The sequence below is a fragment of the Pseudoalteromonas sp. P1-9 genome, from assembly GCF_001399975.1.
GTDB lineage: Bacteria > Pseudomonadota > Gammaproteobacteria > Enterobacterales > Alteromonadaceae > Pseudoalteromonas.
Genome location: NZ_LKBD01000027.1, coordinates 1 through 57671 on the forward strand (window position 1 = coordinate 1; position 57671 = coordinate 57671).

Here is a 57671-nt window from a genome sequence, read left to right on the forward strand (position 1 = left end):
CAACTCGTGATTCGCTGCTATGCTGCGTCGTTCCCCGTGTTGGTGGAGGCGCATTATAGAGAGATTTGATTTGAGCGCAACCCCTTTTTCAAACTTTTTTTAGTTTTTTGGATTGTTCGGATGAAATACGTACAAAACCGCCATAATTTGCAACTTTCGTTACATATTTATCACTTTTAAAGCTGGAAAACTTAAGAAGTGACTATTTTTACACCACAGTAAATTAAGCAAAGATCTTTATATAAAGACTTACGCCCCAGACGATACCGACGATTAATAGTGAAAAAGTAACCGCCGCTGAACCCATATCTTTAGCGCGACCAGATAAAACATGCCTTTCTGTGCTTACGCGATCAGTTAACGCTTCAATTGCTGAATTTAATAATTCTACTATTAGTACTAATAGCAGCACTGAAACTAACAATGCCCAATGAATCAAATCTTGAGCCAACCAAAATGATGCTGGAAACATCACTATTGCTAACAACAATTCTTGACGAAATGCTGCTTCTTCTTTTATGGCAGCTTTAATACCTAGATAAGAACAATAACTTGCTTTAAATACACGCTGTAACCCACCGCCGTTTGGTTTATTAATTTCACTCATTTTATTTATCCATAAAAAAACCCCGATAATCGGGGTTTTATATCAAACTTTTATGTAATTAAGCTACACCGTATTGGTCGCGATACGCTTTAACTGATGCTAAGTGCTCTGACATATCGCCTTTTTGCTCAAGGTAAGTAATAAGGTCGGCTAACTTAACAATTGAAATTACCTGTGTATCAAAGTCACGCTCAACTTCTTGAATAGCAGATAGCTCAGCTTTACCTTTTTCTTGGCGATCAAGCGCGATCAGTACACCTGATAAGTCAGCACCATTCGCAGCAATGATTTCCATTGATTCGCGAATTGCAGTACCTGCAGTGATTACATCATCCACCAGCATGATTTTACCTTCAAGTGCAGAGCCTACTAATGTACCACCTTCACCGTGATCTTTTTTCTCTTTACGGTTAAAGCAGTAAGGCACATCACGGTCATGATGGTCTGCTAATGCAACTGCTGTTGTTGTCGCAATTGGAATACCTTTATAAGCAGGACCAAATAATACATCGAAATCAATACCAGAATCTTGTAATGCTGCAGCATAAAATCGACCTAAGCGCGCAAGGTCACGACCGGTATTAAATAAACCAGCATTAAAGAAATAAGGACTAGTACGACCTGACTTAAGTGTAAACTCACCAAACTTAAGCACCTGCTTCTCAAGTGCAAATTCAATAAACTCTTTTTGATAATCTTTCATGTTGTACCCTATTACGCTAACGCTTGCTTTTGCATATCGATGATTTCGCGAATTGAATGCTTCGCTAATTCAAGTAAGTCAGTTAATTCATCATATGAGAACGGTTCGCCTTCAGCAGTACCTTGCACCTCAATAAACTTACCTGTTTCGGTCATAATTACATTCATATCCGTTTCAGCTTCTGAATCTTCTAAATATTCAAGGTCCGTTACCGCTTCGCCGTTATAAATACCTACCGAAATTGCAGCAATCATATGCTTAAGTGGATTAGCGTTGATCATGCCTTTAGTACGCATATAGGTAAGTGCATCAACTAAAGCAACACATGCACCACTAATTGAAGCAGTACGTGTACCACCATCAGCTTGAATAACATCACAATCAATCGTAATTGTATTTTCGCCAAGCGCTGCTAAGTCAACGGCTGCACGTAACGAACGTGCAATCAGACGTTGGATTTCCATAGTGCGGCCACCTTGCTTACCTTTTGCAGCTTCACGACCGCAACGGCTGTGAGTTGAACGCGGTAGCATACCGTATTCAGCCGTGATCCAACCTTTACCTTGCCCTTTCATAAAGCGCGGCACGCCTGCTTCAACTGTTGCAGTACACAATACCTTGGTATTGCCGAACTCAACTAATACTGAACCTTCAGCATGCATTGTATAATTACGAGTAAAAGAAACTGGGCGAATTTGGTTAGGCGTTCGTTCACTAGGACGCATTGGATATCCTCACTATTCAAGATTTGGCATATTATAAGAACTAATTGTTCGAATCGCTATGGGAAAAGTCATAAAAGGCACAGTCTTTATATTTTTATCAGATAAAATTTACTGTAAGCTGTTTAACAACTTCCGCTATAATGCGACCAAGCATAAATTATCATTTCTAAAAACTTAGGAAACCGCACATGATCCATAGTATGACAGCCTACGCTCGCCATGAAGTTAAAGGTGACTGGGGTAACGGCGTTTGGGAAATTCGCTCCGTTAACCAAAGATACTTAGAAACCTTTATTCGTCTACCAGAACAATTTAGAGCACTAGAGCCTGTTATCCGTGAAAAACTACGCAAGCAGTTGCAGCGCGGTAAAGTAGAAGTGTCACTTAAATTTAATGCCAATCCTGCGCATGTTGGCGAGATGAAAATCAATCAAGCGTTAGCTAAGCAGATTATGAAAAATGCAACTTGGCTACAAGAACAAATTGATGGCGAAATCAGTCCGATGGACATTCTGCGTTGGCCTGGTGTGATGGAAGCTGAAGAAATGGATATGGATTCAGTGCAAACAGAATTGCTAAGTGGTTTTGATAAAACTGTTTCTGATTTTATTGATGCGCGTGCCTCTGAAGGTGCAAACCTTGAAACCATGATAGATACCCGTTTAACCGCGATTATTGATCAAGTTGAAATTGTAAACGGACAAATGCCTGAAGTAATGAAATGGCAGCGTGAAAAGTTAACGAACCGTTTAGAAGAATTAAAAGCAGAGATTGACCAAAACCGCCTTGAGCAAGAACTAATTTACCTTGCACAAAAGCAAGATGTAGCTGAAGAACTTGATCGCCTACAATCGCACGTTAAAGAAACCCGTAAAATCCTGAAAAAAGGTGGCGCATGCGGCCGCCGTTTAGATTTTATGATGCAAGAGTTTAACCGTGAAGCAAATACACTCGCATCAAAGTCTATCAATACTGAAGTAACTAATGCAGCAGTTGAGCTCAAAGTACTGATTGAGCAAATGCGTGAGCAGATCCAGAATATCGAATAAGGTTTTCAGGTGTTTCCTGTTGATTCAAAATATTAAAAAACCCTTGTTTAAAAGGGCTTTTTTGTTTTTAAAATTTAAAATTAGTTTCACTCTGTTTCATCTTAATGGTGACAATATTGGTGACATGATGTAGATTATAATCATTGTTTTATTATTTTTGTCACCACAATGAATGTACAAGAAATAAAATCTTTAATTCGCAAAGGACAAGTAGGCAGATATCAAGTCGGCGACAACCTTTACTTAAGAATTTCTAGCAGCAAAACAGCGAGCTGGACATTTCGGTACAAAATTAATACAAAAAGAAAAGAGCTGACCATTGCTAAATTTGGTGATGAACCGTTAGGCTTGCCGCTAGTAAAAGCGAAAGCGGTGGCAGCTAGCTACAAAGCCTTGGTACGTGATGGAATCGATCCTAAAATACAAAAGAGTAGAGACTTACTTTCAGATCTAAAAACAGTTGATCAGCTTGCAGAAAGTTGGCTTAAAGACTGTAGAGAAAGACTTAAATATCCAAACATACCTGAGCGAGTTTATCGAAAAGACATAGCGCCCCACATTGGTGAACTACCGATATCAGAAATCACGCCACTAGATATAAAGAAAATCATTCGAACGATTAAAGAGAGCGGACGCCCTACAATTTCAAATGATGCGTTGGTTTACTGTAAACAGTTATTTAATGAGGCTATTAAAATTGATTTAATTTCTTCTAACCCAGCTCTTCCTTTTAATACAAAAGATGCGGGCGGCAAAGAATACTCAAGAGATCGCGTTCTATCACTAGAAGAAATAACGCTAACATTTAAAGTAATGAGAAATAATCAAGACTGTTTTGTTAGACAGAATTACTTAGCGTTCCAGCTGCTACTTTGTCTAGGTTGTCGTAAAGGAGAATTGCTAGCAGCAAAGTGGTCAGAATTTGACTTTAAAAACCAAGTCTGGAATATGCCAAAAGAAAGAAGCAAAACAGGTATATCAATTACTTACCCCTTACATGATCAGCTAATAGCTGCTCTAGAAGAGCTAAAAGTTCTGTCTGTAGGTTCTGAGTTTATATTTCCGAATCGAAGGAAAAGCAAAAGGTTTCCGCACATTTCCATGGACACTTGGAATGCAGCATTAGCCAATTTATTCAAAAAAGAATGTTTGGATATTGCCCACTTTACTATTCATGATCTTCGCAGAACATGTAGAACGCTACTAGCTGAAATAGGTACAGCCCCACATGTAGCAGAACGATGTTTAAATCATAAGCTACCAAAAATTATGGCAGTTTATGATCGACATGATTACTTTGAAGAAAGAAAAGAAGCACATCAAAAATTGGTTCAATACCTAGCTTCATGTTTTTAATTCGAAAAATAAGTCTTACCTTGATCTAGACATTGTTATTTTTTGTTCGTTTAAGCTTAAATCCAGATGATTTTTGGATTACTTGAGAACCTTCAAAATGCATTGGTTTTGCGCGTTCTCCATTTATTTGTTTTCGCTCTGCCTCAGTGTATGCATGAGGTGCATGGAATATACTATTCGCGTATTTAAAAATACGGAAGGAATCCACCCATAATTGCTTACTTATACCATATTCTTTCTCTAGATAGTTGAGGGTTACGGGTTCTTTCCCCATGCACCTCTTATGCCTAATTTCTTCTGTAATGCCTAAGTCAGAATTGATTAAATCATCTAGTGTGAGATGTAGCTCATTTGCCAATGTTTGACAGTCCTTACCGAAATAATTTACTCCGATTATCTTTTTAGCTAAGTCTAAAATTAAGAGATCCGAATGAAAGCTCGGATCAACTAGTAATCCATAAATTTCAAATGCTCTACGAAAATCAGCTTTGTTAAAATAGTCAACAAATCGACTATAGAACTCTTTTTGTCCAACAAGACATGCAGGTTCAAATACATCACCGAGACCTAAAAGTTCTGAACTAATGTTTCCTACACCATACTCTAAATTATGAACTTCATAGAATTCATCTACAGCTCTTTGAAAGTAAACAACGGCATCTCCTACGAAGCTCGTTTCTATAATAGATAAAACATTGTATTTTCCATTTACAAAAGCCGCCTCCGAATCAGGTACCAATATTTTAAAAGCTTCGTAAACATTTTTAATTCTATTTGTCTTTGGTTGTTCACCATTTTGATACTTATACCAATTTGACGGGTCAAGTGGTTTAGATATTAGTAAATTATACGCTTTTCTAGCCTTTTCTATATCTGGGCAAACCGATGAAACTTGATAATAAAATGAATCGTTATCATTTTTAACGTTGCCCGTTCCCCAGCTTAGCTGGGTCAATTTCGCTAGCTTTGCGACAGAGTCATATTTAAAAGCACTTAACAGTGAATGAATCCAGAATTGAGTTCGAATGATATTTGACCTGTTGTGTTGTGCCATAGCCCTATAAATTACCTATTAAAACTTGATAGTTAACAGTACGAAGTGTACTTATTCAGCTACTGCGTAAAAAGTTTTTTTTTACTCAATTATGGTCTTTTTAGCTTTTCTCTATGATGACATTACTTTCTGAATCAGCAGAGAGTTTGTTTAGGAATTTAACATATGAGGAAAGATACTTTAATCATTTCAGCAAAAGAACTGCAAGAAGAATTGGGCGTTAGTCGCACAACCCTATGGCGCTTAAGACGCAACAATTATTTGCCAAATGAAGTTCACGTAGGCGGCCAATTCTTAGGATGGCGAAGAGCAAGCATCGAAGCTTGGTTGATTGCTAGTGAAACGAGAGAGGCAGCATAAGATGAGTTTTAGTAAAGATCAGCAACTTGAATTAAAAGTATTTTTAAGAAGTGTATTAACTGCTGTGTCAAACTTTGAAAATTGGTACATGATTAATTTTGAAAATCAGCAACTTGATGAGATTGCTTCTATTGCAATCGAGCAAATTTATTTTGATACACAAACTAAATATGAGGAATGTACAGATACAACCATAAGAGAGGTTTCTTCAGAAATTAGGACAATGTACGCTGTTGAAAAGAAATTTGAAGAATTATCGAAGCTGAATTTTGATCAAATAGTTAATTTCGGGCTATTTTCATCTGATACTGAGGAGACGCTTTAATGATTGAAGTTAAAATTACTTCTAAAAACAGAGTCATAATTGAAAATATCTTGATTGCTGTTCAATCAAAGTCAAACGTAAGAACCTTGAATTATGATGATTTAGAGCATGCGGCCGGATTAGCCGAAGAACTACTTGATAAAATAATATCCAAACAAAAACGGCAAAATGTTCGTGCAATTGTAAAACCATTTTATGAGCCTATGTCATGCAATTATAGAGGAGTTCCAACTCATACTGAAAGTACTATCAGGAGGGGATCTGACGGCTGGTACATCTCGGATGTTTCACGCAAAGTTGCAGATAGAAGCGGAAGCCAAAAAGTATCAATCGTAGTTGATTCGTTAAGAGAAAAAGTAGATAACATTTTCTCATATGTAACTAGAGAATTAATCGCTAGTTCTTGATGTTACAGGGTCATATAAACATTAAACCTGAAATAATTAGTGGCTCAGTGAACAACTAGCCACTATATTTAAAAATCATCATCAAATATTATGTCTAACTGCTTTTTCCTAATTTTATTTAAAAGCTGATTACTATCACCGATATCAAAATTTACTATATCTTTAAATTTCTTCGTTTGCTTCGCTCTAGGTTGGAGGTTTTTAATAAAATTACTTAGAAAAGAATCTATCTCAGTTGTTACCTCCGTAGGATTTCCTGATTCTGAAAAAATGTATAATAATAGCTTAAGTAAATGAGTTATTGAGTTGTGATAGCTGACAATAAACTTTCCAACCTTCAGCGCTTGTAGTTTCGCTAAAAATTTAGGGTATTCTATTTCATTTAAATCATCGTTGACGTGGCCATATGCAACTTTCAGTTTTCTAATCAACGCGTCAACATCGCTAGTAGCTGAAGTAAGAGTAGACAGATCATAAATACTTGTAGTGTGATTTTGAATAATTAAATCGACTTTCATGAAAAGGTGATAGCTTAGAGATTTCGTATTACTAGGTTGATAGAAAGTAAAACTCATAGCATATAATTCAAGTTGTGATTCTATATTAGCTGGATTAATCATTAGAGTTAAAATCCTTAGTTTGAAAAGGAAGATGATTTTTTTTGCTTCTTTTTGAAGGAAGTAGCTCACTTAAGATAGCCTTAGCGCTTTTCACCTTATTTTTCAGACTACTAATTAAGTTATTTTGTGAGTTGAAAATTTTTGCAAGTAATGAAGCATAGTTACGTTGAGCATACCATTCTGATCTGCTTAATCTACGACGTTTAGGCCCAAATCTTAGCTGCCCATGTTTTAATCCAACTGCTTCATAATAATTATCTTGAAACGAACGCATGGCAGACTTGTATGCGTGATCCTTTGTGCTTTTTTTGTTGCTTTTACATGCTCTTTGAGCTTCTAGACCGGGATGGAACGAAGTTAAGTTAATACTACCGTCATCGTTTAGTTTGGGAGTCGAACCGAAATGCAAATGTATCCAGCGCTCGTCCAAGTGGGCTTCGAGAGATACAAAGCTATCACCAAGCTGATCTTTTAAAAATTTTTTTGTGTCACTAACCCATAATTGAACTTCACTTGATTGCCAATTTTCAAGAGTAGCCTCAATCTTAATCGAGGCAACTCCAAACCCTATTATTTGCGCATCCTTTCGAATTTTCCTGCCTAAACTATCTTTACTGTTTGAGGCTAGCAATCTTGCCTTGTCCAAAGCTTCAAGAGGTTGTACGCCGTACAAGAGGAGAGGCGCTTGGGGTTGTGTAATGTGTGGGGATGAATTCTCTTTACGTTGACATTCCCGAGCAACAGCTTCCGCCGAAGGTCTCTTGCTGTTTTTTCTTGGAACATCAGCGAAAGTTTCAAAGTGTATAAATTGATAGCTATTTTGCATTTAATCACCGTGGATACATAAAAGTTTAATTCTGATATCCATGATGCAGAAGATGAACGTCTTTCAAATCTTCTGTCCTGCAAGGCCGACGTTTATGTACAGAGTACATAAGCCTAGTCGGTCACTAGCTTTAACTAACTTTCACTGTATATTTAAACAGCCTTCAAGTCAAGATTTATTTTATTATGCATATATGTATAATACTGATTTAAAAGGAAAATGTTGACTTTTCTGTTTTTATAATTTAAAATAAATCATTCCAGATCGTTCTGCTTATTTTCTTCTTTCGTCAGAAAGAGGATTAGATACTTATTTAGCTCCCTTTTATATTTTCTAATTACAAAAACTCAGTTATTTATTCGACATTTTGATAAAAATATTAATGAAACAGATATGTATTCTATCTATTTACCTATACCAACACAGAGATAGATCTTGCTTTCGTAGAAAGCGGATTAAATAAAAATATTTGATATCAAACTGAATGGTAAAATTTTTTAAAATTTTACCATTCAGTCACAAACCCCTGATAAAAATTAAGCACATCGTTCAAGTGTTTTTGAATCAGGTAACGTTATCAAACCTTCAGCGATCAGCGTTCCAATATGAGTTGCTAATTTTTCAGCGAAAATAGGCGGTACCGCATTCCCAATCTGCCTTGCAATATCCGTTTTATTTCCTTTAAAAATAAACTGATCACTAAAACTCATGATTCTTGCTGCTTCTCTATGAGTAATAGGTCTGTGCTGTTCAGGATGTAAGTACCTTCCTTTTTCTGGTTTAAAGAACTCAGTTCTAATAGTTACAGAGGGTCTATCCCACCATAGCCTTCCAAAAAGGTCTGTTCCCCCTGAAGGCTTATTTAACCAACAATTAGGTGTTAATTCAGGAGCATTTTTCTGAAGATCAAATCTATTTCCTCCAACAGGAACTGCCCTATACCTTTTCTTACTAAGCTCTGTCGGGTTTCTTGTGAAATGTAAATTGTATGGTGGTGGAACTTCCCTAATTTCAGTTCCTAAAGGTTCCTTTAAATCACCTATTGCAGACTTAACGTCTACCCAGTCCTTTAAATCAAGTTCTAAACTTAAATTCACATCAGGCTTTCTATGTGTAGGGTCGGGCAGGAAACCCATATTGGTATTTTTGAGTCTATTTTTTCTGACACCAACTACAATCGCCCTTTTTCTAGTTTGTGCAACACCATAATCAGCCATGTTGACTTGAGAATATTGAACCTCAAATCCTAAAGTTTTCGCAGATTCCAAAATTTCTTCGAATTCTTTGGTTTTAAAAAGGTTTGCTACATTTTCCATAATAAATATCGATGCATCAGAAGCTCTCACAATATCCATATACGGCTTCCAAAGTTCACGCCTTTCATCTCCAACACGGTTCTTATTCAGAAGACTAAACCCTTGGCAAGGAGGACCTCCAACAACAATATCCGCTGATGGCACTTGTTCCTGATTTAACCATTCCTCGATATCCTGACACAGGGCTTTTTCACCAAAATTAGCTTTGTACGTTTCAACTGCGGCTTTGTCATTATCTATAGCAAAGACACTCTCGAAGCTAAATAGCTTGTTTTTCTTTAACGAGAGAAACCCGGAAGACATCCCTCCAGCTCCACAAAATAGATCTATTACTTTTATTTTCAATTCGTTAGCTCGGTGAAATTTTAATACCGGAATATTATCATGATTTGTTCAAAAATTCACTCTCATACTCGTTGCAATAATCTACTTTGGATTACCAAATCGAATGTTAACAACCTAATCTAGTTCCAGTTTAAAGCAACAGAGAACGTAGATGGGAAATAAAATAGTTGGCACATCTGACGCACAAGAGCGGAATTTATTAGGACCATTATTAAGGTCTGAAAGAAAAAAAAGAGAGCTATCCGCCGAAGAAATCGCAGCAAGAATTGAATTTGAAAATTCAAAATTTTCAATTGTCGTTTCTGCAAATCATCTACACAAAATTGAAAGACAAGAAAAGCCTCTATCGGACCTTATTTTATTTGCTTATCTCGAAGCTCTAAGCCTCCCTGTAACCGAATTCATCCAAAATCATAAGGAGCTTTTGTAATGAGTGCTCGTAAAAGAATAGAAGAGCTTTTTTTAAATAACATCAGTAGAGTTATCACTAAAGAACAAATTTCAGAAGTTGCACAAATCAATGAATGGGCAAGAAGAGTCAGGGAGCTTAGAGATGAATTCGGGTATGAAATTAAAAGTCATAAAGATGAACAATCTTTAAAACCGGGAGAATATATTCTTCATAATCCAGTACCATCACCAAAAGCTAAAGAAAGAAAAATAAGCAAAGACCAATATTTTCGTATTCTTCATAGAGATGGCCATAAATGCTTAAGCTGCGGAAGAACTCCAGTAGATAAACATCCTACAGACGAATCAAGAACTATCAAGTTAGTGGTCGATCATGTATATCCAATATCTGACGCTGAGAAGTACGCTATTGATCCTTATTCGGATGAAAATCTTCAAACACTTTGTGATTTTTGTAATGAAGGTAAGTGGAACAAATACTCAGGCAAGCTAGGAAAAGCAAAGATAAACTTAACCGCTATGGTTCGCCACGCACCTAGGAAAGATCAGTTAGAAGTTTTTGAAATGCTGAAAAAAGTATTTGGATAATTAAATGGATTTTATGTTAACTCGCCCTTTAAAATCATACCCCAATTTTATTGAGGGAATTAGGTTTCCGTTATATAAAAAGTTAAAGCCTAACTTAGACATTAATTTCAGCTACCCTTTCACAGCTTTAGTTGGTCCAAACGGATGTGGCAAAACATCTGTTTTACATGCTCTCTTTGGTTGCCCAATTAAGCAGTCCACGTCGCAGTTCTGGTTTTCGACAGCTATGGATCCAATTGTGGAGGGTGATTCAAAATCTCCCAATCGATACATATATAGATATACGCCGAGCCATCTAAGTTCACCAGTCGAAGTATTAAAAATTAGAAGAGCTAGAGCTGGAAACCCTGACTATTGGGAACCTGACAAACCAAGAAAACAGGATGGTATGTTAGCTTTACCTGAAAAAATTTCTAAAAAAGACATGCCTTACAGAAGCGCTTCTCGGTGGAACCCTGTCAAAAAGAACGTGGTTTACATTGATTTTAGGTCGGAAATAAGTGCATTCGATAAATTTTTTAACTTTGGAACGTTTACAAAGGGTAAAACTATAAATTCAAAGCAGGATTATTTAAGAGTTCGTTCTAAGGCACTGCTGAGAGCGATAAATAATAGTTTCTATACCTACCGAGGTCGTAAAGTTCAAGCCAAGTACCAGCTTGACGACGTCACTTTAAAAGTCTTATCTAAGATTTTAAATAAGGCATATTCAGAGGCATTTGTTGTTGAGCATAACCTTTTTGATGCGCCGGGTTTTTCTATAATTTTTAAAGATAAACTGAATAGATATTCTGAAGCTGTTGCTGGCAGTGGAGAGGTAGCTATTGCTTCAGCAGTACTTAAGGTTATGAATGCTCCAAAAGGTTCGCTCATATTGATGGATGAACCTGAGGTATCTCTCCATCCAGCTGCGCAAAAAGAGCTTAGAGCATTTCTTTTGGAAAAAATAAATACAGAAGGGCACCAAATAATCGTATCAACTCATTCGAGGTACTTCATAGATGAATTACCTCGTGGAGCAATTAAAGTATTTTACCAAACTCCAAATGGTGATTTTGACGTTATTAATGACGCTAGTTCTGAACAGGCATTTGTTCGAATTGGAGAAACCATAGACAATAAAAAGGAAATTTTTGTCGAAGATGAGTTAATGAAGTTACTTGTAGAAAGAGCTGTCAAAATTATCGACGAGGATTTGTTAAATACTATTGATGTTAAGGTACTTCCCGGAGGAGGTCCTCAAATTAAACAAACGATCCTGAGTGATATAGCTGTTACTGGTTCACAACAACGTTACGCACTGTTAGATGGAGACCAAAAGTTACAAGTCACTAAAATTGAGACTGAGAATTTAACATCTAGCGACCTTAAGAATCTAGATCAGATTATTGTTAATTATATCGGTTGTGACGTTAAGTTTCCTCTTGATGGGGGTAATAAGCCTAATACTGAACAAAAGATAAAGTATCAACTTGCTGCTATCGAGGCGTATAACTCCAAATTCTATTTCTGCAACACAGAGATCCCTGAAGAACTAATTTGGAATTCAACAATACACATAGTGCCAACTTTATCGAATTATGATTCCGAACCTGATTACAAAAAGAAATTTATTAAATTAACCTGCGATGCCCTAGATACTGACGATGTAACTTCTAGTGATATCTTACATGAACAGAAGCGCCTACTCTCTAAAATGTCTGGTCCATTATGGAATGAATTTATAAATACAGTTAGACAAATAGTTACAACACCGTGAAAATGGTGACAAAGTTGGTGACAAAAGATTTAATGCAAAAATAAAATCGACAGTAAAGCAGTGTTTTAAAATGATTTAAATGAAAACAACAGCATTCAGATCCAAAACATCGAATAAACTCTTTTTACATCTACTATATCGAAAAAGCCAATCGAACACCGATTGGCTTTTTTTATATTATTAATAAATCTTGCAATTTTTTCCTTAAAACCTCGCTCTAGCTATAAACGGGTCTAAACTTACTTTTAGCTCATAAAATCACTTTTCAACATTAACAATTAATTTGAAATGAGCTTGGCATTGCATGGGGAAAATCTTTTGAGGTACTTATTACTTTTAATATCAGCGGTTACTACATTTAGTGAAGCTAATGCACTCGAGCTCACGGTGAACGTCGTTGATAAAAATAATAACGCTGTAAATAAAATCGTCGTATTTGTAACGCCAAAAGCTGGGGTCGCCGATTTACCAAGTAACAACCAGAAATTGGTCATTGATCAACAAGGTAAAAAATTTACGCCATATATTACCGTGATGCAAAAAGGGCAAAATGTTGTTTTCTCAAATAAGGATGATATTACCCATCATATTTACTCTGTGTCAGGTAAAAATCGATTTGAATTTAAGTTAAAAGCGGGTGATTCAAAGCATATCTCTGATATGAATGCAGCCGAAGAGGTTGCAATGGGATGCAACATTCATGATTGGATGAGTGGTTATATATTGGTTGTCGACACACCATATTTTACTAAAACAAACACAAACGGTAGCGCCGTATTTACAGTAAAAAAAACAGGCCAATATGATATTTCAGTTTGGCACCCTCAACTTGATACACCATCACATCAAATAACCCAAAGCCATTTACTAAGCACAGATAAAAAAACACTGACATTAACCCTAACCAAACCGCTACTCCCCATTCCCAAACAAGTTGGGCAAGAAGAATTTGAATTTTTAGAAGAGTACTAATCAACTATGAGACTTTTCAAAGTGCGCAGTTTACAAAGTAAAATTTTAATATTGTTCTTATTTTTACTATTGCTCGTGCAACTGGTTAGCTTCTACTTTACCTATCACACCAATGTAAAGCTTGAGAGTACCCAATTAAATAATCGTTTAAGCAATGCATCTAATATATTTGAAACACAGTTTAATAATCGCCGCTATTACCTCTCAGCATTTGCTGAAACAGCAGCAAAAGACTACGGCCTAAAATCTGTATTAGACGAAGATACAAAAAGCTTTTTAGTTGCTTTAAATAATCATCGAAAACGCATTGATAGTGACCTTGCGATGGCAATCAATAGTGAAGGAATCGTTTTTGCGCAGCTAGTTACTTACACAAACGATGATGGAATAGTAAAAGTGCGAGTGGGCAAAGGACAAGGTGAACCTTTTAGCCAACCCACCAGCTTTTTACAGCAAGAAACTGCACAACTGGTCTTTATTGACGATTTACTTTATCAACTGAGCTTTGCACCTATTAAAAGTGGCTCTCGCATTGTTGGTTGGGTGGGTTTCGGTTATTTGATTAATAACGCACTTGCTAATGAACTCGCTACCTTGACCGATGTAAACATTGGGTTTGCCAGCTTTGATGGTAAGCATTACCAAGTGATTGCCAGCTCAGATGAAGATAATTACCCAATAAAAGCCGATGTATTTAAACGTATAATTGCCAATACAGAACATCAATATTTATATAACCGAATAGAACTTGGCAACACCGACAATGGGTATATTTCAGCGGTGCTTTTTGAGTCTCGTGCAGATTTATTAAAAAGCATTGATATCCAATGGCCCCGATTAGTATTGCTAGTTTTTATTACGGTGCTTTTATCGACGTTTGGCGCTATTGCCATTGCAAGAGGCATTACCCGCCCAATTAAAAGCCTGATAAGCCAAGTAAAATCAATTTCCAAAGGTAATTACGACGGTATCGTAAATGTATCGGGTAGCCGAGAGTTAAAACAACTTTCGAATGAATTTAACGACATGACAAAAGCGATTATCTCGCGAGAGCAAACAATTAGCTTTCAAGCCTTTCATGACCAACTAACGCATTTACCTAATCGAAATGCACTTGTTACTGCAATAGAAAAACGTCAAACATCCAAGCATGACTTTTTAATTGTACAACTGAGTATTTTAAGAGCGGAAGAAATCGCGGAAACCCTCGGTTATCAGGCGAGTGACTATGTCATCAATGAGGTTGCGAATCGTATCGAAAACACACAACATGACTTTGATTGTTATCACTTAGGTAACGAAAATTTTATACTTCTAATTGAAAACCAAAACATTGACGTATTAATCGACACATTGCAATCAGCATTAACAATGCAATGCCAATTTCAAAACATTCATCTGCACCTTCAATTTACCTTTGGTGTTGTTATTGCGTCACAACACCCAAACTGTTCTGTGGCCGAGTTATTACAAAAATCCAATGTGGCAATTCAACGCGCCAAAAACAACAAAAAAGCATTCCAAATTTATGACCCAATTTTTGATCAAAATGCCATTGAACGCCTGTTCTTAACTAATAATTTACGAACAGCCATCGAACAAGACCAACTCACTCTGTTTTTTCAGCCAAAGCTTTCGTTAAAAACAATGGAGATAAGCCACGTTGAAGCCTTAGTAAGATGGCAACATCCTGAAAAAGGCTTAATTCCACCAGATAGTTTTATTGGCATTGCAGAAAAAACCGGGCAAATGGATGCATTAACTCGCTGGGTAACGAATGCGGCAATTAATCAATATTTGGCGTGGCAATCAAATGGAATCCACATCAATATTGCGATAAATATTTCTGCCGAAAATATATTAGATAAGTCCTATCCAGATTATGTAATCTCGTTAAAACAGCAACATCAATTAACCGATTGCGCGATTACTTTAGAAGTTACCGAAGATGCCGTTGTGGATGATCCTGAAAAGGCAACCGAAGTATTGAACTATCTGAATCAAAGCGGCTTTAAATTATCGATAGATGATTACGGCACGGGATATTCGTCACTCGCGCAATTAAAACAACTACCAGTGCAAGAGCTAAAAATAGATCGATCCTTCGTACAGCATTTGCTCGATAATGAAAATGATCAAATCATTGTTAAATCAACCATTGAACTTGCGCATAATATGGGGTTATCGGTTGTTGCTGAAGGTATTGAAGACGAAGCCACATTACTATTTCTTCAATCTCAAGGATGTGAATTAGCACAAGGATACTTTATTAGTAAACCATTACCCGCTCATGAATTTGAAGCATGGTTATCTCAATCTAACTATAAAAAACAGACAAAAACACATGCGAAAGTCCTTGATTAAAAGCCTTCTACCTATTTCCCTTTTATGCATAAGCAGCCAGTTATTGGCCGTAGATGCAAATATAAAAGGGCTAATTGATTTAAGGGCTTATCATGTAACAAGCGATGATGGTAATAGCTATTTATCCGGTGATTATGGAAAATTTCGCTTTGACGATGGCTTTGGAATAGCACTCGGACAGTTAGGTGCCAATCTTAATTTGGAATTTAATTCAACATGGTCTGCAACAGTAGTCGCTAACGCATTTGCTAACAAAGGTAATAGTGCCATTGGTATAACCGAAGGCTTTGTTAGTTACAAAGGCCTGCCCTCAAGTAATGGCTGGCGAATAAAATCAAAACTCGGTGTTTTCTATCCAACGATTAGTTTTGAAAATGTAGCTACTGCTTGGTCTACCCCCTATACATTAACCTCTAGCAGTTTAAATAATTGGGTTGGTGAGGAACTTCGAAATACCGGCATAAACCTATCACTTGAAAAGTTGGGGAAATTCTCAGGTTCAAAGCACAATTTTTCAGGCGATATTTCGCTTTTTAAAAACAACGATCCTGCGGGTGCAATGCTAGCATGGCACGGTTGGACTGTTGGTAGTCGCCAAACCTTGCTACATGAAAAATTAATTGTACAAGATTTCCCTGCACGCCAACAGAAACTCGCTGCACAAGCCGCTGAATCAGACCCTTTTTTAGAGCTTGATGACCGTTTTGGTTTGCATGTTTCAGCCAATTGGAAGTACGCAAATAAACTTAGATTCAACTTAGGCTATTACGATAACTTTGCTAAAGAAGGCATTGTTGAAAATGGTCAGTACACATGGACAACAGAATTTATTCATTCAGCGTTGAAATACCGTTTTGCGAAAGAATGGGAAGTCATTGCCCAGTATATGAAAGGCAATACTTACATGACATCACCATACCAAGAGAAAGTGGTCGATAATGATTTCGACAACGCATTTGTAATGCTACGTCATTTTTGGTCAAACCATCATATTGCAGCACGCTTTGAGCACTTTAATGTGGATGATTTAGATAACATTTGGGGTGATAACAACAACGAGCAAGGTAATGCTTTTTCACTCGCTTATCGCTATAAGCTCTCTAAACAATCATTTTTACTAACCGAGCTTAACTATATCGATTCAACACGCCCTTCGCGCTGGTACGTAAACCAAGCAGTAGATAAAAAAGAAAGCCAATATCAAATTGGTTACCGCTATTACTTCAAACATTAAACGTGATTTATTCACCATATAAACGCATTGTGCTATCAAAATACATGCCGAGCCCAGCAGTAAATAACCAACATCCCCATAAACTATGCTCAACAGCCACTAACAAGGTGCTACGCGAATGAATATAGGTAAATGAAAATACTAAACCTGCAATAAAGGCACCCACTACCGCAATCCAATTTGCAAATAACAGATGCGCTAATGCAAAACTAGTGGCACTTAAATATGCTCGTAGCTGCTTACTTTTAAAGACTCGTTTATAACGATGAAACATAAAGGTACGAAAAATCACTTCCTGCGGCCAGGCTGAAAAAATAGGGTAAAGAATTAATAGTAAGAACCACCATTTAGTTTGTTGCGTGGGTAACGTAAAGAACCATTGGGGCGTAAAATACCAACTAGCTATCATCATTAATAGCGCTGCGACTAAAAAAGTAGCAACCACTCTATCAAGCGATAATTTAAGCTGTACCGGATTCCAAAGGCGAAAACGCTTAAAACGCGGATCACTTAACAACAGTAAAACACACCACCCGACTACCGATACCAAAAAAAGCAGTAAGTAAGGCGCAATCACATCGCGTACGAAATACAAAAATACGGGTAAACAAAAGAATAAAAATACAAACTCGCAAATTAAAATGCGCTTGTAATAATGCTTAGGTGCCCAACGGGTAGGATCGAGTTTCAATAGGTGTACCCCCTAAATAAAAGTTTAGAGTGGTCGCTACATCATGCCATGAAAATTAGATTAAACTTTTACGAAGCTACCTTAAAACTTAACCCGCATTACAATTACCGTTACAATGTAAAGCTAACAATAAAGAATGAGTTTCAATCAATGGATTTATATTACGTTGCCGCGTGCCAGGTAGACCAGAAAAACCCGCTAAATCGGGATGAAATGCATAGAAATACGCAACGCGTGTTAGAGCTAATGGAACAGGCGGTAAACGGGTACAAACCATTCCATGATATTAAGTTGATTGTTTTTCCTGAATTTGCTCATGCCGTTCCTGTCTATGAGAGCGCTGAAGAAATTCTTGAAAAATTAGCTGTGCCGATTCCAAATGAACACACAGACAAAATAGCAGAAAAAGCAAAAGCGCTTGGCGTTTATGTACAAACAGGTAGTTTTCTGGAAGTAGATGAGCGCTGGCCTGACCGTGTTTTTAATACTACTTGTTTAATTAGTCCAAAAGGTGAAATCCTCTCAAAGTATAGAAAAGTAAACCCATGGATCCCATTTGAAGTTCACTCAAGTCCGCATGACATTGAAAATTACCCCGATGATCCATTACCTGTTGTTGAAACTGAAATAGGTAATTTAGCGGTAGCGACTTGCTATGATTGGATGTTTCCAGAGGTCACACGAGAGTTAACACTCAAAGGTGCTGAAGTCCTTATTCGCATTTCAGCTTATATGGATCCTTGGGGTGCAACACAGCCTATGGATTGGTGGACTGTTATTAATCGCTGTCGAGCAATTGAAAATATGAGTTATGTCGTTGCAGCCAATCAAGGAGCTAAAGATTATCCTCCCTTCACATGGCCAGGTGGCTCTATGGTAGTTGACTATGATGGCCGAATTTTAGCAGAGGCATCTCCTGGGCCTGGTGAACGTATTGTTGTTGCACCAATTAATATCGCAGCTCTAAGAAGTGAAAGAAAACGAAGAGCTGGCCATAGTATGCCTACTCACCTAAGAACAGAGCTATACCAAGCACAAAAACAACCTATTTATCCTAAACATAGCCCAGTGCAAAATATTAACTATGACAGCCTAAGCAGTTCTATCGCAAAAGCACAAAGCGTGTCGCCGTTTATCAAAAAATAAACACTTAATACTTATAATAAGAACAATAATATGAACAAATCATCACCAAAGCGCAAAAGAATTGATGCTATTGGTCCCAAGCTAAAAGTGTTACTCATAGCGCTTCTGGTTGCGTTTTCACTATTAATGATTAACTCAGCTTTTCTTGGCAGTGTGACTTTTTTTGAATGGCTAAATCAAACAGTCTACCAAGATTATTTCTATCAATTAATGTTTTTAGGGCACATAACCCTTGGATTAATTTGCATTATTCCTTTGCTGTTATTTGGAAGTTTACATTTTAAAAATACTTTTCAACGAAAAAATAAGCGCGCCATTTATGTTGGCATATTTCTTTTTGCTGCATTAATACTAATGGCCTTATCGGGTTTATTGTTAATTCGTTTTGATTTCTTTTCAATTAAGCATCCTGGCGTAAGAAGCGTTAGTTATTGGCTTCACGTGGTACTGCCTTTTGTTTGTATATGGCTATTTGTGTTACATCGTTTGGTAGGTCCAAAGATCAAATGGCGAATCGGTGGATTAGTATCTATTGCAGCGATTGTTATCTCTCTGGTTGTAGCTGTTTGGCAAACACAAGATCCTCGTCAATGGAATCGCGTCGGCCCTGAATCTGGTGAACAGTATTTTTTCCCTTCCCTATCACGCACCAGCACAGGTGATTTTATTCCAGCAAAAGCACTGATGTTGGATCAATACTGCTTGTCATGTCATAGCGATATTCATGAGCAATGGCAAAATAGCGCACATAAAATGAGCTCGTTTAACAATCCTGCTTACTTGTTCTCAGTGCGTAACACCCGTGAAATGGCCATTCAACGAGATGGAGATGTACAAGCTGCACGTTTTTGTGCTGGTTGCCATGACCCTGTTCCATTTTTTAGCGGTGCATTTGATGACCCTGATTTTGACGATGTAAACCACCCAACGGCACAACAAGGTATTACATGCACGAGTTGCCATGCAATTACGCATGTAAATAGCAGTAAAGGAAATGCCGATTACACCATAGAAGAGCCTATACATTACCCATTTGTTTACTCTAATAATCAAATTCTGCGCTGGGTGAATGCGCAACTGATAAAAGCCAAACCAGAAATGCACAAAAAGACATTTCTTAAACCGTTACATAAAATGCCTGATTTTTGTGCTGGTTGTCATAAAGTTCATTTACCAAAAGAGTTAAACAAATATAAATGGCTTAGAGGCCAAAACCACTTTGATAGTTACCATTTGAGCGGTGTCTCAGGTCATGGTGTTACCAGTTTTTACTATCCACCGAAAGCGGATAACAACTGTAACGGGTGTCACATGCCAGCGGTTGCATCAAATGACTTTGGCGCTAAATTTTTAGATGATAGCAATCAACTAAAAGTGCATGATCATATGTTTCCATCAGCTAATACTGCACTACCTCACTTAAAAGGGTTACCACCACTAACTAACGAAAAACATCGCCAGTTTTTACAAGATGTAATGGAGGTTGATATTTTTGGTGTACGTGAAGGTGGCGAAATTGACGGGCCTCTTTTGGCACCACTTGAGAAACAAACTTTAAAGTTAGAAGCAGGGAAAACCTATCTATTTCAAGTTGTGGTAAGAACATTAAAAATGGGGCACTTATTTACTCAAGGCACCGCTGATTCTAACCAAGTGTGGCTAGAGTTAGTTGCTAGTAACGGTAATAAGGTGATTGGCCGCTCTGGAGGTATAGAAGAGAACGAAAAAGCAGTTGATCCTTGGTCACACTTTATCAATGCTTATGTGCTTGACCGCAATGGTAATAAAATTGACCGACGCAATGCTGAAGATATATTCGTTCCACTATATAACAATCAGATCCCGCCAGGAGCAGCAGATGTAATTCATTACAAAATAACGCTTCCTGAATCTCTAGAAGGCGACTTTAAGCTGACTGCAAGATTAAATTACCGCAAATTCAACACACCATACATGCGCTTATTTATGAATGATAAGTTCACTACCAATGATTTACCTGTAGTAGAACTTGCAAAAGATGCCGTTATTATTTCTACCTCTGAAAGCCAAATCATTGAAAAGCAAAACCAAACTAAACGACCAAATTGGATGCGTTGGAATGATTACGGAATAGGTTTACTGCGAAAACCTAAAAAGTCCCAATTTAAGCAGGCTGAACACGCATTTAAACTAGTATCAGGTAAAGGTAAAGGACTTGCTGAACTCAACCTTGCGCGAATTTACTATCAAGAAGGTCGACTAGAGCAAGCATCTGATGCATTAGCAAGAGCCGCAACAAATGAATATCCTGCTTGGCCTTGGACTGTAACCTGGTTTAGTGCTTTGATAGACAAACAAAATGGTTATTTTGATGAAGCAATTAAAAATTTCGAACGCTTATTAAATACTGATTTTAATGATGCAAAAGCGCGTGATTTTGATTTTTCAGAGGATTATCGCGTATGGGTAGAATTGGCTCAAACTTATATTGAAAGAGCTAAAACACATCGTAGCCAACAAGCTGAAACGGCAAAGCAAGCTGATTTTGCCAAAGCAAGAGAAGCGCTTTATACGGCATTAAAATATGATGTTGAAAACCATCAGGCTTATTACAACTTATATGTTATTGCCAAATTAACTCAGGACCATGAAAGTGCTGAAAAGTATCGTAATTTGCATGAAAAGTATCGACCAGATAACAATGCAAAAGATACTGCAATAAGCGCACACCGGGTAAAAAATCCAGCTGCAGATCACGCTGCTGCGCCAGTGGTTATTTATGATTTAAATAGACCAACAATATACACCGAGCAAATCACTACGCTTACGCCTTTGGAAGAACAACAATAAATGAAACAAGACGAACAACTCGACATTCAAGATGATGAAATAATTGCAAAAGCATTTAAAGGCTCCATCATCGTATTTGTAGTTATCGCATTCTGCGCCCTAATAATTTGGTTGTTTAATCGCGACTCAAGCGAAGTAAATACAGTGACAAATAATATTGCAGTTGAAACTCCAAAAACTGTCTCTATAGATACGACGCGCGTCCCCCCTACCGCAACATTCGAAGATATAAGCGACAGTGCTGGAATTAAATTTATCCATAATAACGGTGCAACCGGAGATAAACTTTTACCAGAAACTATGGGAGGGGGAGTTGCATTTTTTGATTACAATAATGATGGATTTCAAGACTTATTATTTATCAATAGTAACGACTGGAACAAAGATTCAGATAGCTCTAAATCCTCAATCACGTTATACAAAAACCAAAATGGCAAACACTTTGTCGATGTATCTAACGAGCTTGGATTAACGCAACAGTTTTACGGCATGGGGGTAGCAATTGCAGATTATGATGGTGATGGTGATGGTGACATTTTCATAACCGCTGTAGGTCATAATTTACTACTGAGGAATGACAATAGCTATTTTACCGATGTAACAAAAAGCGCAGCTGTTGAAGGCGGGCAAAATCAATGGAGCACAAGTGCAGCATTTTTTGATGCTGACAATGATGGTGATTTAGATTTATTTGTAGCTAATTACGTTGATTGGAATCGTGACATTGATTTTGAGGTAGATTATCAACTGACCGGTATAGGGCGAGCTTACGGGCCGCCAACCAACTTTGCAGGACAGTTTGCACGTTTTTACTTAAACCAAGGCGATGGAAAATTTATCGATTACTCACCACAAAGTGGCATTCAGATTACCAGCCCTGAACTCAAAAAAGCTATCGGTAAATCATTAGCCATTCGCCCTATCGATATTAACAATGACCAATTAATTGATTTAGTTGTGGCTAATGACACTGTGCAAAACTTTGTATTTGAAAATAAAGGCAACGGCCAATTTAGTGAAGAAGCTGAATTAATGGGACTTGCGTTTGATCGGAATGGTCACGCAACGGGAGCTATGGGAATCGATGCTGCTTGGTATTTAAATGATGATACCTTAGGTTTCGCCATCGGTAACTTTGCAAACGAGATGACATCATTTTATGTTGGCGACACTGAATCATTCTATTTTAGTGACCAAGCAATTATTGATGGTATAGGCCCTGCTAGCCGTAAAGCATTAACCTTTGGGGTGCTATTTTTTGATTTTGACCTAGATGGATATACCGATTTATTTCAAGCCAATGGTCATGTAGAAAGTGAAATTAATCGTGTTCAGTCAAGCCAGCAATATAAACAAGCAAGTCAGTTATTTTGGAACTGCGGTCCAACTTGTAACAAGCCCTTTATTAACTTGGAATTAGCTGCTGACAACCCCTTAGCAAACCCAATGGTAGGCCGTGGTGCTAGTTTTGCAGACATTGATAATGATGGCGATCTCGATCTTGCCATTACACAAATTGCAGGACCAGCTCGACTGTTAATAAACCAACAAAATAGCAATCATCAATGGCTGCAAATCAAGCTATCTCAAGCAGGGCTTAACCGTAATGCAATTGGAGCCAAAGTAACACTATCACTCTCCTCTGGTGAGGTGCTTACCAGAGATATCATGCCGAGTCGCAGTTATTTATCGCAAGTGCCAGCAATTGCCTATTTTGGTTTAGGTCCTTCGCCAAAAATAGACGCTATTACCATTACTTGGCCTGACGGTGTAAAACAAACCATTGATAATAACTTAGCACTCAATAAGTTACACGTTATAAGCCGCTAACCATGTGCATGTAAAATATACAACTGATTACTCGAAGCGCGTATTATATTTGCTGTGAAGTTTATTACGCGCTTTAGTTTCCTCACCTGGGAGTGGCCCTACCGTGCTGGTGTCTTCAGTATACATATCCATATCTTTTACCCAACCTTTTGAAGATAAAACATAAACACGTTGCCACCCTGCTTTAAGCGGAGCTTGTGTTGCGGCAAATTGGAGGCGTATCCCTTCACCTGGGCCAATAATCGCAAGTGCACTATCATGTTCTTTAACCAGCTCAGTTACATCACCAAGTTGAGAGTAGTAACCTGTTGGGTATCTTGTGTCCCAAATTGGTTGAGATTGTTCAAAATCATAATGCGGTCTTTTCTGTGCTAGAGTCGAACGTTTAGCAAAACCAAAGTCTTCTGCACTTGCAGCTAAAAGAGGCGCTTCACGTTTAAGAGCCAAATTCGCGGTGCTACTTTGTTGCTCTAGCGACTGACCGTAGACTAAACCAATACGGTCCCAAAAAATCTCCATTCTGGCTGATAAGCGAATTGCATCTACTCCATTTGGTAGATTGAGTAGCGGTAAACTCATTTGCCTTGGCATACCCGCTGGGTAACCAAAATCTGTATAGAGCATATGCCATTGTCCATCCGGTGTTCTTACTTCAAGACTTGCTGGCTTATAAACCTCTCCTGCTTGCCAAGCTGAAAAGCTGGTTTGAGAATAAGGATATTCCACCCACCCATCTATTAATAGATGAGGGTTATTAGTCTCATTAATTGGCTCAGAAAAAGTCACTGTTAGTTGATGTGCTTCTTTCGTTAATCCTAAGAAACGTTTATCCGCCTCTGGTATAGGTGCGGCAATATTGTCTCTAAGCAAAATGCTGTTTGTAACATCTTGGTACTCGCCATTAAATGCTTTTAGTGGAGAAATAAAGTCTTGATATACAAATGCTTCACCCGTTGGGAATGGGGCATTAATGCCCATTCTCTCGTCGAGTGCTAAATGCCACCCAGGAGGTAAGTCATAGACCTCTAAACGGGCATTATCTAGGTACATAACCTCTTCCATTGGCTCTGTTAGCAATAACTCATATACGCCATCTTTACTTTTCAATAAATTATTTGGCAACATAAAGTTTTCCCAAGGGCGAGGCTCTGCATACTGCCCTGGTCCTATAGCAAAACCGATACCGGCAACGCCGAGAATATCGCTAACATATTCAAACTTTTCGCCATTCCATACAAATAGTACTGGGCAACTCGCTAGCTGGCGCTGAGTCTCTGTAATATGGTGAATCCCCGGTTGCAAATTTAGTTCGGTTTGGTAAACACCATCACTCCACTCTAAGGCAACAAAATCAGCAGCACTTTTGTTTCCTATACCAATTATAACTGGCTGCAAACTTTGACCCGCTGATGAACTTTGTTTGAAAGTGTTGGTTAAAGTCCAACGAGAACCAGTTCGCAGCGCAATCTTAGTACCGATACCAGATGCATTCGAACGCATACCATCTGCATCTTGCTCAAGGCCTGAAACACTCAAGGTAACAAACCGGTTAATACTATTATTTGAATGCCAAAGTACAAGATCATTCTGAGACGTTAACGCAGCAATCGTTGGACCATGGGAAGCTGATAAAGCAAGAGGCTGGAAGTTAACAATAGGTGCTGACGATTTAGCTTCAAATACCACTGTCGCTATATCTTCTTTAATCGTTAATGCAGCCCAACCTGCGGATGTCGTTACTAACAGTGCTAATTCACCCTTACCAGCAACATCCGCAACAGCTAAATGTAAGTTGGCATCCGTCGCCAGCGTTATTGGCAATTTTATTTGTGTTTGTTGATAACCACCTTGTGCTTGGCGATGCCAACTTAATAGCTGGCCATTTTCATTGACAGTATAAAGCTCAATATAACCATCACTATTAATGTCTGCTGCAATTGCATTCTCGATTGATGAATTTGCGAAAGAGCTTCCTAGCTCGCCAATTTGGTAATGCCACAACAAATAATTATCGAGTAAGAGGTGCTGGTTATTGGCTGTTAATAATAAGATATCGGTATCACGGTCATTGTCAAAATCCTGAACGACAAAGTTACTGATATTTAATGAAGCTACTTGTTCAGGTAATTTCTCTGAAATATTACTAAACGTGCCATTTAAGTTGTTGTTTAAAAGTGACACTTTTCCCTGTTCATTTAGCACCAACAGATCGAGGTCACCATCGTGATCAGCATCAAAAAATACCCCATTTATAGTATTACTACCATCACCCTCAATACCTTCAAATAATGATTGTGTGAATTGGCCAACCGAATCTTGTAGCCAAAGCTGGTTTGCACCCTGGCGCATTAAGTATGCGTCGGTATAGCCATCATTATTCACATCAGCCCAAGCGATCGCATTTATCTTATCAATTTTCACCCAAGGTGCAGCAGATTCATTAAAGCCACTACTTTTATAATTCAGTAATTTAGGTTCAGATGAAAACGTTGCTAATAGGGTTTGGTTATTTTGATAATTAGCGGCAAAACCAACACTTTTATGTGCAATATGGTATGTACTAGGCTGCTTAAAAAGTGGGGATTTAGGTGTTGTTTCATTATTACTGCGAGTAGCATCAACAGTTTTAACTTCAGCAAGTAGGCCCATTCGCGTGTATTTAATTTCAGCAAGTTGTGCTCTCGGATTCGTTTTTAACTTTTGAAAAGTCTGTAAATAAGCTTTTGCTTTCGCTCTATCACGTAGCTGTTGTGAAGCCTTAAATGCACCATAATAAACACTGCGTAAGTATGGGTCGTAATTAATCGCTTTTTGATACCAATCGAGTGCTTGCTGATATTGCTGCTGTTGTGCAAAGCCCTGCGCCAAAAAGTATGCAGCATAAGCATCACTCTGTTGTGTATCTATAACAAACTTAAAATCAATTGCAGCACTTGCTATATCACCAGCATGCTGTTTTAGTAAACCTCGAATATAACGTGCTTGCACATTTTGAGGGTTAGCTTTAATCACCTGTTCAATGGCCGCTAAAGCTTGCTCTGTATCACCTTCTAGATTGCGATTTAACAATGCAATAATTCGATTTATTTTTACTTGTTCCCAGTCAGGATATTTTGTAGCGAGTTCGTCAAATGTTGTATACGCTAAAGCGTAATCAAACTGCCCCATTTGACCAACACCCAGATTATTTTGCTGGGCCATTTGTTCGTTTATCTTAAATTGGTTGGTTACATTAGGTCCGCAGCCACCTAAAAAAGTAGCGAGAATTAGTAAACTTAATTTAATATTATTAAACATATCTGCTTCTATTATTTGCACACTGCGAACTGTTGTAACTGATTTAATTGAGCTAGCGTGGATTGCTTATATTGTGAAATATCGGTTTTTTGTTGCTGTGCCAGGTTATCAAGTTGCACCATCAAATCAGCGGCCTTTTTGCAATAATATCCATTGAGATATGCTTGAGTTAAACGGCTAGCGATATCAAAACTGGGATTGCTTTTCATAAGACGCTCATACAGCATTATTGCCTTATCATCATCGGCATAAAAGCCCCCAGACAATGCTTGTAACAGATTTGCATAATTTAATGCCACAATGGCATTTTCAGGAGCGATAACTAACGCTCTTTCCATTAATGCTACTGCTTGTTTATACGCTCTTTTAGTGTAAAGCAGCTCAACTAATTCAAAGAAAAGAGACGTTTTTAACGGAGAAAATATATTGGCCTTTTCAACATACTGTTCACCTTTCGAAATTTCATCTAATTGTATGAAAGTCTTTGCTAATGCAAAATTTGCGGGTAAATCATTTGGTGCATCTTTTAAAACCAGAAGATAATGTGTCTTTGCCAACTCAAAGTTTTGACTAAAATATAGTAACTCAGCAAGATTATAGTGGGCCGTTGTGTTATTTGGGTCTAACGTTAATGCCTCTAAAAGCACATTTTTAGCTTCATCCATTTGACCTAATTGAACTAGCGTTGCACTCAAATTCACTCTCGCTCTTGCACTTTTAGGCTCGCTCTTAATAGCATCGACGAAATACTGTTGTGCTTTTTGATACTGTCCCATTGAAAATGCAGACTTACCTTTTAATAAGTTAATACGCTCGCCTTTGGCCAAATCAGCAATTTCAGTGAAAATGGGGTCGATTGGTTTCACACCTATTTTTCCACTGAGCTTAAGACTTTCTCGCGCTTCATTTTTTAAATTAAGCGCTCGCTGGCTCATGGCAATTTTATAGTACAAACGACTCGCTTTCGGTTGTAATGACAGAGCTTGATAATAAAACTCAATTGCTTTTTGGTGCTGCTTTTGTAACTGATATATATCACCTTGCAGCATCAACACTGTAGGTGTTTTAAGTAACCCCTCTGGTAAGCTTGATAATTTGGTTTGAGCAAATCCGAGTTGCTCCAGATTAATAGCAGACTCAATCAGACTAGTATGCGCAGGTAAGTAATTTGAATCTATTTTTAGCGCAATTTCAAAAGCGTCAATGGCATTTTCCAGCATATTCGCTTGTAGGTAACTTTTTGCTAATAAATACTGCACATCAAATTTTTGCGGAGATAATTCAATAACCTTTAAATAACAGTTTATGGCTTGTTCAAAAAATTCATAAGCCTGTAATGTTTTACCAAGCTTAAACAACGCTTCTGTATTTGTCTCATCTAACTCAATTATTTGCTGTTGAATATGCTCAGTAACTAAGGGCTCCAAACTATCAAACGACATTGCTTTAAGCTTGTCTGATAATTCTGATGAAAATACTTGGCTTGATACAAGCAATAGCCCACACGCTAGGAACTTTTTAATACAGATATGCATTTAGTTAACTCTTATTTAGCAAGCTATAGTGTTATCGAATTATACTGGTTTAGCTTAAACGAATTTAATATTTGCGGTTTTTTACTCGGCTGATGGATCACCACTTGATTAATTTTCGTGTTATTTCCTAAACCCACCAAGATCCGATCATCGTTTGCTGAACAATAACTACCATCGGCTCTAACACGGCGCCATATAGACTTTCCAGAAGCCAATTTAACCTCAATTTTTGCACCATAACTGGTACGTTTAAATTGTTTCGAATTCAATGAGAAACCCACCCAGTTAGGTTTTTGTGTATAGGTATTTTGCAAAATGCGTACTGGTCCATTGTTATTAAAAACAACTAAATCTGTATCACCATCATTATCCAAATCGCCAACAGCCGCACCACGTGATACATAACTTTGGTTTAAAGAACTAACACTTTCCCCCTTTAATTCTTTAAAACTTCCACCTGAAATATTCATAAACAATTGATTAGGTTGCTTTAATGGATAGATTTCACCTGCCTGTAATTGAGATTCAATAGAGGTAACAGCGCCATTTAAAACTACTAAATCCAAAAAGGTATCGTTATCAAAATCCAACCAAGCAGTTCCAAAAGCAGTGTATGGCAAGCTTGATAAACCAAGTCCCATTTTTTGACTCACATCGGTAAATAAGCCGGTTCCGTCATTTTTATATAATGTATTTGTTTCACCCATAAGGTGAGTCATAAACAAATCACTGTCACCATCATTATCAAAATCCGCAGCATCTACGCCCATACTTGCTTCAGCTTGACCATCTAAGTTAAAAGCAGTACCAGAAAAAAGTGCATCATCAACAAACCCTTTACCTTGTTGATTTAACCACAGCTGGTTAGCCGCACCATCATTAGCAACAAATAAGTCAAGCCACCCATCACTATTAAAATCATCAGCAATCACGCCAAGCCCTGGTCCTGCTTGATAGTCTGATAGAGTTTTAAATGTCACATCAGAAAAACTACCATCGCCATTATTTAGATAGAGGGTATCAGCTTGAGGTGTAAAAGCAGCTGGACCGCAATAATCTAGGCGGCTATTGCGGGCATAGCACTTTTTAAGATTATTAACATCATAATCAACATAGTTAGTGATATATAAATCAAGCCAACCATCATTGTTATAATCAAAAAAGCTCGCACTCGTACCCCAACGATGTTGCGATTGTTTTAATGCATCACTGTGATCTGAGAATGTGCCGTCACCGTTATTTTTTAAAAGACGATTAAAGCCATAATTTGTTACGACAAGATCGCGCCATCCGTCATTATTATAATCACCAACAGCAACGCCCATACCGTAATCAGTAACCGCTAATTTGCTTTGCTCTGTAACATCTGTAAAACTAACATTTCCTCGTACTTTGCCATTTAAAATAAAATCATTGCGATACAATTTATCGCCGACTGGCTGCTGGGGTTTATAAAGCGTATCTTTTAAGGTGTCTTTTTTACCAAGCAAAGCACCTTGCACTATGTATAAATCAAGGTCACCATCATTATCATAATCGAATAAGGCTCCGCCAGAGCCTGTCATTTCAGGAAAATAAAACTTTCCTGTCATACCATTAAAATGATTGAAGTTTACTCCGCTTTTCTGAGTAATATCTTCAAATATAGAATTACTCGCAATCACCACAAATGGTAAAAACAGTATAAATAATGTGAACTTAATGCCCTTTTTTTGAATCTTAGAGTGCTTACTCATTACTTTCCCTACAATTGGTTTTTCTTAAAGAGCAAAACATCTCGTTCTGGTAATGATTTGATCACATCTCTGATAATTACAGAGGCATCGCCATTGCCATATGGATTAATTGTATCTTTAATTGATTCTCTAAATTCAGTGCTAAGTGCTTGCGTAATCGCATTCGAGATGGCTTTTTTATCCGCTTTTACATCGATAATATTCTTCGCTTGTTCTCGTCCTTTTTGACGTAAACCTATATTAATTGTGGGTAAACAAAAACTTGGGGTTTCCATTATGCCGCTTGATGAATTTCCAATCATGCAATCTGCACTTGCCAACAGGCTAAAATAACTCACAGGATCTAAATTAACACATAGCTGTGAATTAGCATGTCTTTCACAAAATTGTTGTGCATTTTGCATAATAATATGAGAACCAGAGTCTGCATTAGGAAAACAAAAAACATATTGAACATAGTGTTCACTTAATGCTGAAAATAACGAATCAACTTCAATCGTTGTATCTTTAAGTAAAGTAACTGAATGAAGTGCAACAACAACTATTGGTAAATTATTCTGTAGACCTAATTGCTGAATAACTTCTTGCTTATTTTTTATTGCTGACTTTGCAATATGATCAAGTGATGGGGCACCGCTAAAATGCACTCGCCACTCTTCTTCGCCCATTGCCAAAACTCGTTGTTTTGCTTTTTCTGTCGGAGTGAAATGAATATGACTCATTTTAGTTAACGCATTACGTACAGCATCATCAATTGCACCTTCGCTAATATCACCACCTTCAATGTGCAAAATTGGAATACGTAATGTTAATGCTACATTGGCAGGCGCTAACATTTCATAACGATCTGCAATGATTAATACTAAGTCAGGTTTTAATTGGGATAGCTTATCCGCAAGGCTCAGCGTAGCTAAACCAAGAGATTTTGCCATTCCCAGATCTGTATCTGAGCTCAAAAGACACTCTATTGTTTCGATATGAGAGAAGTTTTCAGCTGCAATCTCTTGCCAAGTATTACCATACTCTGGCGACATATGAGCCGCCATTGCAACTATGGTTAATTCAATTTCTGAGTCGGCTTCAAGTAACTTAAGCGGCCAATATAAATGGCTGTAATCTGCACGTGAACTGGTAATTGCGGCAACTTTCTTCTTCATGTTATTTCCAACAATTTTTTGTTGTATGTTACATGAATTTTAACTGAGGCTTAAGTCAAACATAGAACCACTGCTAGCATTTGGTATGCGACTTCCTTGTCGCAACTTAATTTAAAACACCACCGATTGCTCTGAAGTGCATTGATTGGTGCCCGCTTCACATACTTTATAAGTATAGCTACCACCGCCTTTTACGCCGATGTTATCTGTATATTCACCATTATTGCTTACTGAGGTAACAACAGTGCCATTACGGTAAATGTCGACCGAACTGCCCGATATGCCCGACCAAACAAGGTCTACATGTTGTACGCCCCTTACTTTATAGCCAGTTATGTTAAGGTCTGTAGTACCTGGGTCACCACCGCCATCACCACCGCATGGGTTAGCAATTAAGTAATCATCTGCGGCTTTTGCTTGCACTATGCCATAACCAAAGTACACATCTTTACCAGCGGTGCCCCCATCAAGCGCGCTCGATTTTAATGCACTACGAATTTCTTGACCGCTACAATCAGAATGATTAGACCAAACCAGTGCAGCAATACCTGCAACAGCTGGTGTTGCCATGGAAGTACCACTCATATAGCCATCTCCCACTTTAACGCGAATAGAAAACGCATTTATCACTTGGCTTCTGTCTTCAAAAGCAACGCCCACTGTTGGGATATTAGTGTTATTAGGTGTGCCCAATGTACCACTGAATAATCCAGCCTCATTATTCACTATAACCGCAGCAATACCGCCTGAGTTTTGGCAATTAAGCGCTTTAACTTGCACCAACCATCATTACTGACGAATAGCCTGCAGGATAACTGTACTTGAGAGAAGCATTGTTTTTAGGCTTAAGCGCTAAGATAAGCAGAAAGCAATAAATAGTAGGTTGGGTAGATAAAATCTAATAGAGAAAAGGTGTAATAAAAAAGCGCCCTAAATAAAGGTTATTTAAGGCGTATTAAAGCTTAGTCGATTAGACCATACTCTTTATCAAGAATATCGATCACTTCTTGACGTGGATCGCTTGGGATTTCTAACTGTTTACCAACAATTTTGCTCGCAATACCTACGTAAGTGTCTGACACTTGCATCATCACATCTACCGGTAGTTTGTAACCTTTGGCGAGTTCTTCACGTTCATCCATGCGATCTTTATTAAGTAATACATCGCTATCAGGCACGTTATTAATTAATAACTGGCGGAAACCCTCTTTCGAGTTTTCAACAATCTTACCATCGCGATAAGCTGGGCCATCCCAAATACGTGATGAATCTGGTGTACCAACTTCATCGATATAAATAAGCTTATGCGAACCATCTACTTCTTCTACATAACCAAACTCAAATTTCGTATCCACAAAAATTTGGTCAAGCTCAGCTAATTGCTTACTAATTAGAGCAAAACCTTCTGTTAGTAACTTTTCGTACTGCGCTACATCCGCTTCTGATTTAAAGTTAAATGCCGCTAAGTTATCAGTAATGTTTTTGCGTGTAATGTTTACATCATCAACTGGCGGCACTTCTGGCACATCAGTAATAATACCTTTGGTTGAAGGTGTAATAAGTACGTCGTTTAACTTTTGATTTGCTTCAAGGCCTTCTGGTAACTCAATACCACAGAAGTTGCGAACGCCTTTTGCGTAATCGCGCCACATGCTGCCAGTAATGTATTGGCGTGCAATTGCTTCAACGCGAACAGTTTCAGCTTTACGTACAATCCATACATAAGGATGTGGAATATCAACAATGTGGTTACCCGCAAGGCCTGCTTCATCAAATAATTTAAACCAGTGAGAAGCCACTGAGTTAAGTGCAATACCTTTACCTGGCACACCATTTAAGCCATTTTCACCTTGCCAAATACAGTCAAACGCTGAAATACGGTCTGAAATAACCATCAGTGCAAGTGGTGTATCTTTTGGAATGTTATATCCCTTTTCTTCGATTAAGCGAACGCTGTCTTGCTCGGTTAACCAATAAACACTGCGAACTTTACCGCTGTGAACCTTACCTTTGGTACGGATCGGTAAATCGTCATTTACGTCCAAAACCTTATATGAACTCATGGAAACTCCAAAAGATATTTTTGATACTAGAAAAGCGCGTTATGCGCTCTAAATTGGGGTGCGCCAATTTTAGTGAAAAGTCACTGTAAACTCAATAATTGAACAAAAAAAGCAAGGGTATGAATTGCTATCGCAAAAGATTGGTTTCAAGGTATTGTTGTTATAGTATCACACCAATGTAAACTAATTTTGTGCAGTCATGTTAGCGATAAACAATCTCACTTTTTCTTACCCAGGCGCTCGCAGCCAATTTGTGCTGCATGATTTTGCCTTAGCAAATGGCGAACATGTGTTTATTTACGGCCCAAGCGGCAGTGGTAAATCAACTTTGCTGTCACTAATTACCGGAGTGCAAAAACATAACAGTGGTTCAATCTCGATTTTAGACACGGCTTTTTCGACTCTGTCACAAAAACAAAAAGATCGCTTTCGCGCAGATCATATTGGCTATATTTTTCAGCAATTTAATTTAATCCCTTTTTTATCGGCGACCGAAAATGTAGCGCTGGGGTGTGAGTTCTCAAAAATACGTACTGAAAAAGCCACAGCCAAATACGGCAGTCTTGAAAAAGGAGCGACAACATTATTAATGGCGCTTGGTTTAAGCGAACAGAATATTGCTAAGCCAGTCAGTCAACTCAGTATCGGGCAACAACAACGCGTTGCCGCTGCCAGAGCATTACTTGGTGAACCAGAGCTCATCATTGCCGATGAACCTACGTCTGCTCTTGATAACGACGCCCGAGAAGAATTTATTAACCAGCTTTTTGAGCAAGCTAACAATAATCAAACCAGTATTTTGTTTGTCAGCCACGACCAAACGCTCGCAAATTTATTTGATAGGCAAGTGGCGCTTGCAAGCTTTATGCAGGAGCAAGCACTATGAGCCTATTAACCCTCTCGCGTAAAAGCTTACTGAATCGTTTTTCAAGTATTGCGATAACGACCATTGCGATTGCTTTAAGTATTACCTTGTTACTACTTATTGAACGCGCCCGTGTTGATGCCAAAGCAAGCTTTCATAATACGGTATCAGGCACCGACTTAATTGTCGGTGCTCGCACTGGCAGCACCGAATTATTACTTTTTTCGGTATTTCGTATCGGTCACCCAACGAACAATTTAAGTTTCACAAGCTATCAAGATATTACCAGCAAACGCTCAGTAAAATGGGCTATTCCACTTTCGCTTGGTGATAGCCACAAAGGTTTTAGCGTTATTGGTACCAATAATGACTACTTTGCTCATTACCGTTATGCCAATAAGCAAAACCTCGCATTCTCAAAAGGACACGCTTTTGAACAAGTAAATCATGTGGTGCTTGGTAGTAATGTCGCTAAAAAGCTGCATTACCATTTAGGTGACTCGATTATACTGTCGCATGGCGCTGGCAATACCAGCTTTCATCATCATGACGACCACCCATTTAAAGTCGTGGGAATTTTAGCGGCAACCGGCACGGCGGTAGACAACAGTGTGCATGTACCGTTAGTGGCAATTGATAATATTCATGGCTCAGCGACAGCGCCCAGCATTAGCGAAAAGCATCAAGCAGGCGAGCATCATGACCATGACCACCATGATGATCAGCATCGCAGCGAAAAAAGTGATAAACATAGCAAGTTGCCTGCACTATCAAATGCGGAACTCACTGGTCAGCCAAAACAGATCAGCGCATTTTTATTAGGCCTAAAAAGTCCAATTTTTGCACTTCAGCTACAGCGCAACATCAGCCAATACAAACAAGAACCACTACTGGCGATTATGCCCAAATTCACTTTGCGCCAATTATGGGAAGTAGTCGGTATATTTGAAAAAGCCTTATTGGTTATTTCAGGTGCAGTCGTGGTCATCGCGTTGCTTGGTATGCTGACTAACTTACTGGCAAGTCTCAGCCAACGCCGCCGCGAGCTTGCGATTTTACGCTCAGTGGGCGCTACACCTCGTACTATATTCACTTTGCTCGGGTTAGAAGCACTTTTAATCACAGTGTGTGCCACCTTGCTGGCCATCGCATTTTATTATCTTGTCATTGTCTTGCTTGCTAATATGTTTGGCAGCATCAGTGGTATTCACTTGCAACTTATGGCACTTAGCCAATATCAAATGAGTTTATTGGCTGGTATTATTTTGCTTGGCACCTTATTTGGTTGTTTACCTGCTTACAAAGCATATCGTTACGCATTGAGCGATGGCTTAACCATAAAAGTTTGAGAATTATATGAAACGACATTCGCTATTGTTTACTTTTTTCGCCTTAATAACGTTATTAAGTAATCAGCTGTTTGCCAATGGCAAAGCAAAAGAACTTTACTGGGAAGACCTCATTCCTAAAGGCTATTCGTCATCACCAGTTGAAGGACAATCCGCACACAATGAAAATTCTGAGGCCAATTGGGTTCAACCCGATTTAAATGCCCCCATCGTAAAAGAACTCAATAATACCATGGTGACATTACCGGGCTTTGTAGTGCCACTTGAAGGTAATGATGAAGTCATCACCGAATTTTTATTAGTACCTTACTTTGGCGCATGTATTCATGTACCACCGCCGCCACCCAACCAAATTGTGCACGTAACCTTTAAAGATGGCGTGCCAATTGAAAGCCTTTACGATGCGATTTCTGTTACCGGTAAAATGAAAACCGAAAGCTGGGAAGGCGAGCTAGCAAAAGTAGGTTATCGTATCGAAGGCGTAGGCGTTGCCCCATTTGACCTTTAAATACACCTAAACAAAAAGGCGCTAAGGCGCCTTTTTTCTAGCTCTATTTCTGACAATTTTTACAATACACTGTACTGCGTTGCCCTTGACGAATTTCAAGCAGCGGCTCTTTGCAGGTTACACACAGCTCGCCTTTACGCCCATACACTAGTAACTTCTGAGCAAAATAGCCTGGCTTGCCATCAGTTTGAGCAAAGTCTTTCAGTGTTGTGCCACCCTGTTCAATGGCATCCGCTAACGTTTGCTTTACGATAGGCACTAATTGTTGGTAACGCTTTTTAGAGACTTTGCCAGCCGCACGTTTAGGATGAATACCCGCTTTAAATAAAGATTCATTGGCATAAATATTACCCACGCCCACAACCACGCTGTTATCCATTAAAAACTGTTTTATCGCAGTTTGCTTTTGTCGTGATTTTTCATACAAATAATCAGCATCGAATTCGTCTGTTAATGGTTCTGGGCCCAATTTTAGTAAGCTGCTATGAACTTCCCCCACAGCTTGCCACAAACAGGCACCAAAGCGACGAGGATCATTTAAACGCAGCACTTTGCCATTTTCGAGCTCTATTTCGATATGATCATGCTTTTTGAGTGGTACAGAATTATCGACCACCCGCAGATTCCCCGACATGCCTAAGTGTAATATCACACTGCCGGTATCCACACTAATCATTAGGTATTTTGCACGGCGGCTAATGTCTATAATGGTTTTACCTTCAAGTTGATAAACGTCGTCTGGCACCGGCCAACGCAATTGCGCTTGATGCACGCGCACTTGTTTCACCGTTTGGTTTAGCATATGTGGCGTAATGCCTAAACGGCTTACTTCAACTTCTGGTAATTCAGGCATAAAAAACTCTAAAACTCCGTGGTAGGAAATAACTGATTGCAGGTTTGTTTATCTAATTTTAAACGACGCGCTTGATTGTCATAAACAAAACACCCATCTGGCGTAGTAAATACGTCAAACACCAAACTGCGATCATATCCTGCAATGAAAAGTTCCACGCTTGCGAGCGCCGAGGACTTTTCATCAACTATCGGCATCATCTCACCGCTTGCTTGTCGCCAATTTAAATCAAGCAATTCAACATCAATATTTAGCTGCTTATTAGTGCGCCAACTCGTACCGATACGCTCAATTTTGAAATCGCTGTATTGATAGGTCAGTACCGCGCTATTGGGTGGCAACAATGATTGAATAGCCTCATCATCAGACGTCGATATAATCTTATGATGTAATCCATTAAACAAAAAAATCATTAGCAGCATGGCGAAAATAATTACATTATTCCAGCCAGTTCTTCCAAGCCTAATCATTTCAATCCTAAACGCACGTATTACAGTATTACTAAGTCTATATGAAACAAGCAGTTTTAGCATCCGTTTAGGTGGCGTATAAGTAATACCAAATGAGTAATTTCTGTCGCTGTTAAAAGGCTATTTTTTTGCTAAACTATGCGCCAAAATTTAAGGAGTTCCGTCCATGGCAATGTATGTAGTGGGTCATAAGATCCCTGATTCAGATTCTATCTGTGGTGCAATTGCACTTGCATATTTAAAGAATCAAATTGGTGAAGCAGCAATCGCAACACGTTTAGGCGATGTATCACCTGAAACTCAATTCATTCTAGACACATTTGGTTTTGAAGCACCTGAGCTTAAAATGAGCTACGCAGGTGAAGAGGTTTACATTGTAGATCACACTGAAAAAACACAAGCACCAGATGACATTGATGAAGCAACCGTTGTGGGTGTTGTTGACCACCACAAACTTGGCGATTTAACGACATCTACACCACTTGAGTGTTGGATTCGCCCTGTAGGCTGTTCAAATACTATCATCAAGATGATGTATGACTTCTACGGCGTTGAGATTCCAAAGAACATCGCAGGTCTTATGTTAGGTGCAATCCTATCTGACACTGTTATCTTTAAGTCACCAACTTGTACTACTGCTGATATCAAGTGTGTTGAAGTACTGGCTGAAATTGCAGGTATTGAAGACTACAAAGCATTTGGCATGGAGATGTTTAAAGTTAAATCAGCGGTTGAAGGCACGCCAGCTCGCGACCTAGTTATGCGTGATTTTAAAGACTTCAACATGAACGGTAACCTAGTAGGTATCGGTCAGTTAGAAGTTATCGACCTAGCGGTATTCGACGACATCAAAGCTGATCTTGAAGCTGATATTGCAAAGCTTAAAGAAGAAGGCGGCCGCCACTCTGTATTCTTACTACTTACAGATATCATGAAAGAAGGTTCACAAATGCTTATTGCGTCTGATGACGAAGGCATTGTTGAGCGTGCTTACGGTGTTGCACCAGAGCAAAGCCGTGTATGGTTAGATGGCGTACTAAGTCGTAAAAAGCAAGTTGTACCACCACTACAAGATGCATTTGCTTAATTAAGCTTTAGTAAAAAAGGCGCGTCTAGCGCCTTTTTTAATGCTTAAGATAAAGCGCCATTTCGCTATGCAAGCCATCAATTAAGCTCTATGCTTATGAAAATGTAATTAGTTAAGTTTGCGATGCCATTAATAGTATTTTTGTTTTGTGTTTTATTTGCAGCTGCGCTTGATGCGACAGAGACAGAGCAAGCCACACAGCAAAATATTAGCGCACACATTCAAAAGCAAAGTAACTTAACATTCTCCAATTACGAAAATCGCATTGAACAGCTTTCGCTTAAACACAATCAAGACAACCTTGAGATGCTGGCTGCGCTGAATCAGTTTAATGAACAGAATCCGACAAATAATTTAAACGACCTCGCCTACCTATTAAGTTATCGTTGCTATCTTGAACTGGTGAATAACCAACAAGATGCCTACCAACAAACAGAACAAAGTTTACTGGCACTGACTATCAGCTCAGCCTCAGATCCCGCTATTTCTGCAGCAACCAGTTTTTGTAAATCTTGGCGCTATTATTTTGAAAAAGATGCTAAGCAATACGACCTCTACATTGAGCAATCATTTAACTATGCACTCAATACACAAACACCTGTGCTTAAATACTGGATTGCCATTAGCTTTGCCATGATGGCACAAGATACAGGCAGGAACTCGGCGGCAATTGAGGCAGCAAAATTGGCAATGACTATTGCTAACGTTAATAAAGACAATTACCGAGAAGCCACCAGCAGAGCCATTATCGCAATCTCAGAAGCCGAACTCGGCTTTTTTGACGACGCACTGATAAATAACCAATGGGCGATTGATTGGTATAAAAGCGTTGACCAACAAAATGCCATTTTAGGTCTGTATCAAAATAGAGGGTTTATTCTGAATAGCCAAGGTAATACAGCTCAAGCAAAAGCCATTTATCTAGACGCTATTGAACAGGCTAAAAAGCTTGAAAACCAAGATGCAATTCACGAAATTTACAGCAATTTAGCTGCAATCGCCTTTACTGAAGGCGAACTTGCGCTTTCAAATGACTACGCAGAAAAGACGCTGCAATATGCACAACAAAGTGACTATCAAACCCTTGCTGCGCACGCATACTCTATTATGGCGATTAATAATGTTTATTTAAATCAGCTCGACCTAGCTCAAGAGTACTTCGATAAAGGCAATAGCTATTTTGAAGAGTATAAAATGATTAGCTTGTTGGCAGATAACTATAAATCTTGGTCGGAAGCGATGGCCAGCATTGAAAATTTTGAAGCGGCATATAAAGCACAACTACGCTACAAAGAACTGAGCGATAAAATATTTAACACCGAACGCGAGAGCCGCATGCTACGCATTAAAGAGCTTTACGAGGTGGCCCAAAAAGATCAAGAAATTGAGCAACTAGCGTTTGATAATCAGCGCAAAAATACTGAAATTGAAAACAAGTCATTGCAAAAACGAATATGGGTATTAAGTGCTGTTATCACTTTGTTGGCCTTTATTATTTTGTCGTTTTTTTATCGCAAGCTAAATACATCCAATAAAAAGCTAACCAAACACAATACTAAGCTCAATGAAGAACGCTTTATCGATCCGCTTACCGAAGGTTTAAACCGTCGCTTTTTTGAAGTACAACAGCGCGAGCGTATGCTGAATGTACCTGAAGTTAGTTTTAGCTTATTCGCCCTTGATATTGATCATTTTAAATCGCTCAACGATACCCATGGCCACGCCTGTGGCGACCAGGTACTAAAACAATTTTGTCAGCGCATTCGGCAATCAATTCGCCAGCAAGATAATCTGATTCGCATGGGTGGCGAAGAGTTTTTACTGGTGATTGAAAATAGCAACCTAGAAGCTGACGCTCAGCTTATAAAAAAACTATTAGCTATCACTAATTCAGAACCCATTACATTTGAGCAGCATAACGTTTCAATTTCGGTATCGATTGGCGCTGCTTCCAACGTCAATATTTATGATGAGACAACATTAGACTTTGCCCTAGAACTTGCAGATCAAGCACTATATAAAGCAAAGCAGGCGGGACGAAATCAAGGTGAACTATTAGATTTGTATCAAATCAACTTAGCAAGTGTGATTAATAACTACGATATGATTGTAAGTAAGACTGTTACCAGTCGCACACAGCAATAAAAAATGAGCTGAAAGCTATAATCTACTAACATCTCAAGCATTGTTAAAGTTAAACACTTGCTGATGCCTATTTACAATTAGAACCACTCAATAGCAAAACTTTTGTCCTGTCCTGTCATCAACGCAGCTTTACAACGTAAAAATAAAACGCTTACGTAAGTGAATGGGTATTACTAAATTAAGTTGACTTAAAATTCAGGCAATAAAAAACCCGAGATAAACTCGGGTTTTTTTAATTCTTTCAGCAAATCACAATTACTTGATTTTTGCTTCTTTGAAAATCACGTGTTTACGTACTTTTGGATCGTACTTTTTGATTTCCATTTTTTCAGGCATGTTACGCTTGTTTTTGTCGGTAGTGTAGAAATAACCAGTACCAGCAGTAGAAACTAAACGGATCTTATCACGCATGACTCAAGCTCCTTATACTTTTTCGCCGCGAGCACGGATATCAACTAATACCGCGTCGATGCCTTTCTTATCGATAATACGCATACCTTTAGTAGTAGTACGTAATGTAACGAAACGCTTTTCGCTTTCAACCCAAAAACGGTGAGTTTGTAGGTTAGGTAAAAAACGACGCTTAGTCGCATTGCGAGCGTGTGAACGGTGGTTACCTACCGCTGGACGCTTACCTGTAACTTGACAGACTTTAGACATGTCTATTTATCTCCAATAACTTCGCTCGAGCTAAATCATTTCTTCCGAGGTTTGTGTACGTTTCTGCCCCGGAATTAATCAAAGGGCGCTCTTTATACAGCAAATACAGGCTAAGATCAAGAAACCCGATCTTTAGTTCAGCTCATGTGTAAATTTTATAGCGGCTAATTATAGTGATCTCTTGCCCCGAGGGAAAGTAAAACTTGCTTTTATTTTCACTATTTCCGCGAATTAAGCAAAACAGCCTGTTTTTTCGAGTTTTCTTTTTACAAACAGAGCTAAATTAGCCAACTAATTTCATAAGCAAAAGCACAAAGTAAGAATAAATTTTCTCACTTTGTGTCAAAATTTTTAATTAAGCTTACTCTTGCACTAACACTTCTTGTCCTGATGTGAGTCTTTCAGCGCCTCTGGTGGCAACTTTATCACCTAATTTTAATTGCTCCAATGTTACAGGACGCACTTCAACTTTACTGCCTTGCCCTTGGCCAACTTCCACGGCAACTTGTTGTGCTTTATTGTTATCTTGTATTTTTACAACATGAACACCTGCTTTTCGTAAAATAAGCGCATCACGCTCAACTAATAAGCTTGGTTGTGTTTTTTCAATATTAAAATCAACATCAACAAGCTGACCACTGGCCCAACTCACTTTATTGTTTGTGAGCAGCTTAGCGCGCACTTCAAATGTCTGCGAGCGCGAATCTGTGGCTGGAATAACTGCGCTTACCGTTGCCTTACCAGTTTGCAAATTATCAAAGCTGCCGCTACTTAAGCTAACGTTTTGGCCAACCGCTGCATATGCCAAGTACTTTACCGGTGCATAAAAACGTACTTCCAAGTTATTGATATCAATAAAATGCACCAACTTATCAGCACGGCTTGCATCACTGCCCGCTAATAAAAAGCGTTTGCTGACTATGCCGTCAAATGGTGCAACTACAGTTGCTCGTGCCATGCGATCTTCAATTTGTTTCAGCTTCACTTTTGCCAGCTCAATATCGGTGAGAGCTAAGTCATGCTGACTTTGTACTAAATCAACTTGGTTTGCCGCTGCACTGCTGGTCTTAGCTAATTTTTTTAGCCGCTCAAGCTCTTGGCGTTGATAAGTTAAATTTACTTCAGCACGCTTAATCATAATGCGCTGCTCTGCCGCTTCTAATTCAAGCGGTAGCATTTCAATTCGCGCTATCACCTCACCTTGCTTTATCTTAGCGCCTGGCTCTGCAACAAAACTAAGCTTCCCCGCGGTGCCAACGGTTAAATCAACATCGCCTTTACCTCTTAAAGTGCCGTTCAAAGCCACGGTTTGAACAAGTGGCGCTTGTTCAACCAATTTAACCGCAACTGTTGGTAATGCATATAAAGGTGCAACCAACAGCGATGAAGCAACTAATAGCGTATTTAATGGTTTATTCATCTTGGTATCCCCTACTTATTAGCAACCAGATCTAATTGTGTTTTATCGTTTTTAGTATTTGCTTGTGTTAATTGCGGTGGCATTTGTTTACCTAGTAGTAATAAACTTGGCATTAAAATTAAGGTAAACATGGCACTAATTGCCATACCGCCAACAATTACAGTCGCCAGTCCACGATAAATCTCCGAGCCAACACCCGGCATTATCATCAGTGGCAACATGCCAAATAAACTGGTTAAGGTACTTAAGTAAACCGGTCTTGCACGAATAAGTACTGCATTTTCAACCGCTTCACGACGTGATAAACCACCACGTTCGCCTTGGCGAGTTTGATCTACTAATAAAATCGCATTGTTCACAACCAGCCCGAGTAAAATAATAAAGCCAATCATAGTAAGTAAATCGAGTGACTGAAAACTCACAACGTTAAGTGCCGCTAGCGCCAATATGCCGCCCGCTACGGCCAGAGGCATAACTAACAACACCAACAGGCTATCGCGAGCCGATTTAAACAGCGCCGTCATCAACAAAAATAAAATAAATAGCGCAAGCACAAAGTTGTAGGCCATTTCTTCAATTGCTGAATTCATTTTTTGCGCATTACCTGCCAAAATTGCGTTTGCTGAGCGAGGTAAATTTTCACGCACAACGGGCATCACTTGTTCAGTAAGTATTTTTTGCGCCTGCTGTAAACTCATATCATTTGGCGGTGTAATTTGAATACTAACAGTACGGTAGCCATTTACACGGCGTAATTGAGATGGTCCAACGGTTCGCTCAATAGTGGCTAGCTCACCCAACGTTTGCACACCTGCCAATGGTGTTGTGATAGGCAAACTCGCTAGCTCTTCGGGACTTTGCCATGGATTAGCACGTAAAATCACGTTCATGCGTTCGTTACCGTCAAAGTATTCACTAATAAACATACCGCTGGTAAAGGCTTGCACCGCACTTGCTACATCTCGGCGTGTTAAACCCGCTTGCGTAATGCGTCTATCATTTGGCGTGAGTCGCAGTTCTGGCTCAGCCATATTAAGAGAGGGTTGCGGCTGCGCCATTGCCTTAGGCATAGCTTTTTTTACTTCAGCCAATGCTAGTTGCGCAGTAGACATCAATTGCTCCATATTAGAGCCCTGCAAGTCGATACTTAAAGTGCGGCCGTTGCCCCCATTTGCTACTTGGATCATCGAGCCTCTAAATAAGAAGACTTGAGTATCGGGCAGCTCTGCAAATATTTCCTCGCGAGCAACTTGCATTAGCTCCTCTACGCGCTGAGCATCGGCAGAATAAATAAAGCCACCCGCATTTGAACCAAACACATAGAAATTAAAATCTTTGATTGCAGGTGATTTCTCACCTAAGTAATAAGGCATTAGGCGCTGTTTTACTTTCTCAGCCAGCTCCTCTTCCATGTAATCAATATTGGCACCGGCTGGCGTTACTAAACTATAAAAGAAGCCATCAGTTGGTGCGCGTGGCATAAAGTCAGTTTGCGGCACTAAAGTGTATGTCACCAGTACCGCGCCACCTAACAATCCTACCACCCAAGAAACTTGCTTAGTACGAGTGCTAGTCAGTCGCATAATTAAATTGGTTAAGCGACGCCAGTAAGCATGAAATTGATCGTCGTTATTTTCATTGCTGAGTAAATATTTACTGGCAATAGGAATAATACTGATAGCACTAATTAATGAGGCAATTACCGCTATAGAAAGCGTTAACGCTAAATCTGAAAAGAGCTGACCTTCAATACCCGCCATAAATAAAATTGGTAGGAAAATCGCCACACTGGTTGCGGTAGAGGCAAATAGCGCACCACTTACTTGCACTGCGCCTTTTAACACGGCTTGCTTTCGTGCCATACCTGCTTGCATTAATCGCGTGATATTTTCTTGCACAATAATCGCAGCATCAAGCACTAAACCTACAGCAAACGCCAATCCTGCCAACGACACTACATTTAAACTACGGTTAAAAATACTTAGCGCTAAAAAAGCCACCATTAACGACACCGGAATTGTCGATGCAATAATTAACGTTGTACGCCAACCTCTGAAAAACAACCACAAAATACCGCAGGCCAATAATACACCTAGGCCAAGGTTACTTTTTACCAACTGTAATGCGTTACGAATATGCACAGATGCATCGTAACTTAATTCAATCGCTAAGCCTTCTTGAGCTAGTATACCTTCGTTTAATTCTTTAATTGTGGCATTCAGCTCATCTAGTACCGCAACAGTATTCGATTCATTGGCACGGGTAAGCGTAATGTAATAAGCAGGTTTGCCATTTCGCAGCGTCATTGCACGGCGGTCTGTTACGGTATTTTCAATTTTCGCTACATCGCCTAAGAAAATAGCGCGCTCACCTGAATAGCCAATGCGCATTTGCGCCATATTATCTAAATCATATTGCCCAGTGAAACGTACGGTATATTGACGACGACCAACATCGGCAATACCACCTGAAGTGTCAGTAGAAGAAGCAAGTGTTTGGCTAATTTGATTTAAGCTAATGCCTAGCGCTGCTGCTTTATGGGGGTCAAAAGTAACACGCAGCTCGCGTGGCCGCTCGCTTGCTAAGTTAACAAAGGCCACGCCGGGAATTTTAGCCAAACGCGGTTGAATTAATTCATCAATTTGTTTTTGATAACGCGCCATATCGAGATGACCACTACTTTCCGTAGGTACCACCAACAAGGTTGCTGCGGTTGGCCCACCGGAGCCAGGGCCTGCATTACCACCTGCCGTAACAATTGGGTCCATGGCATCTAAAGGCAAAGGCGGAGCTTGGTTTAAGCTGTTTAGCACATTTAGCATCGCCTCTTGCATATCACTGCCAACAGCAAAGGTTAAATTAATAAAACCCTGCCCTTGGTTAATTTGCGTATTTACCTCAAGCGCACCAGGCGTGTTTTTTACCGCATTTTCTAACGGCTCGATGATCACAGACTCGATTTCTTCTGGGGCAGCTTGGCGCCAACCTGAAATAATCGTGATTTGTGGTTGCTCAATATCGGGGGTTAATTGGATGGGTAGTTTAAAGATACTAATTGTGCCAAACAGCATAATTAGCACTAAAATCACCAGCACGCTGGCTGGTTTTTTTAAGGAACTTCGTGTGATATTCATAATGATAATACAGGGGTATAACTAGGTGTAGTCTAGTTGTTTGTACCATCATTGCTAGTTGTAAATTGTGTGTAAATATTTCGAAAAGCTGAACACACAAGGAACTAAGATAAATGACATAGAAACAAACTAAATCATCTAAAAATTAGTTTTATTATATGATTTAGTTTGACACAGAATCGATTGGTAACAGCTTATCTTTACCCCATTCGCTCCAACTGCCATCGTACACTTTCACATTATCAAACCCCGCAACCTCGGCGGCTAATGCTAAAATACACGCGGTTACACCGGATCCACAACTAAATATAAATTCTCTGGGTGCAGGAACAAGTTCGTTAAAAATTTGTTTGAGTGTAGCTTTCTTTAACAACTCGCCTTGCTCAAGCAAGCTGGCATAATGTAAGTTGAGCGAGTTTGGAATATGACCACTGCGCATCCCTTCACGCGGCTCAGCTTCTTGTCCGCTAAAACGCCCATAACCTCTCGCATCAACAATTTGAATATCGTCATTGTTAATTGCATTTAGTACATAGTGCTTATCAACAAATAGTTGCTTATCTTGCGGAACTTTAAAGTTACCTTTCACTGTTGGTATCGCGTAACTTTCAACAACTTCAAAACCCTGTTGCTGCCATGCCGGTAAGCCGCCACGTAAAATAGCAACATTATCAAAGCCCATGGTTTTAAACATAAACCAAGCGCGTGCTGCAGAGAACAAACCTTGTTTATCATATACAACCAGATGCGAATCTTGATTAATTCCTAACTGCTGTATTTTATCTTCAAAAACGTGCGCACTTGGCATGGTATTAGGCGATGATGCGGTTACATCTACAATATGTTTACTAAAGTCGAAACGTATTGTGCCTGGGATCACGCCACAACTTTGATCTTTTGATTTATTTACCGGGTTATCCATACTGGCATCAAGAACAACTAAGTTAGTGTCATCGAGGTGTTGCTTTAACCAAGTACAATCCACTTGAAAATCAGTGTTATCAAATACTGAATTAGTCATTACAAACTCAACCCTTTTACTTGTACTAAATCAAAATCAGCAAGTTCTGGTACTAGCTGCTGTAGCTTGTCTTCAGTCTCATTTAAAGTGCGTAAACAACCGCAATATTGATTCGCTTTTTGTTCGAGTTGCACAACTTTCTTTTGTAATGACTTATCAATTTCGCTGGCGATAATATCAATACGCTCACCCATGCCTGTGATTTTCTGCTCGATATTGCCTTCATTTGATTCAAATGCATCACCAAGCGCAACTAAAATAGCGCCGAGCGAACCATGCACAGCAGAGTGAATTTTTTGACTAATTTCTTTTTCAAAAAAATCATCTAATTTAGAAAGGGATTGGGGTGCGATATAGAAAAAGTCATCACCCGCTTTAAACTTATCTTTTAGGGCAATTTCAACGTACTTTAGTTGGTCTTTTAATACTTCAGGCTCTTTATCGGTAAAGCCTGTAACCACTTGTTCAATTGCTGACAAGCCTAAATTAACACCGTCGGTAGCAAGTTTAACCAGTTCAGGTACCGTACTGCGCAACCCTTTGCTGTATTCTTTTAAAACTTGCATCTCTTCATCGTTAAGCTCAATCCAACGGCCGCGAATAAACAACTGAGTGTCGTTATTTATCTGCACATTGGTTTGTCCTTTATCGACAATGCGAATAACATCATTAGTAATAATTAAGCCATGTCCAAGCTCAACATCACATAATTCATCAGCCAACGATGCATTTGAAAACAATAAGCCTGCAATCAAAAAGACCCAAAATCGCACCAACTTCATAACAATTCTACCCAAAAGATAACTAAGCAAGATTATCAAACTAACGAGGTAGATACCAAATCATTTCGCATAGCGCATTAAACGCAAGTGCACGTCTGAGGCTTTGCTTCTTAAGTTTGTTTTGCCGCTATAAAAGGCCACAGCCCATGCTTGAGTAATACTGCCAACACCGCTTGTGTTGGTCCAATAGTTTTGCGCCAATGTTGCTGGGAATACAACATTATTAATTGCCGCATCAACGCACTGACGTTCAACAAGCGAACTTAACTCTTTAACATTCGGCAACTGCCAATCGTCAAAGCCAGCGTATTGGTAATCTGCTGCAACTTGCAAGGCTTGTTGCCAAGTTAACTGCTCAGTGCCACCGGTGCAGGTGCTATTAGTTGCATCCCAAGATTGGCCAATACTGCAACGCATCCACATCAAGCCGGTTGAATTATCAATCGCAGTGCCATCTGCATTTACCGTAAATTGCGCTGTTGGTGACGTGCTAGGAATATTACCAACACATACTTGCGCATTAGCAGAGCATGCAAAGATAGTTGTAGTCACAATAATCGATAATTTACTAAAAATACGCATAGTACCCTCTTTATTAATCATCATTACTGGTGTCTCGCACTAAACGTATATAGCCAAGGTTTTGTTTAGGATAACCAATGTCTTTCCCTGAAAACATATCAATCGCCCAAGCAAATGCGCTTTGCCCACCTTCAGCGCTGGTTTGCATTGTCCAATACGGAAGTACACCATCAATTGCGAGTGTTGCCGAGTGCGGGAAAAAATCAGAGATCAGCACACTGCCCGAGCCCTGCTGACCGAAATGCAATAGCGAGCTTAGCTCACTATGGGTTGGCACTCGCCAATTATTACCGCCACAATAATTAATCTCATTAACCTCTGTTACATACTGGTCAAGACCACAATTAACCGTACTTGGGCAAGAAACTTGTGCGGGCGCCTCTACCCCAGCAAAACCACCATTATTAACCGTTGTTAAATACCAACTATAAGTGTTTTGCGCCTCGCGCAATTGCGTATTAGGCAATGTGCCAGTACTGGGTTGCTTAACTTCCCATATTAGCCCTGAAATATTATCTCTTACACAACTAAAGTTAATGGCATTGTCTGGCAACTCTCCGGCAAACTGATCAAGCTTGGTAAAATCAAATGCCCCGGGGCCGCTGCCAACTTTATCAAGTAAACCGGCGTGAATGTCGCGGCCAAGCGCTGCATCCTGCATTGGGAATTCAGTTGAAACACAGTTAATTAACTCTTTGCTGTTATCAAAACAGCGATTCATACCACTGTCATTAATTAAACCGAGAGCTTTTGGCTCTGCAAGTACCTGTGTTTGTTCACTGTCAGTGCGATTGGCGCTATCAGTTACCGTTAGCTCAAATATAAGGCTTTCAGGGGCATCAACATCTGGCACAATAAACTGAGTTTGACACACATCGCTATTATCGAGCGTAACTGTTACACCTGATTGCTGAACCCAATTACAACTAAAACTACCATCAACACTGGTTGAAGCGCTTGCATCTAAGGTAACGGTGGAAAATTCTTGCGCGCTTTGGTTTGCTCCGGCATTGGCAAAAATTAGTTGATTACTTTTTTGTAAGGTTAGCGCTAACTCGTTAGATTGCTGACCACCTTCATCGTCAGTAATGGTCAAGCGAAACGCTACTTCGTCATTTTGGGCGAGCAATGGGTGTGTAAATGTTAAATCAGCAGATGTTTTATCGGCAATGGGAATTGCCGTTCCTGCAACTTGTTGCCACAAATAACTGACTAATTGACCATTTTCATCTGGATCAAATGAGTTACTGCTAGACAATACAATAATATCGCCATATTGCGACGGTAAGCTGGTCGGCGCAGTTTGCTTAATTGAGACAACAGGTAATAAATTAACTGAGTTAATCGATACCACCAAGTTATCGCTTACTGTACGGTTATCTGGGGCAACATATTCAACCGATAACTCAATTGATTGATCTTGTTTTACATCGGGCGCGATAATTTCTTGCTTTGCCCCCTCGAGTGGAAAACCTTCAATTTGCGGCCCACTTAACTGGCGCCAAGTAAACGTACCACCTTCAGGGCTTGCAACCGCATTAACTGAAAACGTGAGTTTTTCATCGAGTGCAATATCACTTCCGGCATTAACAGACAAAGGCGCGCTGGTATTGTCATCGTTAGATGAACCTGAACCGCCACCACAGCCCAGTACCAACATCGCACTTAAGCAAGTGAGCAATACGGAATGCTGTTTTCCTATGGTCATAAATAACACCTAATAAAAAGTCGTTTTCTAAAATATAAAAATTTAATGCAAAAAAGCAGCCATAATTTTTCAACTATGACTGCTTTTTTTAGAAATAAAATAATCGTTCTGAGTTACATGTAACTTTCTTGATGAACACGTACAAACAGTTTTGTACCTACCTTTGAGTAATCAACTTTATACTCTCGGCCATCTAGTGCTTGTAAAAAAAGAAGCTGCTTTTCCTCACCAAATACATCTTGCGAGCCTATTTGAACAACCTCTAAATAACGTTCTTTAGCTTCTCGGCGGTTGCGCGGCAGGCTTTCTTTGAAAGGCTGTAAACCAAAAGCTGTCACTCTAATCTTAGGATGGCTATCCCCATTAACAATCACTAAATCAAACTTTTTTTCTTTATGAATTATGGTGTTGCGACCACTTTTCACATATGCTCTGTCATCTGTCATGTTCAGCCTTTCCGATTTACACAACGCAAACCTTAATGACTTTAAATTCAAAAATTTGCGCTTATAACTATCTTTCTACTTGATGTTACTATATTTTTCTATCGTTTTCTCGGGATCTCGCAACCAGTGTTGCAATAAATTCACAAATTCATCTGCTGGGCGATCAAAGTAATTATAGGATATCAAAAAATGATAGCCATAAAGCTCGTTAAAATGCTCAAGACGATGGCTCATCATGGCGAGTAAACCATTGGATTCAAACTTATCTTGATACTGATTCGCCTCAATTAGCCAATCATCCGGCACATTACCTAACGGCCATTTAACTTTAATGCCTGCAATTAGCCAGTTGCGCTGCTCCATAATTAGCTTAAGTGCCAACCTTGGTGGCATACGCTTAATTAGTGGCGCGATCGACTTAAGCCGTAACCCCAAGCACGAAAGCTCAATGAACTGGTTATCATTTGCAATGCTGACTTGCCCTACTTCAGCGATATTATCGCGAGAAATACGCACTTTGCCGTAGCGATGATAAAACACTAAACCATTGTTGCTCAATACTAAATTATAGCGTGGTTCTGATAATTTAAAATATCCGATAAACATTGCAAACAAGGCGCCAATCACTACCGCCACATCAAAAATAGAGATGGGTTCTGGCTTTAATTTAACGAACAATAGTACCAGCACCAGCACAATGCTACCGGCAACCAAAAACTCGCCACCGAACTTATGCGCCGACGCAGCTATTTTTAAACGTTTTGCCATTAGCCCCACACACTAAAATATAAACATGCCATTAAAACACCCCAAATTAATGCTGCTCTTAGCTGTTTGCAATATGGGCAATTTTTACTTTTATTTTTCATAAATTCTACGTACTCACGGAAAAAAACACGTTTAATTCACAATATTATACGATGCCTAGCACGCACAAGTTCTAAACTGTCTAGTAGAATAGTGAGCCCTGAACACTTACGAGAAACTTTTATGCACGCAAAACAATCTGGTAAAGCATTATTCCCCCTCATATGTTTTGTTTTATTCGGTTTATGCATTTATTTGTATTTACCTGAATCGCAAGGACAACAAAACAAGCGAAATGCAAACGCAACACCAGTACAGGCGCATCAAGTGGCAATTAGCCGCCAAGCAAATATTATCGAATCGCTTGGTACTGCGCGTGCAAATCAAGCGGTAACACTCGTTAGCGCACAATCCGACTATATTAAAAATATCTTTTTTGATGATGGCGACACCGTTAAAAAAGGCCAGTTGCTGGTTGAACTTCAAGATGCCGAAGAAAAAACCCGCGTTGAAGAGCTGGAAATTCTATTAAAAGAAGAGAAACGTAAGTTAAAACGCTTACAACAGCTGGCAAAAACACAAGCCACCGCGCGCTCTGCACTTGATGAGCAAGAGGCAAGCTACGAGGCAACCAAAACACAACTGGCTAGCGCTAAAATCAAACTTGCTGAAATGAAGCTATATGCACCATTTAGCGGCAAACTTGGCTTGCGAGAAGTATCTACTGGTACCTTTGTAAATACCAGTACAGAAATCACCACACTGGATGATACCAGCGTGATTAAAACCGATTTTAATGTGCCAGAGAAATACCTCGCGCAAATCGCCATTGGTATGACAGTAACCGCAACAAGCCCTGCTTACCCAACAAAAACCTTCAGCGGTACAGTGTCACACATTGCCAGTCGTATTGATGCGGCAACACGCAGTGTAAAAATCACCGCAAACTTTGATAATAAAGATAACATGCTACGTACTGGCATGCTGCTATACACGCAATTAGAACTAAGCGCACAAAACACCTTGATGGTGCCTGAAAAATCACTTATTCCGCAGCAAGACAAACACTTTGTTTATGTCATTAACGATAACGTGATCGAAAAGCGCCAAGTTACTATTGGCCTGCGCCGCGGTGGTTGGGTTGCCATTGGCAGCGGTTTAAGCGAAGGCGAACAGATTGTGACTGAAGGTATTATTAAAGTCAGACCAAATAGCCAAGTGACAATTAAGGAGATGCTGAAATGATTTTAACCGACATTTCAGTTAAACGTCCGGTCTTTGCAACCGTAATAAACTTACTGCTACTTACTTTTGGTTTAGTTGCATTTTCAATGCTTCCACTAAGAGAGTACCCAGATATTGATACACCAATTGTGTCAGTAAGCACTAGCTACACAGGTGCGTCTTCTGAGGTTATCGAAACCAAAATTACCCAAGTATTAGAAAACCGTATTTCAGGTATTGAAGGTGTTAAAAGCATTAACTCGTCAAGCCGAAATGGTCGCTCAAATATTACCATTGAATTTAATATTGACCGCGATATTGATGCCGCTGCCAACGATGTACGCGAACGTGTTTCACGCGCACTTGATAGCTTACCCGAGCAAGTACGCCCGCCAGAAGTGTCAAAATCCGACAGCGATGAAAGCCCTATTGCATGGTTTGTATTAAACAGTACATCAATGAATTCATTGCAGCTGTCTGATTACGCCCAGCGTTATATTGTTGATAGGCTTGCGGTAGTAGATGGCGTAGCTAATGTGCGCCTTGGTGGCCAACGCGAATACTCGATGAAAGTGTGGTTAAACCGTGATGCAATGGCCGCTAAAGGGGTTACCGCTGATGAAATTGAGCGTGTATTACGTCAAGAAAACGTTGAATTACCAGCCGGTGAAATTGAATCGGTAGATCGCGATTTTACTGTGCGTATTGCGCGCAGCTACAAATCACAAAGCGACTTTCAAAACTTAGTCATCAAACGCGGTAACAGCGGTTACTTAGTACGTTTAAAAGAAGTGGCTGACGTAAAACTTGAAGCAGTTGATGAAGAAAACTTGTTCCGCGGTAACAGCAAAGACATGATAGGCCTTGGTATTGTTAAGCAAGCCAAAGCTAACACCTTAACCGTAGTTGAAAAAGCACGCGAAGAAATAGAAAAAATTAAGCGCTCATTACCAGAAGGCACCACCATTCAAGACAGTTACGATTCATCTATTTTCATCCGTGAGTCGATTTCTGAGGTATATCGCACACTCGCTATTGCAATGGCGTTAGTAGTTGCCGTTATCTTTTTATTCTTAGGCAGCGTGCGCGCAACCCTTATTCCGGCAATTACCGTACCCGTTGCACTGATTGGTAGCTTTACTTTTCTTTACGGCATGGGTTACTCAATTAACTTACTTACCTTACTCGCCTTAGTACTGGCAATTGGTTTAGTGGTAGATGATGCCATTGTAATGCTTGAAAACATTCACCGCCGTGTTGAACTTGGCGAGCCACCACTGCTTGCGGCCTATCGCGGTGCACGTGAAGTCGGCTTTGCGATTGTTGCAACAACATTAGTACTGGTGTCGGTATTTGTGCCGTTAGTCTTTATGGAAGGTCGAATTGGTAGCTTATTTACTGAATTTGCTATGGCCACCAGCGCAGCGGTAATTTTCTCAAGCTTAACCGCACTCACATTATCGCCAGCGCTGTGCTCTAAAATTTTAAAGCCAAGTGAAAAAGCATCCAAGTTTAGTCATAAAATTGATGCACTATTTGGCAAAGTTGAGAGCGGCTACGAAAATTTACTGCGTAACAACGTGGCTAGTAGCAAAAGTATGTTGCTACTTCTTATTTTTGCGGGTCTTGCCAGTTACTTGCTGTTTAAACAATTGCCATCGGAACTCACACCAAAAGAAGACCGCGGTACTTTCTTTATAATGATGAATGGTCCTGAAGGCGCAAGCTACGAAAATAACGCACAGAACATGGCTCAGATTGAAGAAAAACTGATGCCGTACCAAGAAAATGGTGAGTTAAGTCGCGTACTTATTCGTGTTCCTGGCTGGGGTGGCCGTGGCGGCGTTGCTATTGTGGGTATGGCCGATTGGGACGAACGCAAACGCGATACGTGGCAAGTTATGGGCGAAATCAGCGGTAAATTAACCGATGTTACCGATGTGCGCGCCTTTGCCATTATGCGCTCTGGCGTTGGCGGTCGTGGTAACAGTCGTCCGGTTGAGTTTGTATTGCAAGGCAATAGCTACGAAGAACTGGCCGATTGGCGTGACCGTATTCTAGCCCGTGCCCGCGAAAATAAAGGGCTAGTGCGTCTTGACCACGATTACAAAGAGACCTTTCCGCAGTTTTTAGTCAGTATTGATAAAAACAAAGCGGCAGATCTGGGCATTAGCATTTCGCAAATTGGTCGCACTCTTGAATCTATGCTGGGTCAGCGCCGAGTCACCACGTTTATTGATCGCGGTGAAGAATACGATGTAATTTTAAAAGGCACTAAAGCGGACTTTTCAGACCCTAAGAATATTTCGTCGATTTACCTAAAATCACGTAACAATGACTTAGTGCCACTGGATAGCTTAATTTCAATTGATGAGCAAGCAACGGCTGCGCGTTTAAACCGTTATAACCGTATGCGCGCCATTACCATTAGCGCCAACCTTGCAGCTGATTACTCACTAGCTGAAGCACTTGATTTCCTAAACCAAGTGGCAATGGAAGAAAACGACATTGAAGGCGCGATTGATTACAAAGGCGAATCGCAAATGTTCTACGAAGGCGCATCAGCAATGACCTATGTGTTTATTTTAGCGCTCACGGTTACTTTCTTAGTACTTGCAGCGCAATTTGAGAGCTTTGTGCACCCGTTAGTCATTATGCTTACAGTACCACTTGGCTTAGTTGGCGCACTAACAGGGTTATTCTTTACCGATTCCAGCCTTAATATTTACAGCCAAATTGGTATTGTAATGTTGATAGGATTAAGCGCGAAAAACGGTATTTTAATCGTTGAATTTGCTAACCAACTACGTGATAAAGGCATTGCCTTTACCGAGGCTTTAATCAGCGCATCAAAACAGCGCCTACGCCCAATTATTATGACATCTTTAACCACAGTAATGAGCTCGGTACCACTGGTGTTGGCATCTGGCCCGGGGTCTGAAAGCCGTATGGTTATTGGTATTGTTATTTTAACCGGTGTGGTTGTGGCAACCTTGCTAACACTATTTGTTATTCCAAGTGCGTATTACATGCTGGCGCGTAACACACAATCGCCAGAAACCACTGAGAAAGCAATTAACGATCAAGCCAGCGATCATCCGCTATAAAACTACAGAGTGGTAGCGACTCTAAACTTAGCTACCACTCTATTTCTTGCCCATCCCAAGCAAAGAATTTTCCACTGTCTTTTTCATTAACCTGAAACATTAAGCGAATTAAACATTCCGCGCTAAATTGTGCAGTAAACAATTTATTTTTCGGTACATTACGTTGAAATGGTTTCGACAACTTGGTATCAGTTGTGCCTGGATGAAAGGCAATCACACACACCTTATTACTACTTCGAGCCAGTTCCACACTCGCGGTTTTGATTGCCATATTAAGTGCCGCTTTAGCCATACGGTAACTGTACCAACCACCTAAGCGGTTATCGCTTATGCTGCCAACTCGCGCTGATAAAAATGCCAATTTACACTCTTTTGCCAGTGATTTTTGTAAATGTACTAAGTAGGTGAGCGGTGCAAATGCGTTGGCTTGCATTAATGCCACTGCCGAATCAACACGCCATTGTGATAGATTTTTTTCGGGTTGAATTTCCTCTTGATGCAATAAACCCAAACAACAAAATACATAATCGAACTTAATTGATAATGTCGCTAAACAGCTTGCTACCTGCTGTTCACTGTGGTTTTCAACTAACAACACATTAAAGCGTTTATCACTTAAAAGAGTTGGATTGCTGGTGATAATGGTAATGTTGTGTTCGTCGCCTTGTTGGGATAATAACTCAGCAACAGCCAAACCTATACCGCCCGCCCCAATAATTAAACTTTGTTTCATCTTGCCGTCCCTTGTCTAACTGTATTAATCTTTACGCAACCAACAAGAAAATAGATTAAACAATAATGCAAACAGCAATTTTTGGTGGTGGCTGCTTTTGGTGTATTGATGCGGCATTTCGCCGTTTAAAAGGCGTGCAATCGGTGCTATCAGGTTACAGTGGTGGTCATTTAGATAACCCAACTTATCAAGATATTTGCACCGGCTTATCCGGTCATGCCGAAGTGGTGAAAATTGAATTTGATGAGCAAGTCATTAGCTACTCAACACTATTACAAATCTTTTTTGAGTTACACGATCCAACACAATTAAACCGCCAAGGTAATGATGTGGGTACACAATACCGCAGTGTTATTTTTTATCTTGATGATGTTCAAAAGCTAGCGAGCTTAAAAATGCTGGCAAGTCAGCAAGCACTTTTGGCAGACAAAATTGTCACTGAGCTAAGCCCAGCGACACTTTTTTATAGTGCTGAAACATACCACCAAGACTACTACCGCGATAACCCTAATCAACCTTATTGCAGTATTATGATTGGCCCTAAATTAGCTAAGTTCTCAGCTAATTATGCGACATTACTAGCGCAATAAAAAAAGCCGCAAATTGCGGCTTTTTTTACAAAATGATTCGCTGTTAAATCGCTCAGTTAAAAATCGTACGCGATACCAACAAATAACTGACGACCAATTTCGTTGTAGTGGTAAAACGCATCGTTTACCCAATCGCCATCGATATCTACGCCATAACCTTGACTTGGAATGTATTCTTTATCAAATAGATTTTCGATACGAGCACTTACGGTTAATTGCTGTTGAATTTGATAGTTTGCAGCTAAGTCCCACACAATGCGCGATGGGATTTTAGTAATCAGCGTCGATTTTTGCTCTGATTGATACGCAACACTTAAATTAATATCTAAATCATGCCACTGCTTAGCGATGCTGTAACGTACATTTTCTTTTGCAACAAATGGTAAGTCACTATATTTTTCAAGAGCGGTTGGTGAGTTATCCACTTTCTGCGCGTCGATATAACTTACATTAAGCGTGTTATCAAAACCGTAAAATGCAAAATTGGTGGTTAGCTCTACGCCTTCATAACGAGCTTCGGCAATGTTAAATGGTGACCAACGATATGGGTTATCCGCTGTTGGTGCTGGTGCCCACGCAATTTTATTGGTTAGCTCGTTACGAAATGCCGCAACATCCACACTTAAGCTATCAAAATCAATACGTAAGCCAAGCTCACGGTTAATTGATGTTTCAGCTTCAAGCTCTGGGTTACCTGAACCTGGGTAGTATAAGTCGTTGAACGTAGGTGCTTTGAAGCCAGAGCTTTGACTTACACGCAGTACTGCGTCTTGATGCAGGTAAATACCACCCGCAATGTTATACGTTTGCTCAGCTCCAACTTCATCATAATCATCATGACGCACAGCCACATTAGCTAAAAAGTTACCGTCATC

Annotated in this window: 50 protein-coding genes (1 of these 50 running past the window's edge); 22 read left to right on the forward strand and 28 right to left on the reverse strand. The window is 39.4% G+C overall.

Features of this window, described 5'->3' with window-relative positions:
* Positions 1-223 precede the first annotated feature (223 nt).
* From AN214_RS15295 to rph, 3 genes are read right to left on the reverse strand one after another with little or no spacing between them, the layout of a single operon-like run.
* Positions 224-607, reverse strand: coding sequence for a diacylglycerol kinase (locus tag AN214_RS15295; RefSeq protein WP_054980518.1), 384 nt, complete (start codon positions 605-607; stop codon positions 224-226).
* Positions 608-665: 58 nt separating this feature from the next.
* Positions 666-1310, reverse strand: coding sequence for an orotate phosphoribosyltransferase (gene pyrE / locus AN214_RS15300; protein ID WP_054980519.1), 645 nt, complete (start codon positions 1308-1310; stop codon positions 666-668).
* Positions 1311-1321: 11 nt separating this feature from the next.
* A complete protein-coding gene (gene rph, locus AN214_RS15305; protein WP_010561976.1) occupies positions 1322-2035 on the reverse strand; it encodes a ribonuclease PH in 714 nt (237 codons plus the stop codon).
* A gap of 188 nt (positions 2036-2223) precedes the next feature.
* Between rph and AN214_RS15310 the strand changes: the two genes are divergently transcribed.
* Both AN214_RS15310 and AN214_RS15315 read left to right on the forward strand, forming a co-directional pair.
* Positions 2224-3084: a YicC/YloC family endoribonuclease gene (locus AN214_RS15310; protein WP_054980520.1), complete on the forward strand. Its 861-nt coding sequence runs from the start codon at positions 2224-2226 to the stop codon at positions 3082-3084.
* 168 nt (positions 3085-3252) lie between these two features.
* Positions 3253-4440, forward strand: coding sequence for a site-specific integrase (locus AN214_RS15315; protein ID WP_054980521.1), 1188 nt, complete (start codon positions 3253-3255; stop codon positions 4438-4440).
* 25 nt (positions 4441-4465) lie between these two features.
* On the opposite strand, the gene AN214_RS15320 is transcribed toward AN214_RS15315, so the two are convergent.
* Positions 4466-5494 (reverse strand): hypothetical protein, encoded by a 1029-nt coding sequence (locus AN214_RS15320; protein ID WP_054980522.1) that lies wholly within the window; start codon positions 5492-5494, stop codon positions 4466-4468.
* A 165-nt stretch (positions 5495-5659) separates the two neighbouring features.
* Here AN214_RS15320 and AN214_RS15325 point away from each other — a divergent pair, with 165 nt between their 5' ends.
* Genes AN214_RS15325 through AN214_RS15335 form a run of 3 tightly spaced genes read left to right on the forward strand, consistent with a single transcriptional unit; the run spans position 5660 to position 6586 of the window.
* The gene (locus tag AN214_RS15325; RefSeq protein ID WP_054980523.1) at positions 5660-5854 is read left to right on the forward strand and encodes an AlpA family transcriptional regulator; all 195 of its coding nucleotides are present in this window, start codon (positions 5660-5662) and stop codon (positions 5852-5854) included.
* Position 5855: 1 nt separating this feature from the next.
* Complete coding sequence (locus AN214_RS15330) at positions 5856-6179, forward strand: hypothetical protein (protein WP_054980524.1); 324 nt, start codon at positions 5856-5858, stop codon at positions 6177-6179.
* Entirely contained in the window at positions 6179-6586 is a 408-nt protein-coding gene (locus AN214_RS15335; protein ID WP_054980525.1) for a hypothetical protein, read from the forward strand. The genes AN214_RS15330 and AN214_RS15335 overlap by 1 nt, the downstream gene beginning before the upstream one ends.
* Before the next feature lie 68 nt (positions 6587-6654).
* Here AN214_RS15335 and AN214_RS15340 read toward each other — a convergent pair whose 3' ends face one another.
* The 3 genes from AN214_RS15340 to AN214_RS15350 form a co-directional block, all read right to left on the reverse strand.
* Positions 6655-7206, reverse strand: coding sequence for a hypothetical protein (locus AN214_RS15340; RefSeq protein WP_054980526.1), 552 nt, complete (start codon positions 7204-7206; stop codon positions 6655-6657).
* The gene (locus tag AN214_RS15345) at positions 7199-8032 is read right to left on the reverse strand and encodes a plasmid recombination protein (protein WP_054980527.1); all 834 of its coding nucleotides are present in this window, start codon (positions 8030-8032) and stop codon (positions 7199-7201) included. Before AN214_RS15345 ends, AN214_RS15340 begins: the two co-directional genes overlap by 8 nt.
* 536 nt (positions 8033-8568) lie before the next feature.
* Positions 8569-9693: a DNA cytosine methyltransferase gene (locus AN214_RS15350; protein ID WP_082428598.1), complete on the reverse strand. Its 1125-nt coding sequence runs from the start codon at positions 9691-9693 to the stop codon at positions 8569-8571.
* 151 nt (positions 9694-9844) lie between these two features.
* Here AN214_RS15350 and AN214_RS15355 point away from each other — a divergent pair, with 151 nt between their 5' ends.
* The 6 genes from AN214_RS15355 (at position 9845) to AN214_RS15380 (ending at position 17021) form a co-directional block, all read left to right on the forward strand.
* The gene (locus AN214_RS15355; RefSeq protein WP_054980528.1) at positions 9845-10123 is read left to right on the forward strand and encodes a helix-turn-helix domain-containing protein; all 279 of its coding nucleotides are present in this window, start codon (positions 9845-9847) and stop codon (positions 10121-10123) included.
* Entirely contained in the window at positions 10123-10692 is a 570-nt protein-coding gene (locus tag AN214_RS15360; protein ID WP_054980529.1) for an HNH endonuclease, read from the forward strand. The genes AN214_RS15355 and AN214_RS15360 overlap by 1 nt, the downstream gene beginning before the upstream one ends.
* A gap of 4 nt (positions 10693-10696) precedes the next feature.
* On the forward strand, positions 10697-12451 hold the full coding sequence (locus AN214_RS15365) for an ATP-dependent endonuclease (protein WP_054980530.1): 1755 nt from the start codon (positions 10697-10699) through the stop codon (positions 12449-12451).
* 318 nt (positions 12452-12769) lie between these two features.
* The gene (locus AN214_RS15370) at positions 12770-13423 is read left to right on the forward strand and encodes a hypothetical protein (protein WP_152960784.1); all 654 of its coding nucleotides are present in this window, start codon (positions 12770-12772) and stop codon (positions 13421-13423) included.
* 6 nt (positions 13424-13429) lie between these two features.
* Positions 13430-15787: an EAL domain-containing protein gene (locus tag AN214_RS15375; RefSeq protein ID WP_054980532.1), complete on the forward strand. Its 2358-nt coding sequence runs from the start codon at positions 13430-13432 to the stop codon at positions 15785-15787.
* Positions 15788-15830: 43 nt separating this feature from the next.
* The gene (locus AN214_RS15380; RefSeq protein WP_054980533.1) at positions 15831-17021 is read left to right on the forward strand and encodes a hypothetical protein; all 1191 of its coding nucleotides are present in this window, start codon (positions 15831-15833) and stop codon (positions 17019-17021) included.
* Positions 17022-17028: 7 nt separating this feature from the next.
* On the opposite strand, the gene AN214_RS15385 is transcribed toward AN214_RS15380, so the two are convergent.
* Positions 17029-17712, reverse strand: coding sequence for a CPBP family intramembrane glutamic endopeptidase (locus tag AN214_RS15385; RefSeq protein WP_054980534.1), 684 nt, complete (start codon positions 17710-17712; stop codon positions 17029-17031).
* 48 nt (positions 17713-17760) lie between these two features.
* Here AN214_RS15385 and AN214_RS15390 point away from each other — a divergent pair, with 48 nt between their 5' ends.
* From AN214_RS15390 to AN214_RS15400, 3 genes are read left to right on the forward strand one after another with little or no spacing between them, the layout of a single operon-like run.
* Positions 17761-18858: a nitrilase-related carbon-nitrogen hydrolase gene (locus AN214_RS15390; protein WP_200911139.1), complete on the forward strand. Its 1098-nt coding sequence runs from the start codon at positions 17761-17763 to the stop codon at positions 18856-18858.
* A 30-nt stretch (positions 18859-18888) separates the two neighbouring features.
* On the forward strand, positions 18889-21687 hold the full coding sequence (locus tag AN214_RS15395; RefSeq protein WP_054980535.1) for a multiheme c-type cytochrome: 2799 nt from the start codon (positions 18889-18891) through the stop codon (positions 21685-21687).
* Positions 21688-23517 (forward strand): CRTAC1 family protein, encoded by a 1830-nt coding sequence (locus AN214_RS15400; RefSeq protein WP_054980536.1) that lies wholly within the window; start codon positions 21688-21690, stop codon positions 23515-23517.
* 27 nt (positions 23518-23544) lie between these two features.
* On the opposite strand, the gene AN214_RS15405 is transcribed toward AN214_RS15400, so the two are convergent.
* From AN214_RS15405 to AN214_RS15430, 6 genes are all read right to left on the reverse strand, one after another.
* On the reverse strand, positions 23545-26814 hold the full coding sequence (locus tag AN214_RS15405; protein ID WP_152960785.1) for an FG-GAP-like repeat-containing protein: 3270 nt from the start codon (positions 26812-26814) through the stop codon (positions 23545-23547).
* Positions 26815-26825: 11 nt separating this feature from the next.
* Positions 26826-28349 carry a lipopolysaccharide assembly protein LapB gene (locus AN214_RS15410; protein WP_054980538.1) on the reverse strand — a complete coding sequence of 508 codons (1524 nt, stop codon included), beginning with the start codon at positions 28347-28349 and terminating at the stop codon, positions 26826-26828.
* A gap of 23 nt (positions 28350-28372) precedes the next feature.
* Positions 28373-30085: a CRTAC1 family protein gene (locus AN214_RS15415; protein ID WP_054980539.1), complete on the reverse strand. Its 1713-nt coding sequence runs from the start codon at positions 30083-30085 to the stop codon at positions 28373-28375.
* 8 nt (positions 30086-30093) lie between these two features.
* The gene (gene neuC / locus AN214_RS15420) at positions 30094-31242 is read right to left on the reverse strand and encodes a UDP-N-acetylglucosamine 2-epimerase (protein WP_054980540.1); all 1149 of its coding nucleotides are present in this window, start codon (positions 31240-31242) and stop codon (positions 30094-30096) included.
* Between the two features lie 111 nt (positions 31243-31353).
* Positions 31354-32022, reverse strand: a complete 669-nt coding sequence (locus AN214_RS15425; RefSeq protein WP_054980541.1) for a S8 family serine peptidase — start codon at positions 32020-32022, stop codon at positions 31354-31356.
* Between the two features lie 182 nt (positions 32023-32204).
* On the reverse strand, positions 32205-33305 hold the full coding sequence (locus AN214_RS15430; protein ID WP_054980542.1) for a phosphoribosylaminoimidazolesuccinocarboxamide synthase: 1101 nt from the start codon (positions 33303-33305) through the stop codon (positions 32205-32207).
* Positions 33306-33504: 199 nt separating this feature from the next.
* On the opposite strand from AN214_RS15430, the gene AN214_RS15435 reads away from it, so the two are divergent.
* Genes AN214_RS15435 through AN214_RS15445 form a run of 3 tightly spaced genes read left to right on the forward strand, consistent with a single transcriptional unit; the run spans position 33505 to position 36027 of the window.
* On the forward strand, positions 33505-34191 hold the full coding sequence (locus AN214_RS15435; RefSeq protein WP_054980543.1) for an ABC transporter ATP-binding protein: 687 nt from the start codon (positions 33505-33507) through the stop codon (positions 34189-34191).
* Entirely contained in the window at positions 34188-35519 is a 1332-nt protein-coding gene (locus AN214_RS15440) for an ABC transporter permease (RefSeq protein ID WP_054980544.1), read from the forward strand. The genes AN214_RS15435 and AN214_RS15440 overlap by 4 nt, the downstream gene beginning before the upstream one ends.
* Before the next feature lie 7 nt (positions 35520-35526).
* Positions 35527-36027, forward strand: a complete 501-nt coding sequence (locus AN214_RS15445; RefSeq protein ID WP_054980545.1) for a DUF3299 domain-containing protein — start codon at positions 35527-35529, stop codon at positions 36025-36027.
* A gap of 43 nt (positions 36028-36070) precedes the next feature.
* Here AN214_RS15445 and mutM read toward each other — a convergent pair whose 3' ends face one another.
* Together mutM and AN214_RS15455 are read right to left on the reverse strand one after the other, a co-directional pair.
* A complete protein-coding gene (gene mutM / locus AN214_RS15450; protein ID WP_054980546.1) occupies positions 36071-36880 on the reverse strand; it encodes a bifunctional DNA-formamidopyrimidine glycosylase/DNA-(apurinic or apyrimidinic site) lyase in 810 nt (269 codons plus the stop codon).
* A gap of 8 nt (positions 36881-36888) precedes the next feature.
* Positions 36889-37350: a hypothetical protein gene (locus AN214_RS15455; RefSeq protein WP_054980547.1), complete on the reverse strand. Its 462-nt coding sequence runs from the start codon at positions 37348-37350 to the stop codon at positions 36889-36891.
* Between the two features lie 166 nt (positions 37351-37516).
* On the opposite strand from AN214_RS15455, the gene AN214_RS15460 reads away from it, so the two are divergent.
* Both AN214_RS15460 and AN214_RS15465 read left to right on the forward strand, forming a co-directional pair.
* Positions 37517-38437: a manganese-dependent inorganic pyrophosphatase gene (locus tag AN214_RS15460; protein ID WP_010562021.1), complete on the forward strand. Its 921-nt coding sequence runs from the start codon at positions 37517-37519 to the stop codon at positions 38435-38437.
* 123 nt (positions 38438-38560) lie between these two features.
* Positions 38561-40582 carry a GGDEF domain-containing protein gene (locus AN214_RS15465; protein WP_054980548.1) on the forward strand — a complete coding sequence of 674 codons (2022 nt, stop codon included), beginning with the start codon at positions 38561-38563 and terminating at the stop codon, positions 40580-40582.
* A gap of 255 nt (positions 40583-40837) precedes the next feature.
* Here the strand turns inward: AN214_RS15465 and rpmG are convergent, their stop codons facing one another.
* The 10 genes from rpmG to AN214_RS15515 all read right to left on the reverse strand — a co-directional run bounded on the left by rpmG (position 40838) and on the right by AN214_RS15515 (position 51103).
* Positions 40838-40993 carry a 50S ribosomal protein L33 gene (rpmG, locus tag AN214_RS15470; RefSeq protein ID WP_005493124.1) on the reverse strand — a complete coding sequence of 52 codons (156 nt, stop codon included), beginning with the start codon at positions 40991-40993 and terminating at the stop codon, positions 40838-40840.
* Positions 40994-41005: 12 nt separating this feature from the next.
* The gene (gene rpmB, locus AN214_RS15475) at positions 41006-41242 is read right to left on the reverse strand and encodes a 50S ribosomal protein L28 (protein ID WP_010562023.1); all 237 of its coding nucleotides are present in this window, start codon (positions 41240-41242) and stop codon (positions 41006-41008) included.
* 361 nt (positions 41243-41603) lie between these two features.
* Positions 41604-42662: an efflux RND transporter periplasmic adaptor subunit gene (locus AN214_RS15480; RefSeq protein WP_054980549.1), complete on the reverse strand. Its 1059-nt coding sequence runs from the start codon at positions 42660-42662 to the stop codon at positions 41604-41606.
* A gap of 11 nt (positions 42663-42673) precedes the next feature.
* Positions 42674-45796: an efflux RND transporter permease subunit gene (locus tag AN214_RS15485; RefSeq protein ID WP_054980550.1), complete on the reverse strand. Its 3123-nt coding sequence runs from the start codon at positions 45794-45796 to the stop codon at positions 42674-42676.
* 163 nt (positions 45797-45959) lie between these two features.
* The gene (locus tag AN214_RS15490; protein WP_054980551.1) at positions 45960-46817 is read right to left on the reverse strand and encodes a sulfurtransferase; all 858 of its coding nucleotides are present in this window, start codon (positions 46815-46817) and stop codon (positions 45960-45962) included.
* Positions 46817-47599 carry a YggN family protein gene (locus AN214_RS15495; protein ID WP_054980552.1) on the reverse strand — a complete coding sequence of 261 codons (783 nt, stop codon included), beginning with the start codon at positions 47597-47599 and terminating at the stop codon, positions 46817-46819. The genes AN214_RS15490 and AN214_RS15495 overlap by 1 nt, the downstream gene beginning before the upstream one ends.
* A gap of 60 nt (positions 47600-47659) precedes the next feature.
* Entirely contained in the window at positions 47660-48181 is a 522-nt protein-coding gene (locus AN214_RS15500; RefSeq protein WP_235576769.1) for a DUF1566 domain-containing protein, read from the reverse strand.
* 13 nt (positions 48182-48194) lie between these two features.
* Positions 48195-49889: a DUF1566 domain-containing protein gene (locus AN214_RS15505; protein WP_054980554.1), complete on the reverse strand. Its 1695-nt coding sequence runs from the start codon at positions 49887-49889 to the stop codon at positions 48195-48197.
* Between the two features lie 113 nt (positions 49890-50002).
* Positions 50003-50335: a hypothetical protein gene (locus tag AN214_RS15510; RefSeq protein ID WP_054980555.1), complete on the reverse strand. Its 333-nt coding sequence runs from the start codon at positions 50333-50335 to the stop codon at positions 50003-50005.
* A gap of 75 nt (positions 50336-50410) precedes the next feature.
* A complete protein-coding gene (locus tag AN214_RS15515) occupies positions 50411-51103 on the reverse strand; it encodes a DUF2982 domain-containing protein (protein WP_054980556.1) in 693 nt (230 codons plus the stop codon).
* A 222-nt stretch (positions 51104-51325) separates the two neighbouring features.
* On the opposite strand from AN214_RS15515, the gene AN214_RS15520 reads away from it, so the two are divergent.
* Positions 51326-52387 (forward strand): efflux RND transporter periplasmic adaptor subunit, encoded by a 1062-nt coding sequence (locus AN214_RS15520; RefSeq protein WP_054980564.1) that lies wholly within the window; start codon positions 51326-51328, stop codon positions 52385-52387.
* Positions 52384-55473 (forward strand): efflux RND transporter permease subunit, encoded by a 3090-nt coding sequence (locus AN214_RS15525; RefSeq protein ID WP_054980557.1) that lies wholly within the window; start codon positions 52384-52386, stop codon positions 55471-55473. Before AN214_RS15520 ends, AN214_RS15525 begins: the two co-directional genes overlap by 4 nt.
* Before the next feature lie 31 nt (positions 55474-55504).
* Here AN214_RS15525 and AN214_RS15530 read toward each other — a convergent pair whose 3' ends face one another.
* Complete coding sequence (locus AN214_RS15530) at positions 55505-56206, reverse strand: SDR family NAD(P)-dependent oxidoreductase (protein ID WP_054980558.1); 702 nt, start codon at positions 56204-56206, stop codon at positions 55505-55507.
* Positions 56207-56271: 65 nt separating this feature from the next.
* Between AN214_RS15530 and msrA the strand changes: the two genes are divergently transcribed.
* On the forward strand, positions 56272-56796 hold the full coding sequence (msrA, locus tag AN214_RS15535; protein ID WP_054980559.1) for a peptide-methionine (S)-S-oxide reductase MsrA: 525 nt from the start codon (positions 56272-56274) through the stop codon (positions 56794-56796).
* 56 nt (positions 56797-56852) lie between these two features.
* Here msrA and AN214_RS15540 read toward each other — a convergent pair whose 3' ends face one another.
* Positions 56853-57671, reverse strand: the 3' portion of a protein-coding gene (locus AN214_RS15540; protein WP_054980560.1) for a TonB-dependent receptor domain-containing protein. The gene runs 1089 nt beyond the window's last position; 819 of the gene's 1908 nt are visible here — the last part of the coding sequence; the start codon falls outside the window, past its right edge; its stop codon occupies positions 56853-56855.

Excerpts from the sequence above, each read along its gene's own strand:
- AN214_RS15395 (WP_054980535.1), top strand. The coding sequence starts at position 18,889 with ATGAACAAATCATCACCAAAGCGCAAAAGAATTGATGCTATTGGTCCC.
- AN214_RS15510 (WP_054980555.1), bottom strand. The coding sequence starts at position 50,335 with ATGACAGATGACAGAGCATATGTGAAAAGTGGTCGCAACACCATAATT.
- rph (WP_010561976.1), bottom strand. The coding sequence starts at position 2,035 with ATGCGTCCTAGTGAACGAACGCCTAACCAAATTCGCCCAGTTTCTTTT.
- mutM (WP_054980546.1), bottom strand. The coding sequence starts at position 36,880 with ATGCCTGAATTACCAGAAGTTGAAGTAAGCCGTTTAGGCATTACGCCA.
- AN214_RS15530 (WP_054980558.1), bottom strand. The coding sequence starts at position 56,206 with ATGAAACAAAGTTTAATTATTGGGGCGGGCGGTATAGGTTTGGCTGTT.
- AN214_RS15485 (WP_054980550.1), bottom strand. The coding sequence starts at position 45,796 with ATGAATATCACACGAAGTTCCTTAAAAAAACCAGCCAGCGTGCTGGTG.
- AN214_RS15360 (WP_054980529.1), top strand. The coding sequence starts at position 10,123 with ATGAGTGCTCGTAAAAGAATAGAAGAGCTTTTTTTAAATAACATCAGT.
- AN214_RS15435 (WP_054980543.1), top strand. The coding sequence starts at position 33,505 with ATGTTAGCGATAAACAATCTCACTTTTTCTTACCCAGGCGCTCGCAGC.
- AN214_RS15445 (WP_054980545.1), top strand. The coding sequence starts at position 35,527 with ATGAAACGACATTCGCTATTGTTTACTTTTTTCGCCTTAATAACGTTA.
- pyrE (WP_054980519.1), bottom strand. The coding sequence starts at position 1,310 with ATGAAAGATTATCAAAAAGAGTTTATTGAATTTGCACTTGAGAAGCAG.
- AN214_RS15315 (WP_054980521.1), top strand. The coding sequence starts at position 3,253 with ATGAATGTACAAGAAATAAAATCTTTAATTCGCAAAGGACAAGTAGGC.
- msrA (WP_054980559.1), top strand. The coding sequence starts at position 56,272 with ATGCAAACAGCAATTTTTGGTGGTGGCTGCTTTTGGTGTATTGATGCG.
- AN214_RS15310 (WP_054980520.1), top strand. The coding sequence starts at position 2,224 with ATGATCCATAGTATGACAGCCTACGCTCGCCATGAAGTTAAAGGTGAC.
- AN214_RS15345 (WP_054980527.1), bottom strand. The coding sequence starts at position 8,032 with ATGCAAAATAGCTATCAATTTATACACTTTGAAACTTTCGCTGATGTT.
- AN214_RS15515 (WP_054980556.1), bottom strand. The coding sequence starts at position 51,103 with ATGGCAAAACGTTTAAAAATAGCTGCGTCGGCGCATAAGTTCGGTGGC.
- AN214_RS15355 (WP_054980528.1), top strand. The coding sequence starts at position 9,845 with ATGGGAAATAAAATAGTTGGCACATCTGACGCACAAGAGCGGAATTTA.
- AN214_RS15465 (WP_054980548.1), top strand. The coding sequence starts at position 38,561 with ATGCCATTAATAGTATTTTTGTTTTGTGTTTTATTTGCAGCTGCGCTT.
- AN214_RS15460 (WP_010562021.1), top strand. The coding sequence starts at position 37,517 with ATGGCAATGTATGTAGTGGGTCATAAGATCCCTGATTCAGATTCTATC.
- AN214_RS15430 (WP_054980542.1), bottom strand. The coding sequence starts at position 33,305 with ATGAGTTCATATAAGGTTTTGGACGTAAATGACGATTTACCGATCCGT.
- AN214_RS15500 (WP_235576769.1), bottom strand. The coding sequence starts at position 48,181 with ATGCGTATTTTTAGTAAATTATCGATTATTGTGACTACAACTATCTTT.
- AN214_RS15505 (WP_054980554.1), bottom strand. The coding sequence starts at position 49,889 with ATGACCATAGGAAAACAGCATTCCGTATTGCTCACTTGCTTAAGTGCG.
- AN214_RS15330 (WP_054980524.1), top strand. The coding sequence starts at position 5,856 with ATGAGTTTTAGTAAAGATCAGCAACTTGAATTAAAAGTATTTTTAAGA.
- AN214_RS15390 (WP_200911139.1), top strand. The coding sequence starts at position 17,761 with ATGAAAATTAGATTAAACTTTTACGAAGCTACCTTAAAACTTAACCCG.
- AN214_RS15455 (WP_054980547.1), bottom strand. The coding sequence starts at position 37,350 with ATGATTAGGCTTGGAAGAACTGGCTGGAATAATGTAATTATTTTCGCC.
- AN214_RS15525 (WP_054980557.1), top strand. The coding sequence starts at position 52,384 with ATGATTTTAACCGACATTTCAGTTAAACGTCCGGTCTTTGCAACCGTA.
- AN214_RS15340 (WP_054980526.1), bottom strand. The coding sequence starts at position 7,206 with ATGATTAATCCAGCTAATATAGAATCACAACTTGAATTATATGCTATG.
- AN214_RS15335 (WP_054980525.1), top strand. The coding sequence starts at position 6,179 with ATGATTGAAGTTAAAATTACTTCTAAAAACAGAGTCATAATTGAAAAT.
- AN214_RS15375 (WP_054980532.1), top strand. The coding sequence starts at position 13,430 with ATGAGACTTTTCAAAGTGCGCAGTTTACAAAGTAAAATTTTAATATTG.
- AN214_RS15365 (WP_054980530.1), top strand. The coding sequence starts at position 10,697 with ATGGATTTTATGTTAACTCGCCCTTTAAAATCATACCCCAATTTTATT.
- rpmG (WP_005493124.1), bottom strand. The coding sequence starts at position 40,993 with ATGCGTGATAAGATCCGTTTAGTTTCTACTGCTGGTACTGGTTATTTC.
- AN214_RS15495 (WP_054980552.1), bottom strand. The coding sequence starts at position 47,599 with ATGAAGTTGGTGCGATTTTGGGTCTTTTTGATTGCAGGCTTATTGTTT.
- AN214_RS15520 (WP_054980564.1), top strand. The coding sequence starts at position 51,326 with ATGCACGCAAAACAATCTGGTAAAGCATTATTCCCCCTCATATGTTTT.
- AN214_RS15415 (WP_054980539.1), bottom strand. The coding sequence starts at position 30,085 with ATGAGTAAGCACTCTAAGATTCAAAAAAAGGGCATTAAGTTCACATTA.
- AN214_RS15490 (WP_054980551.1), bottom strand. The coding sequence starts at position 46,817 with ATGACTAATTCAGTATTTGATAACACTGATTTTCAAGTGGATTGTACT.
- AN214_RS15320 (WP_054980522.1), bottom strand. The coding sequence starts at position 5,494 with ATGGCACAACACAACAGGTCAAATATCATTCGAACTCAATTCTGGATT.
- AN214_RS15410 (WP_054980538.1), bottom strand. The coding sequence starts at position 28,349 with ATGCATATCTGTATTAAAAAGTTCCTAGCGTGTGGGCTATTGCTTGTA.
- AN214_RS15400 (WP_054980536.1), top strand. The coding sequence starts at position 21,688 with ATGAAACAAGACGAACAACTCGACATTCAAGATGATGAAATAATTGCA.
- AN214_RS15440 (WP_054980544.1), top strand. The coding sequence starts at position 34,188 with ATGAGCCTATTAACCCTCTCGCGTAAAAGCTTACTGAATCGTTTTTCA.
- neuC (WP_054980540.1), bottom strand. The coding sequence starts at position 31,242 with ATGAAGAAGAAAGTTGCCGCAATTACCAGTTCACGTGCAGATTACAGC.
- AN214_RS15405 (WP_152960785.1), bottom strand. The coding sequence starts at position 26,814 with ATGTTTAATAATATTAAATTAAGTTTACTAATTCTCGCTACTTTTTTA.
- AN214_RS15295 (WP_054980518.1), bottom strand. The coding sequence starts at position 607 with ATGAGTGAAATTAATAAACCAAACGGCGGTGGGTTACAGCGTGTATTT.
- AN214_RS15325 (WP_054980523.1), top strand. The coding sequence starts at position 5,660 with ATGAGGAAAGATACTTTAATCATTTCAGCAAAAGAACTGCAAGAAGAA.
- rpmB (WP_010562023.1), bottom strand. The coding sequence starts at position 41,242 with ATGTCTAAAGTCTGTCAAGTTACAGGTAAGCGTCCAGCGGTAGGTAAC.
- AN214_RS15480 (WP_054980549.1), bottom strand. The coding sequence starts at position 42,662 with ATGAATAAACCATTAAATACGCTATTAGTTGCTTCATCGCTGTTGGTT.